Source organism: Lactiplantibacillus herbarum (assembly GCF_001039045.1).
In the GTDB taxonomy this organism is placed as follows: Bacteria; Bacillota; Bacilli; order Lactobacillales; family Lactobacillaceae; genus Lactiplantibacillus; species Lactiplantibacillus herbarum.
The window spans coordinates 21474-77891 of the sequence record NZ_LFEE01000021.1; the positions used below are offsets into that span (position 1 = coordinate 21474).

A 56418-nucleotide genomic window follows, 5' to 3' on the forward strand; every position below is an offset into this window, starting at 1 on the left:
CTCCGCTGATACTTGATTCAATGACCACTCCGTTAGCAAGCAATCAACTAACCATCTTCGCAAACTAATATTAACGATGTTTATCATGAAAATTAACCAGTCTAGCCGGAGGTGGTCAGGACTAGCGACGCTGTGAAGGTGGCTTTAGTCCGGTGTTTTTCCGGGCTTAGGCCACGGACGTTCTTGGTCATTGGCGATGTTTGCCAAGGATCAAGACGAGGGTTAAGACCGCTTCTCAGGCTTAACACGGTCCCCACAGCTGAGCTAATTCTGACCACCGGAGGCGAAAGTAATGACTAATTTTGTTTTTCCAATCAAAATCATACCAGCGGTTCCAGTGAATCGTTAACTTTCAACCTTTAATATTATCTAACTAAGTTCTTTACGTAGCACCCTTCTGATAATGCTTCGGCGTCACGCCACCACCTGCTAACGAGAATTTGACGGTTTGGGCAACATTCTTCGCGATGCCCAAATCCTGAATCTCTTCGACGGAAGCCGCTGCAATCTTGGTCATGGAACCAAACTTCCGCAATAACTTATTACGTGTTTTGGGTCCAACCCCTGGAATCTGATCCAGTCGCGAACTCAATGAATGCTTAGTATGCACTTGTCGGTGGAAGGTAATTGCAAATCGGTGCACTTCGTCTTGAATCCGTTGTAACAGGTAAAATCCCTGGCTCTTGGGGTCCAAATGTAGATGTTGATCACCAGCAGATGCCAGCAGATCAGCCGTTTTATGGTGCTCATTCTTGACCATCGCTGCAACCGGGGTCGCTATCCCTAACTCATTCTCAAGAACATCCTTAGCTGCTTCCAACTGAATTTCGCCACCATCCATTAGAATCAGATCCGGCAAGGCAGCGTGTTCCTTCAGCAAACGAGTGTAACGGCGACGAATCACTTCACGGGTTGATGCCGCTTCATCCGCGTGATCGACTGTATTTAACTTGTACTTCCGATATAACTTCTTATTAGGCTGCCCATCTGAAAAGACAACCATTGCGGATACCAAATCCGCCCCTTGAATATGTGAGTGGTCAAAGGCTTCGATCTTGTGACCAGCTGGAATACCCAACGCATCCGTAATCTCCTGCATGGCGCCCGTTGTCTTACGTTCATCAAGCTCTAAAAGTCGGAACTTCTCCTCTAACACGATGCGAGCATTCTTATGCGCCATATCTAATAGATCACGTTTCTGACCCCGTTGTGGTGTTCTGACAGGAATCCCTAGAATATCACTCAGCACTTTATGGTCCAAGCTGTCAGGCACTAATACTTCCCGTGGTAAGACGTTATTCTTGCGATTATAGAACTGCAGAATAAAGCTAGCCATCTCTTCTGGTGCTGTCGATACGATTGGAAATAACCGCTTTTCTCGTTTCATTAACCGCGCTTGGCGAATGAAGAAGACTTGAATCGACAACCAGCCCTTATCCATATAAAAGTTAAACAAGTCGCGCGGCGTATTATCATTAGAAATAATCTTTTGCTTTTCAACCGTTACTTCAATATAGGTCAACTGATCGCGCAATTCGGCTGCCCGTTCAAATTCCAACGTGGCGGCTGCATTGTCCATCCGTTTCGTCAATTGTTTCTTAACCGTTTCAACATGACCGCTCAAAAAGGACTTAATCCGTTTAATCTGAGCGTCATATTCTTCCACGGGAACCGTCTTGAAACACGCACCCAAACACTGCCCCATGTGATAATACAGACAGGGCCGTTTTTGGAAGCCATGACACCGACGCAATGGATAAACTTTCTGAATAAAGTTGACTGTTTCCTGTGCCGCATAGACGTTCGGATACGGACCAAAGTAATAGCCACCATCTTTACGGACGTCACTCACAATTAAAATCTGGGGGTCACGTTCATTGGTAATCTTAATGTAGGGATAACCAGTTCCCTTCTTTAACTTGATATTAAAATAGGGTTGGTGCTTTTGAATTAACGTGATTTCTAACAGGAAAGCTTCCTTATCCGTTGAAGTCACGATGAATTCAAAATCCGCGATCTCTGAGACTAACCGCGCCGTCTTACCCGTATGACTACTTTTAAAATAAGAGCGAACCCGATTCTTGAGGTTTTTCGCCTTACCAACGTAGATAATCTGACTATTGAGGTTCTTCATCAGGTAACAACCTGGTAAATCTGGCAGTAACGCTAGTTTATGTTCAATATTTTCGGATGCCATAGCGGGCCTTCCTTTCGTTTAAATCAGCATTAATAGTATACCGCCTGTGTGCACGCTGCTCAACCAATCAGCCCGCAAATCCGCATTTAACCCTCAAAAAAGCTCGTCAACCATAAACCACGTGATGTGGCTCAGTAATTGACGAGCTTTAATAACTTAATTCAGTTTTACATTAAGATTTTTGATAAGAAATCTTGGGCCCGTTCCGTTTCAGGATTAGCAAAGAACTTATCTGGCGTACTGTTTTCTTGAATGTAGCCGTCAGCCATAAACCAGATACGGTCAGCCACTGACTTAGCAAAGCCCATTTCATGGGTGACGACAACCATCGTCATCCCTTCTTTGGCTAGCTCTTGCATAACATTCAGTACTTCGCCGACCATTTCTGGATCCAAAGCAGAAGTTGGTTCATCGAACAACATCACCTTAGGACTCATCGCAAGGGCTCTGGCAATGGCCACCCGTTGCGCCTGCCCACCAGATAAACTGGTTGGGAAAGCATCCGCGTGATCATCTAGGCCAACTCGCTGTAACAGTTCATGAGCCGTCTTAGTCGCCGTTGCGTCATCGATATGTTTAACCTTCATTGGGGCCAACTTGATGTTTTCCAAAACAGTCATGTTAGGGAATAAGTTGAATCCTTGAAACACCATCCCCATTTTTTCCCGCAAGGCGTTCACACTCTTAGTATCAAGAGTCGTCAGGTCTTGCCCTTCAAAAGCAACCTTACCACTAGTAGGTGTTTCCAATAAGTTTAAGCACCGTAAGAAGGTACTCTTACCACCACCGGAAGGACCAACCACCACGATTACTTGGCCAGGTTCCACTTTTTCCGTAATATCTTTTAAGACTTGGTTATCGCCGAAACTCTTAGCTACGGCTTCAACTTCAATTACTGGTTTAGTCATGTTGCATTTTCCTTTCGAAGTAGTTCAAGATCCGTGACGCTGTGAAGGTCAAGATGAAGTATAAGACCATGATGACCACGATTGGCGCCACCCCACGGTACGTATCTGAACGGACAATGTTACTTTGATAGATTAATTCGGTAACCCCGATAATCGAAACGATCGAACTATCCTTGATCAAGGTAATAAATTCATTACCAAGTGATGGCCAAATATTCTTCAATGCTTGCGGTAAGACCACGTAACGCATCGTTTCCCTATTCGACATCCCTAAACTACGAGCTGCTTCGGTTTGACCGATATTAACAGAGTTGATACCACCACGAACATATTCCGCAACGTACGCCCCAGAGTTCAAAGAAATCGCAATGATCCCTGATGTTAAGGCTGGTAAGTTGACAAAAATGCCTAAACCAAAGTAAACGAACATAACTTGAACCATCATTGGTGTCCCACGAATAAATTCAACGTAAGCTGTTGCCAGCCAACGTAAGGCCGTCTTGAAGGCGTTACCCTTAGCCATCCGTGCTAAGGCTAGGAGAATCCCGATAATGAATCCGAAGAAGACAGAACATACCGTGATGATCAGTGTATATTCAATCCCAGTGGCAAATGCCTTCCAGTAATGTCCCATCGACGTGTTAGTCGTGTTGGTCTTCAAATACTTACCAGCAGTTGGTAGATATTCTTTCTTGACTAGGTTTTCTTTTTTGATCTTATCAACAGTGACGTTGACTTTGTTGACTAGACTAGTTGAGCCTTTCCGGAAAGCAATTGCTGAACTAGTTGCGTCAGAACTCATGTTAAAGTCACTTGGAATTGCAACTAAACTTTTATTATTAGAAACATAAGCTTCTGCAGATGGTTTTTCCATCGCAACCCCGTCAATTTTGTGGCTTTGAAGGGCTAAGATTAAATCTGATTGTGACGTCATCCCTTTAGAAGTCGTGTTTTTCGTTTGACTCTTAATCGCATTATACTGGGTTGACCCCGTTTGTGCGCCTAACGTACCGCCCTTAAAAGAATCTTTGTTCTTATACTTGGCTTGGTCCGTCTTGTTGATGACAATATCGTATCCACCTTGATAATAAACGTGGGTAAAGTCAACATTCTTCCGACGAGCCGCGGTTGGATTCATCCCAGAAATAATCATGTCAACTTTTCCAGTCTGAAGTGCAGTAATCAATGTATCAAAAGACATTTTCTTGATTACCAGTTTAACGCCAAGATCCTTGGCGACCTGCTTACCAATCTCAACGTCCATCCCAACAACCTTGCTCTTACCATTGACCGTTGCTTGAAACTCGTATGGCGGATAATCAGGGGATGTCCCCATGACTAGGGTCCCCTTCTTCTGAATCTGCTCTAGCGAGTTATCAGCTGCTTGTGCATGTTGTGTTTGCCCTAACGGTACGACCGTCATGATCAGGGCTACAATAATAGCTAAAAACCACCCATATCTTTTTTTCATCGCGCTTCTCCTCGTTTTGTAATTTACAAGAGTAAAGTATAGTCGCATATGATTATTTATGCAAGTATTTTTGATAAATTCTTGATTTTATGCACAAATAAGTATTTTATGCAGTGTTTTTAGCCTTGTTTATGCATACAAAGCGGATAACTGACAAATGAGCAAAAATTTGCTATTATTAGCGATAAGCGAAGGGAATGATTTGATGTCATTAAAAGTACAACGTCAAGATAACCTTGATAAACTATTCGACAAGTTCGCCATCGGTCCGGATGATAAAGACAAGTTAACGACGAAAGCAGTTCAAGAGACCATCGATGAACATGCCAAGCGTCAGGAAACTAAGCCAACAAAAAAAGATACTGACAAACAATAGTCAGTACTCCACAATTAAAGGAGCCGTTCTTCAAATTTCAATGAAGAGCGGCTCCTTTTTCGTAATCGCTATCTAAGCTAACTCAGACGATCAGCTTAACAAATTTTAGTCCCAATTGTTTTCATTGCTTCACGACGTTCCGCTTCCGTTTCAGGGCTAACGTTACGCCAATCAACAACGGATAAGGCACCATCAAGGATTCCACTATCGTCCTTCAAAGCTAAACCACTGTGCCACCGTGCAATATTAAGGCCATTGCCAAGATAGACTTCATCAGCTGGTGCTGCGTGCATGTCATAACCAGCATTATTTTCTAACTCAATGGTGAAATTAGGATCAGCTGCTTTTAAAATAACTAACTGAAATTTATTACCAATAGCACAACTCCCACCTAGACTTGAATATTTATTAGAACCATCATCAGTCGTCAGGATAACTTGACTTCCTGCGGGGATTTTATCTGCTAAATAAGCTTGTGCATCATCTTTAATATTAATTTTCATATTTAAGCATCCTTTCCATTAATCTAATTAAGTTGTGTGCAACTCTTTTACACTTACTAATTTAACCCTTTTCGACTTAAATTGCAATCAAACCGCCCATAAACAAAAAAAGTACCCGTCATTAAGAACGACGAGTACTAACAAGTAATTATTTAACTGGTTTACCACTAGGGTATTTGTGGTTCAACTTCGTAATATTTTGCTTGGCAACTTCTTCAAAGGGAATATCAGCCCATTCGGCAACCTGTGATAAGTACCACAGAACGTCACCCATCTGCTTAGTCAACTGATCCTTATTTAATCGTTCACCATGAAACGTGTACTTTTTAACTTGGTCAACAACCTGACCCGTTTCAGAAGCTAATCCTAACGATAAGTTGGTTAGAACCTGTTCATTGCCATATAGTGTCCGGTTCGCTAACGCTTGATATTCATTAAAATCCACAACTAATGGCCCCCTACAGAATGCGCTTCGATCCACTGCCAAACAGCTTCTTTGCCATCCTTAGTCTTAGACGAGAAGGCAATAAAATCATCTTTAGGCTGGAAATTCAGCGTTTTTTTGATCAAACTCTCTTGCTTATTCCACTTACCACGCGCAATTTTATCACTCTTGGTAGCGACCACTAGTAATGGCATCTGGTAGTAACCCATCCACTCATACATCGCCACGTCATCTTTGGTAGGTGCATGACGCGCATCAACCAAAATAATCACCCCACGAAGCGTATTACGGCTTGTAAGGTAAGTCTCGATCATTTGGCCCCACTTCTCACGTTCCTTCTTAGAAGCCTTCGCGTAGCCATAACCAGGTACGTCCACAAAATACAACTGATCTTCAACCTTGTAGAAATTCAAGGTCTGGGTTTTCCCCGGCTGACTTGAAGTTCGCGCGTAACTATTACGATTAATCAACACGTTGATCAACGATGATTTACCAACGTTAGAACGGCCAGATAACGCAATTTCTGGGAACCCGGTTGTTGGATACTGACTAGGTGCAACGGCACTCATTACAAGTTCAACGTCATGTACTTCCATTAAAATTAACTCCTTTATACAATCATTGTTATTAATTCTATCACACTTTTTACGTCGCTCAGCAAGCGCTAAACAGCATTCAGGACCGCAAATGGCTATCCATCGCGGTCCTGAAATAATTAATAACTTTTTTATGAAGCTTGTTGGTCTGCTAATACCAAATCTGGTTCAGCATGATTAACAACCGTCGCGTTCGTGATAATAACTTTCTTCACGTCATCACGGCTTGGAATATCATACATGATATCCCGCATCGTATCTTCAATAATTGAGCGCAAGCCCCGGGCACCCGTATTCCGTGCTAAGGCTTCCTCAGCAATTGCTCGTAAAGCGTCGTCCTTAAAATCAAGTTCGGCACCATCTAAGGCAATTAAACGTTGATATTGTTTAACTAAAGCATTCTTTGGTTCCGTTAAAATCCGAACTAAATCTTCTTCAGTTAAACGTTCGAGCGCCGTCAAGATTGGTAAACGACCAATGAATTCAGGAATTAATCCGAATTGTAATAGATCTTCAGGAACGACTTGTTGCATGATACTTCTAGTGTCATCTAAGACCGCGTTCTTGCCGTCCGTGTCAGAACCAAAACCAATCGTCTTGTCCCCTAAACGACGTTTAACAATGTCTTCGATGCCATCAAAAGCACCACCCACGATGAAGAGAATATTCGTCGTGTCGATTTGAATGAATTCTTGTTGGGGATGCTTACGACCACCCTGAGGCGGAACGTTGGCAATAGTGCCTTCCAAGATCTTCAATAGGGCTTGTTGTACCCCTTCACCAGAAACATCTCGTGTAATCGAAACATTTTCGCTCTTCTTGGCAATCTTATCGATTTCATCAATATAGATGATCCCTTTTTCAGCACGCTCAACATCATAATCCGCATTTTGTAATAGCTTCAATAAGATATTTTCAACGTCTTCCCCAACATAACCAGCTTCAGTTAAAGTTGTGGCGTCTGCAATTGCAAACGGAACGTCTAAGATACGTGCTAAACTCTGAGCTAAGAAGGTCTTCCCTGAACCGGTAGGACCAACTAGGCTGATATTACTCTTCTGTAACTCAGGACCTTCAGTATCCTCAGCATCGGTTTCAGCAATCGCCTTAACCCGTTTGTAGTGGTTATAGACTGCAACTGAAAGTGTCCGCTTAGCTTCATTTTGACCAATAACGTATTGATCTAATTCGTCAACAATTTCCTTGGGCGTTGGAATATCCGTAAGTTCATGTGTTTGTTCTTCACTGAACTCTTCATCGATAATTTCTTTACATAAATCGATACATTCATTACAGATATAAACGCCGGGGCCAGCCACAATTTTTTTCACTTGATCCTGTGATTTGCCACAGAACGAGCAATTTACTGGGCCGTTTGTCTCGGTATTTTCAAACATTCATTCTCACCTCATCGATGTATTTACATGGACTAATCATAACAGAAAAACCTAGCTAAAACCAGCTTAGGCACTGTTTTCTACGCTCACTACTATAACATGGTCCTTCTGAAACCCGAAATTATTTGTTCACTGATCTTACCATTCAGCTTCAGCAAGCAACCTATTAAACCAGCTAATCCGACTACTAGTCATGACAACACCTTATATCCAGACGATGACTATCACCTGATTAACACATGGCTCTGAATAGCAACATACAAAAAAGCCCTGAGAAAAAATCACTTTTTCTCAAGGCTTTTCAATGTCTAAAAACTAATAATTAGTCTTTGTCATCTTTTTTTTCGTCAGCTTTAGCGGTTTGCTTTGCCGTGTTGGCAATCAAATCAACAGCTTGGCGAATTGCAATGTCATGTGACAACATATCATCAGTTAAAGCACCGCGAACAGCACTTTCTTCCATGTTGTATTGACCAGCTAAATCCTTAACTTCAGCATCAAGTTCATCCTTAGATGGTTTGATGTTTTCAGCTTCAACAACGGCTTCTAAGACCAAGTTAGTCTTAACGCGACGATCTGCATCAGCAGCAAACTGCTTGTGTAAATCATCTTCGCTAGTACCAGTTAACTTGTAATAAGTCTTAGGGTCGATACCTTGTTGTTGCATGTTAGCCAAGTATTGATCCATTTGACGATGAATATCGTCTTCCTTCATTGCATCAGGAATTGCTTCGATTTCAGCATTGTCGACAGCTTGGTTTAAAGCTTCGTCTTCAATGGTGTCATGTGCTGCAGATTCTTTTTGTTCTTTAAGTTCGTCTTTGATCTTAGCCTTTAATTCTTCAAGTGTGTCAACATCTTCGTCAACATCCTTGGCAAATTCATCGTCTAATTCAGGGAGTTCCTTAGTCTTAACTTCGTGAACCTTAACTTGGAAAGTTGCTTCCTTGTCTTGTAGGTCTTCAGCTTGGTAATCTTTAGGGAAAGTTACCTTAACTTCTTTATCTTCATCAGCTTTAACACCAACTAATTGGTCTTCAAAGCCAGGGATAAAGGAGTTTGAGCCTAATTCAAGTGAGAAGTTTTCTGATTCGCCACCTTCAAAAGGTTCGCCATCAACAAAGCCCTTGAAGTCGATAACGACAGTATCGCCATTTTCAGCTGCTTGGTCTTCCTTCAAAACTAATTCAGCTTGTTTTTCACGCCGTGATTCTAATTCAGCGTCAACGTCCTTAGCGTAAACACGTGTGTTTTGACGTGTTACACTAAGTTCTTTGTATTGACCAAGCTTAACATCAGGTTTAACCGTAACAACGGCTTTTAAAACCCATGGTTGGCCCTTTTCCATGCTGCTAACATCGATTTGTGGTTGGTCCACTGGATCGATTTCAGTTTCTTTGATTGCTTCTTCGTATGCTTCTGGAAGCACAATATTTAAAGCATCTTGGTAAAGTGATTCTTCACCGTACATTTGGTTGAAGATTTGACGTGGAACCTTACCCTTACGGAATCCAGGAACGTTTAAGTTCTTTTTAGTCCGTTGGAAGGCCTTGTCGATACCTTCAGTAATTTTTTCGGCACCAATTTCGAATGTTAATTCGCCTTGGTTACCTTCTTTCTTTTCCCACTTTGCAGTCATTGTATTCCCTCCGAAAACATATAATTTCTACAATTATAGTCAATTGCATACTCGTTTAGTTTAACCTATCGTTGCCATAAAGTAAACCGCATTGGTTAAAAAGGCGCGTCCGCTCGCGGATTTATTGTTAATTTACCTAAAAAAAACGACTTGGAAGCAAGCTTCCAAGTCGTTTAATGAATCAATGAAAATCACTTAAAGATTAGTCATCAATTTCTGAAACAACACCGGCACCGACAGTGTGACCACCTTCACGAACAGTGAATTTGGTACCCTTTTCGATGGCAGCTGGTTGAATTAAGTCAACTTCAAAAGTGACATTGTCACCAGGCATAACCATTTCAACACCATCTGGCAATTCAATAACACCAGTAATATCAGTGGTGTGGAAGTAGAATTGTGGACGATAGTTTGAGAAGAATGGCGTGTGACGGCCACCTTCTTCTTTGCTCAAGATATAAACTTCACTCTTGAACTTCTTGTGGGTTTGAATCGAACCTGGTTGAGCCAAAACTTGGCCACGGACAACTTGTTCACGGTTAACACCACGTAATAACGCACCAACGTTATCACCGGCTTCACCTAAGTCAAGTGTCTTACGGAACATTTCAAGACCAGTAACTGTAGTCTTAAGAACGTCGTCGTGTAAACCAACGATTTCGATTTCGTCACCGACTTTAACCATCCCACGATCGATACGACCAGAAGCAACCGTCCCACGACCAGTGATTGAGAAGACGTCTTCAACAGGCATCAAGAAAGGCTTGTCAGTTTCACGTACTGGAGTTGGGATGTATTCATCAACAACGTCCATTAAGTGTAAGATAACTTTTTCTTGTTCTTCGTCGCCTTCAAGTGCTTTAAGCGCTGAACCACGGATAACAGGAATATCGTCACCAGGAAAATCGTATTCTGAAAGTAATTCACGAACTTCCATTTCAACCAAGTCAACTAATTCGTCATCATCAACAAGATCAGTCTTGTTCAAGAATACAACGATGTAGTCAACACCAACTTGGCGAGCTAAAAGGATGTGTTCGCGAGTTTGTGGCATAGGACCATCAGTTGCGGCAACAACTAAGATCGCACCGTCCATTTGAGCGGCACCAGTGATCATGTTTTTAACGTAATCAGCATGTCCTGGGGCATCGATATGAGCGTAGTGACGTTGTTCAGTTTCGTATTCAACGTGAGCAGTATTGATTGTAATACCACGTTCACGTTCTTCTGGAGCTGCATCGATTGAAGAAAAGTCTTGTTCTTCAGCCAAGCCTTTTGAAGCTAAAACCTTAGTGATTGCAGCAGTTAAAGTAGTCTTCCCATGATCAACGTGGCCAATAGTACCAATGTTTACGTGGGGTTTTGTTCTTTCATAATGTTCTTTTGCCATTAATGAAACCTCCTGTGATTTTCGCAAGAATAATGCCAAGACAAAATGTGCCCCAACAATTCTTTAGTTAGTATTATACTACATCCTAGTGAAAAGGCCAAGTTACAACCCCATCACTGGGAATCCTTAAAATATTATATATACCCTCATCTGATTTGTAAACAGATATTATTCAAAAAATCGATTTTTTGTAAGTAATAGCTTATTATTCGCCCTTATTTCTGAAAATCAAGCGTAAATTGCTGTAATTTTTGTTGCAGTGCGATAATTTTAGCGTCAGTTTGGCTAGGATTTTCCGATAAGGTTCCCGTTTGCATCGCAATTAGAATATCAACCCATCGTTGTGGATCAGAAACAACCGTCTCAGTTTGCGGATATAAATACATTAATTGCAAAGCTAATAGCTCTTGTAAGCTTGCAAACAAGGTCACGTCTTGTTGACCTAATCTATCCTGTAGAATGTCTTGAACGGCTAAACTAGCCGAATCTTGACCAATCATCGGTAAGTCTGCGGGCGTCACCGTTAAAGGCAGCTCATCTATCCACTGCACCTTAACCGTATCCGTAACACCGATTTCACGAAGCGTATAAAGAACTTCCACTCGTGTCAAAGGATGTAGAAATGGATCCACCAATAAAAACTTAGCTGCAGTTAAATACTTTGAATAGGTTAAATGGGTTGCTGCTTGTAACAGACTAGCATGATTGACCACCGGTTGGTCCGATAGATGATAGAACTGCCGCATCGTTGTGGTCAATGTGGACTGCAGCGTCCGTTCAGCCTTTTCCTCGGCTGCTTGGATCGCTACTAATGCCATTTTCTGCCAACTGCCTGGGCGCGCATGGACTAGAATTCGTGCTTGAATAAACTGTTGATTGTTCAGTAATGCGGTCAAATAAAGCGTTGCTGCTTCGTCAGTCTGTAAATAATACGTTTCAAATTCACTCGCATAAGTACTAGCCGCCGCATACTTTTCATCAGCGACTAAGGATTGAACTAACTGGTAGTTAATCTCCGGTGTCTGCTGTGCCTGATAGACCGTCTCCCACAAACTAGCCGCCTGTGACCAATGCTGCTCCTGCATCGCCTTTTCGGCCGCAACTTGCATCTCTGATAATGTCACTTTAACACCTCCACGAGTCAATAAAAAAGCCGGAAATAGCTTCCGACTTTCGTTACTTTATGCTTGTGTTTCATTCGTAGTTGGTTCAGCAGGCGTCGTCGGTGTTTTCTTGCTCCGACGATGATGCTGATTAACTTCCATAATCACTGGTAAAATGACCGGATGACGCTTGGTTTGATCCCACAAGTAATGGTTCAACTTTTCACGAACCGCTTGCTTGAGGTGACCCCAATCGAATTCCTTATTATCAAGGTTCGATTGAACTGTTTCTTTCACTAGTTCAGCACTTTCCTGCATTAAATCCTTGCTGGTTTTAACGTAGACAAAGCCCCGTGACGTGATCTTAGGTGTCGCAATAATCTTCTTCTTCTTACGATCAATCGTGACTACCGCCACAAAAATACCGTCTTCTGATAAGATTTTCCGATCACGCAAGACAATATTACCAATATCGCCAACACCGATACCGTCAATCATCGTATCACCGACCTCAACTGAGCCCGATAAATGCATGGTATCGCCATCGTAAGAGATTTGATCACCCTTAGCTGCGATGAAGATGTGGTCCTCAGGAATCCCAACCTCACGTGCAAAGCTCGCGTGAGCATCCAACAATCGGTATTCACCTTGAATTGGTATGAAGTATTGTGGTTTTAAGATATCAATCATTAATTGCAAATCGCGCTTAGTTGCGTGACCAGATGAATTCATCTCATCCGCAATCGCCTTAACATCCGCATCCGCACGATAAATCATATCACGCGTTTTAGCAACGACCGTTTCCATTGAATGAGATGGCGTCGTGGTAATAAAGACCAAGTCGCCCTTTTCAATATTAACCTTGCCATCTTGCTTGTTGGCCATTCGTTGTAATGCCTTGATAGGTTCGCCCATCCGACCTGTTTGTAAGATCACCACTTGGTGTGGGTCTAACTTATCGATTGTATCGAGTGGCACAACGACGTTTTCTGGCATGTGTAACTTACCAAGATCAATCGCCGTCTTGATAATCTGTTCAACATCACCAGGCATCAATGCAACCTTGCGTTCCGACTTAGCAGCAGCGTCCAACACTTGTTGAATACGCAAGATATTAGAAGCGACCGAAGCCACAATAATGCGACTTGGATGATACTTAAAGGTTTCTAAGACGTACGCTGCAATCTCACGTTCACTGACAGGCTGATCATAGTTTTCAGCATTAGCCGAATCACTAAGTAGTGCTAACACACCCTTTGAACCAATCTCAGCTAACCGGGCAAAATCAGTTTGGTAATCCCCCGTTGCCGTTGGATCAAATTTAAAGTCACCAGTATAGACAATTTCGCCAGCATCTGTTTGTAATACGATTCCCATTGAATCAGGAATTGAATGTGTGGTCTGGAAAAATGAAACCGTAACACTACCAAAATCAATTTCAGTCTTTTCGTTAACCACGTGGAAATCACTAAAGTTTTTAACGCGTGGGTCTTTCTGCAATTGAATCTTAGCTAATTCGACCGTTAAAGCCGATCCAAATACGGGTACGCTAAATTCATTTAAGAAATAAGGTAACGCACCAATAGCATCCGCATGTCCATGGGTCAAGAATACCCCAACAATCCGATCAGCATTTTCTTTCAAATAACTGAAGTCAGGAATGACAATGTCGATACCTAGTAATTCGTTTTCTGGGTATTTTAACCCACAATCTAAAATGTAAATGTCACCATCAACTTCAGCGGCATACATATTTTTACCGTTTTCGCGAACCCCACCAAAGGGGGTAATCTTAATTTTACTACTCAATTATTTCACCTTGATCCATCTAAATATTTAATGTCTTATAAAGTCGACTAGTTTGTTCACTGCTTAATGGTAAAATTGGCAACCGTGGTTCACCGACCGGTTGGCCCAAATGGTTTAACGCTGCCTTAACAGGCGATGGCGATGGTGCACTGAACAGTGCATCCATCTTCGGCGTTAGATCACGTTGATACTTAGCTGCCTTGGCAATTTCACCTTGGTCGATTGCGCTAAACATTGCGGTCATTTCATCGCCATAGACGTGACTTGCAACGGAGATAACGCCAGCACCACCAATTTCCTTAGCAGCTAAACTCTGCGCATCTTCACCGGTATAAACAAGAAAATCAGCTGGTGCTTGTTCAACAATGGCACCGAATTCTTCCATGGTTGCACACTGCTTAACCCCAATAATGTTAGGATGCTGTGCTAAGGTCAATACGGTGTCCACAGCCATTTTCACAATGACCCGTCCAGGAATATTATACATAATTACGGGTAATCCACCCTGATCAGCAACCGCCGTAAAGTGCGCAATCATTCCAGCTTGATCCGGCTTATTGTAATAAGGAACCACTACTAAAGCAGCATCGATTCCTTTAATCTGACTAACCTTCTGCGTAAATGCAATTGTTGCTGCAGTACTGTTAGAACCCGTGCCGGCAACAATTGGCACCCGACCGTCCACAATTGCAACGGTCTGTTTCAACAACGTTAGCTTTTCAGCTTCCGTTAAAGTTGGTGCTTCACCGGTTGTGCCGCCGACTAAAATTCCTTGCGTTCCATGAGCTAATAAGTGTTCGATCAAACTTGATAGCCGTGCTTCATCTAACTGTTGGTGATCATCAAAAGGGGTCACCATTGCAGTCATTAAATCAACGTTTGCAAAGTTCATGTGCTAAAAACTCCTCTATTAAAATTTACAAGTACCAATGTACCTGTGCCGATTAAGTAACTCGTTTTAGTTTACCACATTTTAACCTAAATCAGTAGTTAGACCATTTATTACCCTAGCCTCATTGTTGATGCCATCTAAAATAGTACCCCCACAGCCCAATTGCAAGTATCTCTAACACAGCCGTCACTGCGAAAACGGCCTGATAATTCCATAAACTGGCCACGACTACCGCTAACCCGGGACCAACCACATTACCGAGCGCCTGCGCTGACTGGTTAAGACTAAAGATTCGACCAAAAGCGGCTCGGGGGACCCGTTCAACCGTAATGACTTGAATCGCCGGTAGCAACGCTGCATCAGCAATACCCAGTACTAACCGTAGTCCGATTAACTGGCCGACTTGATGGATTAAACTCGTCAATAGTAGATCAATAACGGCTATCCCTAAGAACAGCATGAGACACCGTTGTGCCCCTAGTCGATCAATCAACCGTCCGATCCAGTTGGCCATACAGATCGTCGCCACTCCCGGGGTTGCTGCCACGATCCCCGTTGTTAGAATAATCTGACTAGCCGATGCTTGTGGCATTAATTGAGTGACAAATAAACTTAACAGTGGTGTTATCGCATTGGTCGTTGCCTGAATGACTAACAGCGACGTCAACAAGGCCACGATAAACGGATGACCTAATCGCTGTAATACTGGTTTCAGTGGTGGTAGCGCTTCTCGACTGATGGGCTTTACGGTCTCTTGAACCCCCCACCATGTTATTCCAAATACTAGAGCCATCAAACCGCTAGTCACGATAAAGGCCCCTCGATAACCAACCGTACTAGCTAAAGCACTCCCGATCAAAGGCCCGATTAACGTTCCACTGATGCTCCCCGTCACTAATTTGCTCAGTAATTGTCCCCGGTTGTCCGCAGGTGCCGTTAACGAAATCAAAGCATTAGCATTATTGATATAACCCGAGAAGGCCCCTTGAAGTGCTCGCAAGATTAATAATATCGTTACGTTAGGTGCCAACCCCACGCCTAGAATCGTCAGCGTCATCGCTCCCGATGCACGCAAACACATCAGTTTACGACCCTTTTGATCAGCCAGCCGTCCCCACAAAGGCGCCACCAGTGCCTTACAAGCATACGTAATGGCAAAGGCCGCTGCACCTAAAAAATTCAATTGCGTTGCGGTATATGAACCCAATGTCTGAATATATAGCACAATAAATGGTAACGTCATGGCATTACCAAGGTCAGTGATTAAACTTCCAAACCACAAAATCCGAAAATTTCGCGTCAGTGATGCAGTTGCTTGCATGCGATTCCCTCTTATCTGTCTTGATAGTAACAGTATAGCGAACGCACGTTTGAGATTGATGAAGTTTATGTATTATTTGGGTAAAGAAAAAAGAACCGTCCGAAGACGATTCCCTTAATATCGATATTAACGACGAAGACCAAGACTTTGGATTAAGTCACGGTAACGGTTAGCGTCTTCTTTACGAAGGTATGCTAATAAGTTACGACGATGACCAATTTTCTTCATCAACCCACGTTGTGAATGAAAATCCTTCTTGTGAACACGTAAATGTTCGTTTAATTCGTTAATGTCCTCCGTTAAAACTGCAACTTGGACTTCAACTGAACCAGTATCGCCATCATGACGGGCAAACTTATTAATAAGTTCCGTCTTCTTTTCGCGTGAAATTGCCATGTGTATCAACCACCTTTCCATTAATTGCCCTAAACTGAGTAAATCGTTGGTGGTGCACGAAAAACTAAGTAAAGGGTTGCTGAACACTTGATATAGTCTAGCAAACTAGCCTTGAAAAAGCAAGCTTAAATACATATCAAGATAAATTACTTTACACATAACTATTGCATTCAAGCCGGGGCTTATGTATAATAGCATTTGTTGAAAAAAATGATGGAGGTGAAACTAATGCCAATTATCAAATCTGCTATCGAACGCGTGAAAACAAACAATAAAGCCAACGCCCGTAACACCACTCAAATGAGTGCAATGCGGACTGCTGTTAAAAAATTCGAAACTGCTAATACTGCCGGCGCCGACAACGTCGAAGAATTATACTTAGCAGCTACTAGCGCAGTTGACAAAGCCGCTTCTAAGGGCCTTATCAAACGCAACAAAGCTGCCCGTGACAAGTCACGGATGGCTGCCCGTTACGCTAAGTAACCGATTTAACTCCTGAGCCTTGCGACGGAGTTTTTTTGTTCCCTAAAATAAGTCCGAAGTTGTGAGGATTTCCTCCGCAACTTCGGACTTATTTTTTTATTCTTTAATATTCATCACCGACTAGCAGTCAGCACACGCCGTTCATTGACAAATTGCACCATAAACAACTCAAACAGCAATTCGGGATCACGTTGCGTAGTTTTCATTTGAACTTCCGTTTGCAGCAATCCTAAGTAAGCTGCCCGTAACGCAGGTTGTTCAAAATGCTGCACCATCTGCATCGCTAATTTGATTCGGTACGGGTGAATCTTCAGCGTGCTGGCAAGACTCCCCTGACTATAACCAGCCTGCACCAAAATTTTAACTTGTAATAACAATCGAAACTGGCCGAGTAAAATCGCATTGATCTTCAATGGGGCTTCCTGAGCCGTCACCAAATCGTGATACAGTTCCACTGCCGACTTAGTTTGGTAGCGTAAAACATCATTGACCAGGTCAAAGACATTTTGCGTCAGTGACTTGGTCACCAGTGCCTGCACAGCTGACAACTCAATTCGCTGCGTCTGGGCCGCATAGATCATTAACTTAGGCAACTGATCCATCATCAACCCTAACTGCCCATCCGTCCGATTCAACAACTCCTGTAATGCATCCGCATCGATTCGAATCTGTTTTTCATCCAGCGCTGCCTGCACATAGCTCTGCGTTTCCTTCTCAGACACTTGATTGATTTCAATCATCGTTGCCTGCTTCTTCAACGTCTTTACTAATTTTTTGCGGGCATCCAACTTTTCATACGGCGCCATTAATACTAGTACCGTACTAGGTTCGGGATGTTCAAAATAGTGCTGTAATGAATCGAGATCCTGATCAACTTTAACTTTCTTATTCTCACCAGTTAAAAAATATGGATGATTGATAAAGACTAGTCGGCGATCACCAAAAAACGGTGCCGACATCGCATCATCCAATGCCACGGCAACCGGGGTAGTTTCCATGTCATAACGCCCAATATTCATCGTTTGCTCTTCACTCGGGATAACTTGTGTTAACGCTTTTTTTAGTTGGTCTGACAAATAATCGACCGTCCCTAAAACAACGTAGATCGACACCAGTTTACCCGCGCGAATTTCCTTTAACGCCTGCTGTACGTTGATAGATATTACCCTCTTTCAAAAAAGTTTGCCAAACACTCGGCCGGCTTCCGCCAAATCGATAAGTGACCATCCCTTGCAAGGCTGTTGAATAAGTCGTAATTTTTTGACTTGCTAACGTATCCAAAGTCTCTTGATTGGGATGTCCGTACCGATTATGGCGCCCTACGGATAAAATACCGTAGCGAACGCCTAACTGCCGTAATGCTTGTGGATCAGATGCCGTTTTGCTGCCATGATGGCCTAATTTCAATACGTCAACCCGCAGCTGAGGATACCGTTCAGCAATCGCTCGTTCCCCAGCCCGATCCAAATCACCCGTGAACATGAAACGCCGTCCACCAAATACGCCAGTCAACACTAATGAATCCTCATTTTCGGCACGACCAGGTTGAAACGGATGAACGGCCGTTAAGCCATCCGCAAATCTTCGACCAGCCAAAACTTCGATTACTGGCGGTTTAACCTTAACCGTCGTTAACAATCGTTGAAACTTGGGCAAGTGCGCCATACCTGCTGGTACGACAATGCGTTTAACTGATATTAAACGCAATAGCTCACCCAAGTCTCCGATATGATCAACATCTTTATGTGATAAATACACCGTGTCGATTCGTGTGATACCCAAGCGGTGTAAATAATTGACTGTTATGGTAGCGACCCGTGGTTTGACTTTAAGACCGTCTTCCTGCCATTTAGGCCGTGGAATCTGTAAACGCCCACCCGTATCAATCAAACTCACCGTCCGATTAAACGGCTGACGAATCAGGATCGAATCGCCCTGCCCAATGTCAATAAATTGAACGGCGCCACGTACCGGATAGCGAATACTGATCACCATGCAGCCATACGACAGTAATAACCATCGTAGCCAGCGTCTTGTCGGCGTTCTTAATACCCATAAGCTAAGTAATCCGACTAACCACGCCCACTCTGGCGATGGTTGACCGATCGTTAATAATCCCGGCCAGGTACTCACCCAATCCAGCCAACTTTGAAAACACGTCAAAATCCAGTTACACCATTGTGCTAACGCAGGTACAACAAACCCAACACTAGCACCAATCATGGTTACCGGCAAGAGCACCCAACTGAACAGTGGTGCCATCACTAGATTAACGGCTAATGACAAAATGTGCCACTGGGCCGTTGCCACCAAAAGCACTGGTAGACTGAGCAATTGCACCCGCACGGCCAATTGCCACGTGGACATACGGGGCATTAAAATCAATAACAGCGATAACCCGTAACTCAACTGACCACCTGATTGACTCAAAACTAACGGATTATGAATAATTCCAATTAGTAATGCCATACTCCAACCACTCAGAGCACCACTAGCTTGCCGTGTCAGCCGTTGCCAAATAATCGGTAAGCCCGCCGTAATCACGGCACGTTGCAGACTGTCAGCACCGCCACCAAGTACTAAGTATAACGGCAATAAGCCTAACAACCAGTAATCAACCGTTTGCCGGCTAAGATGGCCTCGAACTAGCACCCACCTCAATAAATTAGCAAATAAAATCACGTGCATGCCAGACAAGCTAAATAAGTGTAACAGACCTAACTGCTGAACACTGCTCATCGTTGCCTGAAAATTAGTTGGTCGCAAACCAATCAGTAAACTGGTCGCATATAACTGTAACATTGGCGGTAACTTTTGACAGGCCAGTGCAAACTGACTGCGCCACTGATGTAATTGATCCAACCAACCGGCTAATCCCGTACGTGGTGCAGCACCAACAGTGGCCACTGATTCAACTGTCAACTGTTGAAAGATTCCCTGACTACGATAATAGGCTGGTGCATCGAATTGACCGGGGTTAGTCGGTGGCGGCACTGGACTCAACGTTCCTCGAACTCGCCACTGCGTCCGTTTAGTCACTTGAGCTAAACGATGCTTTGTAGCCGCCGACGGTAAAGTTCCTCGAACTAATAACCGACCATACGCACTCGTCGCAATCAACTGATATTGCCCACCACGTACCGTGATCATATCCGGCTGCACCCTTAACATTAACGATTCATCATGCGGCAGCGTCTGAGTAACTCGTTGAAACTGCCAATTTTGCCAGCCTAACCAACCAGCCATGCTGACCGTTAAGAGCGTGGTTACAATCAAACAAGTCCGATCACGTAGATATACGATCCGGATGAACCACAACAATAACAATCCCGCTGCAATCCACTGCTGGTTAACTAACCAGCTACTTAGTAAGCCGCACGCAATTGCGGCAAAGAACAGTGGTCGCAATTAATCGCGAGCTAACAACACCTGATCAAGATTCAACTTATCCAAATCACCCTGACTAAATTTCACTTGTTGTAACGTTACGTGTTTGCGTTCAATTAACGCCATCGCATATTCGTCATTATGATAATTCCGCAAGTAATGGATCTTTTGAATTCCCGCTTGCAACAACATCTTCGTGCATTGTAAACAAGGAAAATCCGTGACATAAATTTCAGAACCATCCGTCGCTGCACCGAATTTTGCACACTGCAGAATCGCATTCATTTCAGCATGAATCGTCCGCACACAGTGGCCATCTACCAGATAACAGCCCTCATCAATACAGTGAACATCCCCAGACACTGAACCATTATAACCGCCCGCAATAATTCGCTTATCACGCACGATCGTGGCCCCTACTGAGAGTCGTTCACAAGTGCTTCGAGCCGATAATAGTACGGCCTGCATCATAAAATATTGATCCCATGGAATTCGTTGATCCTTCATCATTTTATGCCTCGCTTTCAATGACAGTAGTATACCAAATTGCGCGCCTAGACACTAGACGACTAGTCGGTCTTTATACTTTGCAACCGTTTTATCGCCAAATCCCGGTACTTTTTTTAACTCATCAACCGACTTAAAATCACCATGTTGCTGTCGATAAGCCACAATTTTCTCAGCTTTTTTTTGACCAACACCACTGAGATGCTGCAAGGTTGCCACATCCGCCTGATTAAGATTAATCGGTTCGTTAGATGTTGCTGAAGAAGCGCCACTTGTAGAGCTGCTCGCAACACCGGTTGGCGCCGTACTAGCAGCCGGGACACTTTGAGCTGGTGTCGAAACGTGTGACTCCCCCTTAGCTGGTACGTAGATCACCTGCTGATCCGCTACTTTGGCCGCCAAGTTGACCTGTTGTTCATCTGCCTGTACTTGCATGCCCTGTGCCATATTGATCACATCCGCCACGCGCATGCTCGCTGAAACTCGATATAACCCCGGACGTTTCACCGCTCCTTTAACATCGACATAGACTGGCCCCGAACTACTTCGACTGCGCCCACTAGCTGCAGTCTGGTGCGATTGTTTCTGACTCGTGCTGGACAAAGCTATGGCTGGTGCTGGTGTTTGCGGTGCCGACACGTGACTGATTATCCAGCCACCACCTAGAATAATGATCACACCCCCAGCTAACGCTACTAACCGCCACTGTTTTCGTATCAATTGCCATACCACTGTCATTGTCATCCACCCTTTCTCGTTACTAGTCAGTTACGAGAAAAAAGGAGTTAAATACGAAAAAAGTTTGAACAACTTGTCCAAACTTTCAGTGTCATCTTCAATTAATGCGTTTGTAAGTAGTGTACGGCCTGTTTAAACGACGTCACCGGTACAACCTTCATATTCGGTGCGTATTTTTTAACCGTCGCTTTAGCTAGTTGATAATTAGTCTGATGGTGCTCTTCAAGCGCTAAGATCGCCTTGGTTGGCTTAATGTACGGCGCAAAGAAAATTGTGGCTCCCGCATTTTTAGCAGCAATAATTTTCTTATCGATACCACCGATTTCACCAACTTGACCATCCCCATCAATCGTCCCCGTCCCAGCAATCTTACGACCGCGACGGAGATTCTGATTAGTTAACTGCTGATAAATCTGCAAACTAAACATCAAACCCGCTGACGGACCACCAATTTCACCAGCATCAACTTTAGCTGGGATCTTCGTTGTCACCTTAACGTGATCCGTCAAAGCGATACCGATACCAGCTCGCTTCGTACTCAACTTGATCAACGGCGCCGTCGCATGACGAGTCTTGCCATCATGTTGAAACGTCAGCGTCACTCGATGTCCCACGCCCTGTTTAGCGATGTAACGCTGATAAGCCGTTGCATTATTAAAATGCTGACCATCGACTTTGGTGATTGTATCGCCAACCTTAATCTGCTTTTTAAACTTTGAGTTGGTTTGTACCGCTAGAACGTAAATTCCTTGATAAGTCTTGGTATACGTCTGATCTGCCGACGCATACGCCGTGGCAATCGCCTCATTAGAAGCACTCTGCATGTAGAACTTCTGTACCTTATCATAAGTCGCCGCATCCTGACCATCAGTGGCATCCGTTGCACTGACCACATCGTAATGTGGATTCAGTTGCGCGTATAACCACGTAATCGGCCGCGCCGGTGCTTCCGCTACCGACGTCAACATGAATTTACCAGACCGCTTATCTGGGTGCCCCTTAACCGTCACGAATGATTTTAAATTATTCGCACTACCAGGGCCCTCAATGTAATACGGTAGTGGCACCAAAAATAAAGCCAGCACCACTAATACCGCTACCAAGAGGCCCCAATAGTGTTTTAAAAATTGTCGTATCATTGACATCTGTTAATCACCTAGCCGTTGCTGTAACTGTTCAGCCACCGCGGTTGGCACGTACTTAGAGACGTCCGCACCCATCTTGGCAACTTCCTTGATCAAACTCGACGAAAAGTAAGCGTATGGTGGCCGCGCAATCAGACAGATCGTTTCAATCTCATCATTAAGCGATTTATTCATCCACGCAATATCGCGTTCATAACCGAAGTCCTGTTCATTACGGAGTCCGCGAACTAGCACGGTGGCATGGACACTAGCCATAAAGTCGACGGTCAACCCAGTTGCGGCCTGAACGTCAACGTTAGGCAAATCAGCTACTTCTTTACTGATCATCGCAACTTTTTCAGCCATCGTAAACAACGGTTGCTTACTCGTATTGACCATTACCGCCACGATCAAGTGATCGACAAATCGGCTAGCACGCTGAATCATATCTAAATGGCCCCGAGTAATCGGATCAAAGCTGCCAGGAAATACCGCTGTCACCATCCGCTACACCTCCACGGCTGTTTTTTGATAAATGGTAATCACCGTGATGCCATAATCTTGACGCCGAATCAACTTAAATCCTGGTAAGTCGTCAGGTAAATCAGCATTCATATCCGTTTCACAGATCACTCGACAACCCGGGTTGAGCAGCTGCAACTCATCACAGCGCTGAATATCCTTGACGATCTGCTGCTTAGCGTACGGTGGGTCTAAAAAGAGTAGATCAAACCGTTCCTGCTGCGTTACTAGTCGTTCCAGGACCCGTTGAGCGTCACCTTTGATAACATCAAAGCGTTCTGCAGCCTTGGTAACCGTGATGTTATCTTGGATCGTCTTGATTGCTTGATACTGCCGATCAATCAAGACAGCCCGATCAATACCGCGTGAGACTGCCTCGATACTGAGACCGCCACTTCCGGCAAATAAATCTAACGACTGACCGCCATCAAAGTAAGGACCAATAATATTGAAAACTGCTTCCTTGACTTTATCCGTCGTAGGCCGCGTCTGCATACCGGGAACTGCCTTTAACCGGCGTCCGCCAAAATCTCCTGCTACAATTCGCATCTCATCTTCACCAACTTAATCTTCATCATCCGGTGCACCGGTAGTTTCAGGGTTAAAAAAGCCCTTATCCACCCGTTCACCAAAGTTCATCGCAACGTCGGGCCGGTATGATGGCTCAACCTTCCGAACGAAATTTAATTTGTTAATTCTAGCCGTGGCCGCTGGTACTTGACTCTCATCCATGTAGAGCACCACGTAATGTTCCTTATGCGATTGGTACTGAACTAGACCAAATCGCTTTAATTGCCGGACCTGTTTCATCGAGTGCATGTACACGATCAACGACCGGCGGGGTTTTACTGTAAAATCCATCGAATGTCACCTCTTATACTGGAGTAGCTTGTTTAAATGTTAGGCTAGATTCACAATTTCGTCAACTAAGAACTTGCTACTTTCTCAAAGTAAATTATTCTCATAAAAAGAACCACTAACAATCAATACGTCAGTGGTTCCCTAATTAACCTATTTTGGTGTTATTTCAAGCAATAAATCATCCGTCTGAATGACATCACCAGCACTAACGTAGACGTGTTCAATCACACCGTCTTCCGGTGCTTGAATCGTCGTTTCCATCTTCATTGCTTCAGTGACCAATAACGGTTCACCCTTCTTAACGGTCTGACCCTTCTTAACTAAGAGTTTCAGAACCGAACCACTCATGGTTGCCCCAACTTCATTTTCATTAGTTGGTTCCGCTTTGCGCGTCCCAGTGGCTGATTGATGAATCGCATTGTCCTTGATTGTGGTCTCTTGGTTCTGACCATTGATACTAAAGTACAGTGTTCGTACCCCGTCAACGTCCGGATCACTGATCTGGTTAAGCTTAACGATCATCATCTTACCCTTAGCAAGTTCAACGTTGACCGTTTCACCTAACCGCATCCCTTGGAAGAAAGTTGGTGTATCTAGTAATGAAATGTGACCATAACGTTGATGGCTTGCATAGTAGTCCATGAAGACCTTCGGATACAGAATATAACTGAGGACTTCTTGATGACTAGCCTCATGACCTAATTTGGCCGTTAATTCTGCCTTGACCGCCTCAAAATCAGCCGGTTTTGCCAAACTACCTGGCCGTACCGTCAATGCCGAGTGATCTTTGAGAATGATCTGTTGTAACTTCTCAGGGAAGCCACCAACGGGTTGTCCTAGGTTACCCGCAAAGAAGTTGATGACGGATGCTGGGAAATCTAACTTCTGCCCGTGATCGTAAACGTCATCTGGCGTCAGGTGATTCTCCACCATGAATAGCGCCATGTCACCGACCACTTTTGAGCTTGGCGTTACTTTAATAATATCGCCGAACATCTCATTAACGGTCGCGTACATCGCCTTAACTTCTTCCCAACGATCACCTAAGCCGACTGCTCTAGCTTGTTGTTGCAAGTTTGAATACTGGCCACCAGGCATCTGGGTCTGATAAATATCCGTTTGTGGACCAGTCATTCCGTTAGAGAAGTCTTGGTAATATGGCCGAATTCCTTGCCAGTACCGATTAATCGCTTCGACATGGTTGATATCCACGTCCGGTTGCCGATCGTTATGTGCTAATGCGTAGTACAGGGAACTCATCGATGGTTGACTCGTCGTTCCTGATAGCGCACTAGCTGCCACGTCGACCACATCGACGCCGGCTGCCACTGCTCGTGCATACGTAAAGATTCCGTTACCCGTCGTATCATGGGTATGCAAGTGCACTGGAATATCCAACGTATCCTTCAAAGTAGCGACTAGTTCGTAAGCCGCTTCTGGCTTCAAGATCCCCGCCATATCCTTGATAGCAATAATATCCGCACCAGTTGACTGCAGATCAAGTGCCAATTGACGGTAATAGGCCAAATCATACTTTTGACGATTTGGATCCATAATATCGCCCGTATAACAGATCGTAGCTTCCGCAATTTTACCCGTTTCCTTAACGGCCTGAATACTCTTCTCCATTTGTGGAATCCAGTTCAAGCTATCAAAGACCCGGAAAACGTCGATACCACTCTTAGCAGCTTCTAAAATAAATTCACGAATCACATTATCAGGATAATTCTGATAACCGACCGCATTAGAACCTCGGAATAACATTTGTAGTAAAGTCCGCGGCATTGCTTGTCGTAATTTCTTCAAACGATTCCATGGATTTTCGTTCAGGAAGCGGTAAGCAACGTCGAAGGTCGCGCCACCCCACATCTCATACGAGAATAATTGTGGCAACGCCTTTTGTGACGCTTCAGCAACCGCCAGCATATCCTTGGTCCGCATCCGGGTCGCAAACAGACTCTGATGTGCATCCCGCATCGTCGTATCCGTCAACAAGACTTGTTTTTGGTCCAACAACCAGCTCTGAAGTCCCGTAGTCCCCTGAGCATCCAGGATATCCTTGGCCGTCACAATTTGCTTGCTGAGCGGTTGAAAGTCATCGTTGAACGCGATGTCTGGATAGTATTTTTTGGCATGTTGAGCAACGTCGGCAAAACCATTGACCGTGACGTTACCGATATACTTGATCATCTGGCCCTCACGTTGTGACTTATCATGGAATTTAAAGAGTTCAGGATTCTGATCAATAAAACGCGTGCTGGCTTTGCCCGCCTGGAAAGTTGGATCATCAATCACATTGAGCATGAACGGAATGTTCGTCTTAACACCGCGAATATCAAACCCAACTAAGACCCGCCGCATTTTATGCACGGCGTCTTTAAAGCTGCTGGCTGCCACGCAGGCCTTTACCAACAGTGAATCAAAGTACGGCGTCACAATTGCGCCAGAATAAGTATTCCCAGCATCCAACCGTACACCGTTACCACCTGGTGAGCGGTAAGTTTCGATCAAGCCAGTATCAGGCATAAAGTTATTAGCCGGATCTTCAGTTGTCACTCGACATTGGATCGCCGCACCTTTGTACGTTAACTCATCTTGGTGTGGTAGGTGTAGGTCTTCAAACAGATCGCCACCCATCGCAATCTTCAACTGAGCGTGCACAATATCAACTTCCGTAATCATTTCAGTAATCGTGTGTTCTACTTGAACCCGTGGATTAACTTCCATGAAATAGAACTGGTCACCCTCAACTAAGAATTCCACCGTTGCCGCATTGACATAGTCGACACTCTTCATTAAGTCGACAGCAGCATCACAAATTTTTTGCCGTAATTCAGCTGGTAACGATACCGCTGGTGCGATTTCAATTACCTTTTGGTTACGTCGTTGGACTGAACAATCACGTTCGAATAAGTGCATCACATTTCCGTGGGAGTCACCTAAAATCTGAACTTCAATGTGTTTAGGATTAGCAATAAATTTTTCTAAGTAGATCTCATCATCGCCGAAGGATTGCATCGCTTCAGAACGTGCTCGGTCAAAAGCTTCTTGTAGTTCAGAAGCTTCGTGAACGATGCGCATGCCCCGACCACCGCCACCCATCGCAGCTTTAATCATGATTGGGAAACCGTACTGTTGTGTGAATTGAAGGGCTTCATTCAAACTAGTGACCGGATGTAGCGTACTAGGAATCGTCTGAACACCAGCATCTTGAGCAACTTGTTTGGCCGTAATCTTATCGCCAAACATCTCTAAGTGCTCCGGTTTTGGTCCGACAAACGTCATGCCTTCTTCAGCAATCCGCCGTGCAAAGGTCGCATTTTCAGACAAGAAACCGTAGCCAGGATGAATCGCATCAACGTGATTCTCCTTAGCGATTCGAATAATATCTTCAATATCAAGGTAGGCAGCAATTGGTGCCTTACCTTCACCCACAAGATACGCTTCATCAGCTTTAAAGCGGTGAACTGAAAATTCATCTTCTTTGGCATAGATCGCAATAGTTTGCATGCCTAGTTCATGACAAGCACGAATGACCCGCGTGGCAATTTCACCACGGTTAGCAATTAATACTCTTTTCACTAAAACCCCCTCATTCCCAAATAAGATCGTTTTAACCTGCCTGCCGAACCGTATTGAGCCGATCCATTTTCTCTAAGGCGCTAATATTCAACACCAGACCTAGGGAAAGGGTCAATACCATCATACTGGAACCACCATAACTCATGAATGGGAACGTCACCCCGGTAATCGGGATTAAACCGACGATCCCCCCAACATTAATAAATGCTTGGATGGTCAAGTAAGCGGCCACCCCGTAACAAACTAAGGTATTGAACGTATTATTAGAACGCACACCGATGTAAATCATACGGATGACCATTACTAATAATAGCCCCATGATCAGCAAGACCCCAATCAGGCCAAGCTCTTCCGCAGTAATCGACATGATGAAGTCGGTATTGGGTTCTGGTAAATAACCACGTTTTTGTAAACTATTCCCAATACCAACCCCCGTTAACCCACCATTGGAAATGGCATAGTAGGAATTAACGAGCTGCGTACCAGCACCAGACGCCGTCTTAAATGGATTCAAGAACCCTAGAAAACGTCGTAATTGGTACGAATTATTGAGAACACTTTGTGGTAACCGACTCATTAACGGTACCAGCACCCATTCAAATGCGGCTACGGCACCTGCAAACGTACCGACCCCTACAAAGTAAGGAATCCCACTTGCAAACAAGATTACGGCCGCAATTGCCAAGTTAATCGTCGCCCCACCTAAGTCCGGTTGGATAAAGATTAAGAAGATCATTGCGAACAACATAACGAACTGGGACCCAAGTTCACTAAAACGTGCAACGCCAAAATGAGCTTCCCGTTGCGCAATGATTGACGCTAAGTAAATAATTAAATAAAACTTACAGAACTCGGCGGGTTGAATCGAAACCGGACCTAAGATAATCCAGCCAGCCGCACCGTTAATGGATTGTCCAACTAAGCGCAACCCAACTAAAACAATTAGCATCGCAAACCCCAAGGTCCCTAAAAGTTTAGTTTGCTTGAAGTAGGCAATCTTTAAGTTCATACAGGTCAGCGTGATAAAGATTCCTAGTACCACCCAGATTAACTGTTTGATTAAGTAACCGGTGGGCGTAATACCGTTCTGCGCAGCCACGTACGAACTCGATGAATAAACCATGACGACCCCAATTCCGCTGATAATCAAGTATGGAACCAGTAGTCCATAGTCCATATAGTGTAGCTTTTTCCACATGAGCTTAAATCCCACCTATCAATAACTTCCGTTCAACATTACGTTTTCTCATAATGCGAACTATTACTTGCAACAATTATAGCATAGTCCGTTTTAACACAACGACCGCAGCGATTAATTTGATGATTTTTTATAGGTTTTAGCAATATCAGGCATTGTTAATTACTAAAGCTAACAAAACAGTGTGACAACAAACCTTGCTTACTACTGCTAACAGCAAAAAAGCTCGACCAATTAAATGGCCGAGCTTCTTTATTAATTATTTAACGCTTAGTTTCTCTTACGCTTCTTAGCTTCTTTTTCACGAAGACCAGTGTTTAAAATCTGCTTCCGTAAACGAACATAATTTGGCGTAATTTCACAGTATTCATCTTCATTAATGAATTCCAATGATTCTTCCAATGACATCTTACGAGGGCTCTTAACCTTCGCAATATCTTCAGAACCAGCGGCACGGACGTTGGTTTGGTTACGTCCACGTGTGATATTTACAGAGATATCATTTTCACGGCTATTTTCACCGACAATCATACCTTCGTAAACTTCAGTACCGGCATCAGTGAAGACCGTCCCACGATCTTGAACAGCCATGATTGCATAAGTCGTAACCTTACCAGCGTTGATTGAAACCAAAGTCCCCTTGCGACGACCTGGGTTCCAGTTCTTGATAACTGGCATGTACTTAGAGAAGGTATGGTTCATAATTCCGTAACCACGTGTTAATGATAAGAATTCAGTTGAGTAACCGATCAAACCACGTGAAGGTGCAGTAAAGGTTAACCGAGTTTGGTTATTCCCAGTACTTTCCCTGCTCGTCATTTCACCTTTACGTTGTGATAACGTATCGATAATAGAACCTGTATATTCTTCAGGGGTATCAATCTGAACTGATTCGAATGGTTCGCAGCGTTCACCATCAACATCACGATAGATAACTTCTGGACGAGATGCTTGAATTTCGTAACCTTCACGCCGTAACGTTTCGATTAAGATAGACAAATGCAATTCTCCACGACCAGAAACGACCCATGAACCTGGTAAGTCAGTATCGTCAACCCGTAATGAAACGTCGGTTTCCAATTCAGCCTTCAAACGAAGTTCCAATTGACGCGCCGTAACAAATTTCCCATCTTGACCAGCAAATGGTGAAGTGTTGGTCCCGAAGGTCATTTGTAAGGTTGGTTCGTCAATCCGTAAGATTGGTAAAGCTTCTGGTGTTGCTGAGTCAGCAACCGTTTCACCAACGTTGATGTCTTCCATCCCAGAAACGGCAATCAAGTCACCAGCTTTGGCTTCGTTGATTTCCAAACGTTGTAAACCGAAGAACCCAAATAACTTAGTTACTCGATAGTTCTTCTTAGTCCCATCAAGTTTCATGACAGAAACACTGTCACCAACTTTGATAGTCCCACGGAAGACACGGCCAATCCCAACGCGACCAACGTAATCGTTGTAATCAAGCATGGCAACTTGGAATTGTAATGGTTCTTCTGAGTTGTCAATTGGTGATGGAATCGTCTTTAAGATGGTGTCAAAGACGGGTACCATCGTGTGTTCCTGCTTAGCAGGATCTGATTCGTAGCTTGAAGTCCCGTTTAACGCTGAAGCGTAAACAACTGGGAAGTCCAATTGAGATTCGTCCGCACCTAATTCGATGAATAAGTCTAAGACTTCGTCCACAACTTCTTCAGGACGAGAACCTGGGCGGTCAATCTTGTTGATAACTACGATTGGTGTTAAATGTTGTTCCAAAGCTTTCTTCAAAACAAATCGAGTTTGTGGCATCGTACCTTCTAATGCATCAACGACTAACAAGACACCGTCAACCATGCGCATGATACGTTCCACTTCACCACCGAAATCGGCATGTCCTGGAGTATCCAAGATGTTGATTTGTTTGTCGCCGTAACGTACGGCCGTGTTCTTAGAAAGGATCGTGATACCACGTTCCTTTTCAATGGCATTGGTATCCATGGCACGATCATCAAGTTGGACGTGTTCATCTAAGGTATCCGATTGCTTAAGCATTTCGTTAACCAGCGTTGTTTTACCGTGGTCAACATGGGCAATAATGGCAATGTTACGGATATCATCTCTAAATTTCAAAATTGATCTTCCTTTCATTCTTCCAAATTCTTACTGTTTTCAACAGCAGAAATCTTACATATATTAATACAAACCACCGTTACTAGCAAGTCATTAATTCGACCTAAAGCGCTCGTGCTGGCGTTTTCACTGGCTTTCATCCAGTGGCATAAAAAAACTGCGACGTATGGGGTCACAGTCCCAATACTTAGCTAATTGCTAAAATCGTGCTTTGCGCACGTTTTGTCGCTATCAGTACAGCACCCGATGATAACATATCAACCGGCCTGCCGTCAACTTGCGACACAACTAGACCTAAACTTTCAGCAAGTACCCGACCGGCCGCAAAATCCCACGGTCGCAGATAAGACAAGTAGCCTACCAGTTCCCCAGCTAACACTTGGCTGATCTGAATACCAGCACTTCCCATAATTCGGGGTCCTAAACTGATGGTTGTGATCTGTTGCATGTGAAAACGGTCGTTAATCAGCAACGGCGAGCTGGCTCCAAATAGCCCTTCGGACAAATCTAAATCAGCGGGTGCCTTTAACGGCTTGCCATTAAGTGTCACCCCGACCTGTGGCCCACCAGCATATAACTTTTCAGCCATTACATCATAGATGTAGCCCAACGTTGGCTCACCATCAATGTAGAGCCCAACCATCATCGCGAAGTGGTTCCGCTGATGGACAAAGTTCATGGTGCCATCAATTGGATCAACAATCCAGACATGCCCTTGCATTGAAGCCACCTGATCACCAGTGCCCTCTTCAGCTAAAATGTGAGCAGCTGGATCTAATGACCGAATTTCGTGTACCAAAAAATCTTCATTGCTATGATCAACATTGGTCACTAAATCACGGCGACTGGTTTTTTCAGCCACCGTTAACTGTGAGCCCATCTTCGCTAACACTTGCGCCCGGGCAGCTTGCATAACTGCTTGCATCGCCTGATTTAATTGTTCAAGATCCTTCATTTGCAAGTTAATCACCTAGTCTCGGTATTGAAAGCGGGCCTTGTTAGTTGCTTGTGCATCCTTCATCGTATGATAAATACTGTAACCCGATGCAGCTTCATAATCGCGTGACAACCGTTTTTCTTCAGACTTACCCGCAACCACCGTCTTAAATGCTCGGTAAGCATCTAATAAATCAGCCGTTGCAACCGTGCTTTCATTGGCCGCTTCAATCTGCTGATAAAAGCTCGTCACCTTAATAATTTCATCCGTTGTCCACGTTTCGTCCAACGGATATTGATAATTTTCATTATTATTCGCCATCGTCATCAAACTCCCCAGCCGCGACCCGTTCCAGCTCATCATGAACCTGATCCGCAATCTCGACATATTCTTTTTGTTCTTCATCAGATAACACCATATCGGCCATCCGTTTGATACCATTCGCACTAATTAAAACGGGTGAAGACAACCCAACCAGCTGATCATCGACCAACGTTTGAACATTGGTTACCGTACCGATAAATGGCGCTTGTGCGTAAAATGCGTTCAATATTTGTACCAATGCTAACACATTCAGCGTCTGATTGGTAACAATTGCTGGATCATCAACTTCATCAGTTGCAGCACTCATCTCATCCATCCCAAAACTAATGTCCTGATTGGCGAGATAGGTCATTACTGGCGCCGGGCCAATGTATGAACGACTCCAAGAAATCAGATGTTCCTGCGCCGTTCCAACGACAAATGCCCGTACATCGGCTGGACCAACGCTCAATTGACGACGTAACAATTGTTCCAATAGCCGACTCTGTGATAGCGTCCCCAGACCAATAACCTTGTTATGATCGACACCACTAAATCGGGCAGCTAAGACGCTCAAAACAGCATCGTTACTGCCGGCTAGAACTAATTTACCATTGAATCCAGCCCCCATCGCCGCATTCACAAACGTCCGAAATAATGGTAAGGTCGCTTTCAAATCGCCAACTGCATCCCGATCAGCTGCCAGTGGTACTAAATTACCAATGATCAAACTGTCAGCTTGTGAATAGTCTGGTTTAGACTGGGCCACCAACGTAAATTCACGACAAGTTAAACTGGCCGCAACTAATGCTTGGTAACGTGGTGCTTCGTCAGTATCAGTAGCAACCACTAAATTAATTGGTAAATCCTTCGCAATTGCAACTAGAATTAATTGTTGTACGAATTCGAATAGTCCCCGAATAATCACTGTATTGGTCATAAAATCCCTCCAACCTTCGTAATAATTGTACCTGAGCTGTCAATGAATTCAAGTAAAGGTTAATAAAAAGCTTACCCTTTTGTAACATTTGCTGCTAACAAAACACTGCTCAACGCTAAACATCTTCCCAGTTTCACCAGGAGCTACAGCTAATAAATCCGTTACTTTCCAAACACTCATGACTAAGTTACGTCTGCCATTGTTATTTTCACGATTATGTAAAATAAAAGTTTGGAACAAACGTCCCAAACTTTTATTTCTTATTTCTAAATATTTAATGCGTTTGGGATAAAAGCAAAACTCGTTTTCATCTCCAAATATTTACAGTCGAAACATGTGACAAAAGGCCGCTCCCACCGTTTGTCCTACTCTCATTAAATATGAGTTGGAAAACCAAGTGCTTCATCAGCAGCTTCCTGCACGACTTCACCCAACGTTGGGTGTGGATGAATTGTTAATGCAAGGTCTTCGGCATTCAAGCCACCGTTAACTGCGACACTTAATTCTGAAATCAGGTCACTAGCACCAGGACCCGCAATTTGAGCACCCACAACGGTTCCCTCATCCTTAGTCGTTACTAAGCGGAAGAAACCTTCCATTGAGTTCAAAGAAATCGCGCGACCATTACCCGCAAACGGGAACTTCGACGTTTTGACTTGTAAGCCAGCTTTTTCAGCCTCAGCTTTAGTCATGCCGACCGTTGCCAGCTCTGGATCTGTAAAACAAACTGCTGGTACCGAGACATAGTCGTTAGCCGTCTTCTTACCACTGATGGCACCAGCTGCAACTTTGCCTTCAGCAAACGCTTTGTGTGCCAAAGCAGGTCCCGCAACAATATCGCCAATTGCGAAGATATCAGAGGCTGCTGTCCGTCCCTGATTATCAACTTCAATCAAGCCACGTTTTGTTAACGTAACGTCAGTATATTCAAGTCCCATATCATCAGTGTTAGGACGCCGACCAACCGTAACCATGACATAGTCTGCGTGAATTTCTTTTTCATTACCATCCACAGCATAAGTGACGGTAACACCACTATCGTCCTGTTCAGAATTCTTGGCCATCGCATTAGTGATTACGGTGACCCCCTTCTGCTTAAAGTTATCCAAGACAAGTTTGACCATATCTTTTTCAAAGTTTGGTAAAATCTGCGGCGTTCCTTCAAGAATGGTGACGTGAGCCCCTAAGTTAGCGTAGGCACCAGCTAATTCAGAACCAATATAGCCACCACCGATGACGACTAATTCTTTCGGTACTTCTGGCAAGTTCAATCCACCCGTTGAATCCACAACTCTACCCTGAAACTTAAAGCCAGGAATTTCCACGGGACGGGAACCGGTTGCAATAATCAGATGTTCAAACTTATAAGTCTGCCCAGTATGATCACCATTCATTACGCGTAACGTATGGTTGTCATGCATATAGGCTTCACCACGCACAATTTCGACCTTGTGCTTCTTGAGTAACATCTCAACCCCACCGGTTAAACGATCAACAACTTGATGGTCCTTCCAGTCTTGAGTCACCTTGAAATCAAGAACAGGATCCTGGATATTTTTAATGCCAAAGATCTTACTGTCCTTAGTTTCTTGTAAACGGTGCCCCGCACTAATCAAAGCCTTTGAAGGAATACAACCAACGTTCAGACAAACCCCACCAATATGTTCCTGTTCAACGATGGTAACTTTTTGACCAAGTTCGGCGGCCCGAATTGCAGCCACGTAGCCACCAGGGCCCGCGCCGATAATCATCGTATTGCGTTCTTCAGCAAAATCTCCTACAACCATTCCGACCTCACCCTTCCATCAAAAGTAATTCTGGATCATGTAATAATTGTTTTAATAAATTCATTGCACGTTGAGCCGTTGCACCATCGATTAAACGGTGATCAAAACTCAATGACAATTTTTGCATCCTGCCAACTACAATTTCGTCATCATCATTGACGTATGGTTCCTTACCGATCCGACCGACACCTAAAATGGCGACTTCAGGTTGATTGATAACTGGTGTAAACCAGCCACCACCGATTGAACCAATATTACTAATGGTAATGGACCCACCACTCATCTCATTAGCTTTCAATTTGCCATCGTAAGCTTTTTGAGTGTTGTCAGTGATTTCCTTGGCAATAGCAAACAAGCCTTTGCCTTCCGCATTTTTAACATTTGGTACTAACAAGCCCCGATCCGTATCGGTAGCAATCCCAATATTGAAATAGTGTTTGTACACAATCTCTTGGTTAGCCTCATCAACGGAAGCATTCAGTTCTGGGAACTGTTGTAATACCGCAACAAGCGCTTTCACAATATACGGTAGGAAGGTCAAGTGAATATCACGATCTAACGCAACCTGCTTGTACTTCTTGCGGTGAGCCATTAAGGCACTGACTTCAACTTCATCAAACAACGTGACGTGTGGTGCGGTGTGCTTACTGTTGACCATCGCTTTAGAAATGGCCTTGCGAATCGGCGTCATCTTTTCACGCGTCTCTAATTCTGGTGTCGCTGAAACGTATGGTTTAACCGGCGTTGGTGCTGATTCTACCTGTGCCGCTGATGTCGTAGCAACTGACGCTGCAACCGGTTTTTCACCAGTAGCAGTTGGTGCACCCGTAAAGTTGTCAATATCGTGTTTCGTAATTTGGCCGTGTGTCCCAGTTGGAGTAACCAATGTAATATCAATATCCTTATCACGAGCATATTGACGGACAGATGGCATCGCTAAGACCCGTTTATTAGGATCACCCGCAGCGGGCGTTCCTGTTGGTTGAGTTGGTGCCTCAGGCTGCTTCGTTTCGGGGGCAGCAGTAGTAGCCGTTTCTGGTACTGCTGATTCTGCTGGCGCTGGTACACTGTCTCCAGTACCATCATCAATCGTGACAAGTACATCACCGATTTTAGCCGTTTCACCTTCTGGGATTAAAATATTAATAATCTTACCACTCACTGGCGATGGCAATTCTTCGACTGACTTATCATTTTGAATTTCAACTAGCGAATCGTCTTCTTTGATCTCATCGCCCGGTTTTACGAGCCATGATGCAATTTCGCCTTCTTCAAGGCCTTCACCAAGCTCTGGTAATTTAAACTCGTAAGCCATTGGATATCTTCCTTTCATGACAGTCGCTGGTGACTGTTTTTCGATCCCGCGGTTGAACTAATAGTTCAAAATTTCACGGGTTTTAGCTTCAATTTCATCTTCAGCAGGTAGCCAATCATCTTCGGCTAGTCCGAACGGATATACCGTATCAGGTGCATAGACCCGTCCAACCGGAGCACTCAGATATAAAGCGCCCTTTTCTGCAATCAAGGCCGCTACGTTAGCCGCAATTCCGGCTTGACGCTGAGCTTCTTGAATCGCTACGGCCCGGCCAGTCTTTTGAACTGACTTTAAAATCGTTGTTTCATCTAAAGGTGAGATTGTCCGTAAATCGATCACTTCAACGGAAATACCTTCTTTTTCAAGCTTTTCCGCTACTTTTAAGGATTGGTTAACTTGGGCACTGTACGCAATTAATGAAATATCGGTTCCTTCACGAACCACATTCGCTTGATCTAACGGAACAGTGTAGGCTTCATCTGGAATATCAGCCTTCATTGAACGGTACAATTTCAAGTTTTCTAAGAAAAAGACCGGATCATTATTACGAATCGAAGAAATCAATAAGCCCTTCGCATCGTAAGGATTAGATGGCGTGACAACCCGGAGACCCGGAATCTGTGCCAAGTAACCTTCAAGTGAATCCGCGTGCATTTCTGGTGTATGCGTCCCACCACCATATGGTGAGCGAATCGTGATTGGCATATGCCGAGTTCCAGCCGTACGGAACCGTTCCCGTGACATTTGACCAGCAATCGAATCCATCGTCTCAAAAATGAAACCTAAGAATTGAATTTCTGGCACTGGTCGAAAACCTTCCAATGCAAGTCCAATTGACAAACCACCGATTCCAGATTCTGCTAAAGGTGTATCGAAAACACGGTCTTCACCAAATTCAGCTTGCAGGCCATCGGTTGCCCGAAAGACCCCACCGTTTTTACCAACGTCTTCCCCGAACACTAAGGTCTTTTCATCAGACCCGAGTTCTAATCGAAGTGCATCCGTAATCGCTTGAATATACGTTTTCTTTGACATGTTACTTCGACTCCTTTGCTTGGAATTCCGTAATTTGTTGTTGGATGTTTTGTGGTTGTTCTTCAAAAACATTCGTCAAAAATTCGGTCATTTTTTGCTTTGGTGCTTCATCCGCTTGTTTAACGGCGGCTTTAATATCTTCTTTAACTTGTTCAATGTACTCATTTTCCTGATCTTCTGACCAGGCACCTTGATCCGTCAAATACTTGCGGTAACGGATGAGTGGATCGTTGTCAAACCAAGGTTGTTCTTCATCCTTAGTCCGGTAACGTTTAGGATCATCACCCGCATTCGTATGTGGACCAAAGCGATAAGTCAACGTTTCAATTAGAACGGGACCATTACCAGCTGCTGCGTATTCACGAGCTGCTTGAGTAACTTCATAAACGGCTAAGAAGTCCATCCCGTCTACTTGAATACTTGGAATACCAGCTGCAATCCCTTTTTGAGCCAGAGTCCGCGCAGCCGTTTGCTTACGTCGAGGAACTGAGATTGCGTAACCATTATTTTGAACGATGAAGACTGCGGGTGCTTGGAACGCGCCAGCAAAGTTCATCCCTTCATAAAAGTCCCCTTGCGACGTCCCACCATCACCGGTGTAGGTATAAGCAACTTTATCTTCAGTCCCATTCTTCTTAATCCCAAGTGCAACACCGGCAGCTTGGACATACTGGGCACCAATAATAATTTGTGGTGGCATTGCGTGGAAATCTTCTGGATATTCATTTCCTAACACGTGACCCCGTGACCACAAGAAAGCTTTGTAAACTGGTAGCCCGTGTTGAATCAATTGAGGAATATCACGGTAAGCAGGCATCAAAACGTCGGTCTTCTTCATGGCCGCGTTACTACCCATCTCACTAGCTTCCTGACCTTCAGTTGGCGCGTAAAATCCTAGTCGTCCTTGTCGAGTTAATGCATTAGAACGTTGGTGTAACGTTCGTTCCCACAGCATCAGCTTAAAGAAATCAACGAGCTGCTCATTTGAATATTTAGCAATAATTTCTGGTTTAATTACTTTAGCTTGGCCATCCATGACCTGTACAGGTTCAAAGTTCTTTCCCATTGCATCACGGATTGCACTAAAATCAACGATTGGTTTTTCGTTGTCCATAAATGACACATCCCTTTCATGAACGTACGAACGGGATGGCTAACCACCACGTTCGTAATCGTTTTCATAATTACAAGTCTAATTTACCATTGCTATATATCATTTGCAAGCCCTTCCAAATAGCGTGCAGTCGGCTTTTTTTGTTAGATTGATTGTGAACAATTTCATTTGACGATTAATTAGTTTTCATTTTTTTCATAAGCAGTGCTACATTTTGATTCTCGCTTATGCTAAACTTAATATTAAGTGTGAACTGCGCGATCTAAGTTTTTGGAGGTAATTGAAATTGATTAAAATGCGCGACATTATCCGCGAAGGTAATCACACATTACGCGCGGAAGCAAAACAAGTTAAGTTTCCATTAAGTGAAGCTGATCAGAAGTTAGCCACTGATATGATGGAATATTTAGAAAATAGCCAAGACCCTGAACTGGCTAACAAATACGGTCTTCGTGCCGGTGTTGGGTTAGCCGCACCGCAAGTTGACGTGTCCGAACAGATGGCCGCCGTACTGGTCCCTGGTGACAACGATGGTGATGAACCAATCTTTAAAGATGTCATTATCAATCCAGTTATCGTCAGCCACTCCGTTCAACCGGGTGCTCTGACGGAAGGCGAAGGCTGTCTCTCCGTCGACCGTGACATCTCTGGCTACGTGATTCGCCATGATCGTATTACGTTACGCTACTATAATATGGCCGGCGAACAGAAAAAAATTCGCTTAAAGAATTATCCAGCCATTGTTTGCCAACATGAGATTGACCATCTACACGGGGTCCTCTTCTACGACCACATCGATGCTAAAGACCCATTTGCAGCCGATGATGACCTTATCTTAATCTCGTAACCAAAAGTTAGACTCAAAAAAGCTACTTCAGAAAGTTAAACTCTTCTGAAGTAGCTTTTTATATTGGTAGCATATTAGTGCTGTAACCTGCGTTAAAAAGCAGTTTATTCTAAGCCTATTTGATTGCCGAAAAATTCAATCATGCGACGATTCGCTCTGTTGGTGTGTGCTTGGATCTAACCGTCGCAAATCTTTCAAATATTCTAAGGTGGCCTCGTTCATTAAATAGGCAATATCCACGTGTAACTGCCCATCACGTAACCAAGCATCGGTTACCCGTAATGCGGGTCCTGCTGATTGAAAAGCCGCTATCTGCTGTTGATCGGCATAGCGCTGTAGCTGATTGTTAAACAGCCGTCGGACTTCTGGCAGATCAATCGCCGTCATGCCTGGGACAGCCAGAACATATTCAAACGCCATTACTCCACGCCCCCACACATTGGCAACCGGAACAGAATGAATTGCACCATCAACTTCGTGCACCGTCATCGTACTTGCAAGGGCTGCAAATGCTGCTTGCATCGCTTTGTCAGCCGTTCTTTGACCAGTCAATCGGATCTTCAACGCTGCTCGTTTTAAGATTTGCCGACGAATAACTTCATAGATAATCACGGCAACTAATAGGCCACCAATAATCGTTAACCAAGTCTGCATGTTCAATCACCCATTCTTTTTTTGTATATTCGTTCACAATTTTAGGAATTTTCTTGTGTTTTGACTTTTATTTAGCATAGCATGTTTCTTAAAAAAAAATCCTTTTGGCCGCTTCACTTTTGAAGAAAGTTAACATTGTATACACCTCCGCTAAATTATGCTAAAATGTAAGATAATTGTTGTGTTTACACAACCTGGCGTACGGAACAAAAACTTTTATTTTTGCTATCTATTTAGATCGTTCGCATCTAAATAAATCTTTTTTATAAGGGAGTTTTACACATGATTTACAAAGTATATTACCAAGAAACCCAAGCACGGAACCCCCAACGTGAAACGACGCAAGCTCTATATCTCGAAGCAGATACTGAAGTTGCAGCGCGGACCTTGGTGGAAGATAACACTGATCACAACATTGAGTTTATCGAACCGTTAGCCGGTAACTTCTTGGATTATGAACAACAAAATCCAGAGTATCACCTAACGGAGTTCAATAAATGAAACGGTTAAACGTTAAAAATAACGAAACCGCTGTTTTTGCAGTCGGCGGTTTAGGAGAAATTGGGAAAAATACTTATGGTATCCAATTTCAAGATGAGATTATTTTGATTGATGCCGGCATCAAGTTCCCAGAAGATGAATTACTGGGAATCGATTACGTCATTCCAGATTATTCTTATCTAGTTGCAAACCAGCAAAAAATAAAAGCTTTAGTGATTACGCATGGTCACGAAGATCACATTGGTGGGATTCCCTTCCTATTGAAGCAGATCAACGTACCGATCTATGCTGGCCCACTTGCCTTAGCTTTAATTAAAGGTAAGTTGGAAGAGCACGGGTTATTAAAGACAACTGAACTGCACGAAATCAACGAAGACACCATCTTAAAGTTCCGGAAGACCCGGGTCTCGTTCTTCAGAACGACCCACTCAATTCCAGATACATTAGGAATCGCCGTGCAAACCCCACCTGGTACCATCGTCGAGACTGGGGATTACAAGTTCGACCTGACACCAATTACGAACCAGCCGCCTAATCTACAACGTATGGCGCACTTAGGCGAACGTGGTGTACTAGCATTGATGTCTGATAGTACTAACGCTGAACGCCCTATCTGGACTAAGTCTGAACGTTGGGTTGCCCAATCAATTCGTCGGATTTTCGATCAAGTTGAGGGACGAATCATATTCGCCACCTTCGCCTCGAATATCTCACGGATTCAGGAAGCAGCTCAAGTAGCCTTGGAACACCACCGCAAGATTGCCGTCTTTGGTCGTAGTATGGAAGCAGCCATCGTTAATGGTCGTGAACTTGGTTACCTGGACATTCCTGATGAAGCAATCATTGATGCCAATGATCTACGTTCACTACCAGCTAACAAGGTTATGATTCTATGTACCGGCTCACAAGGTGAACCTATGGCTGCCCTTTCACGAATTGCTAACGGTACCCACCGTCAGATTTCAGTGGAACCCGGCGATACAGTCGTCTTCTCTAGTTCACCAATCCCTGGTAACACGTTAAGCGTTAACCACGTGATCAACGAACTAGAAGAAGCTGGCGCTAATGTTATCCATGGTAAGGTTAATAACATCCATACTTCTGGACATGGTGGCCAAGAAGAACAAAAGCTCATGCTTCGCTTAATGAAGCCAAAATTCTTCATGCCTATTCATGGTGAATACCGGATGCTTAAGATTCATACCGAACTAGCTGAACAGTGTGGCGTACCATTAGACCACAGCTTTATCCTTGAAAATGGTGATGTCTTAGCCTTTACCAAGGATTCTGCTCGGGTTGCCGGTCACTTTGGTGCTGGTGATGTCTACGTTGACGGTTCCGGTATCGGTGATATTGGTAACGTCGTTTTACGCGATCGCCAAGTTCTTTCTGAAGAAGGTCTAGTGGTGGTGGTTGCAACCATCAACTTAAACAAGAAAGAAATTCAAGCTGGCCCTGACATTTTATCACGTGGATTTGTTTACATGCGTGAATCTGGAGACCTCATCAATGAGGCCCGCCGTCACGTTTTCCGCACGATTCGTCGTAAGATGAAGTCTGATAAAGTCAGTGAAGCAACTATTCGCAACGCGATTATCGATGATCTTCAGAGTTTCTTATTTGATAAAACTGAGCGTCACCCGATGATTTTACCGATGCTAATTATGAATTAACAACTGGCCGGAACGATCCTTGTTCCGGCTTTTTGCGGTATAAGACCGATAAGAGGTGTAAATTTGATTGCTGAGTACTACATTATTATTAACAACCTGGCTGGTGCCGGCCAAGGTAAGATAGTTTGGGAAACTATTAAACCAATACTCGAACAACGCCAAATTCATTTTGAATACCGTATTTCCGAGTATGCTGGTCATGCTATTCGCATCGCCGCAGATTATGTTAAACAGATCAAACGTCGACCAAACGTTACACCGGTCATCTTAGCTGTCGGTGGCGATGGTACGCTTAACGAAGCTTTAAACGGCGTTATGCAGATCCCACAAGATGACCCGATTCCCCTAGCCTATATTCCCGGTGGCTCTGGTAATGATTTTGCACGCGGACTTGGTATGGCAACTGACCCAACCATCGCGTTAGCACAGGTATTGAATAATATGCGTGCCCGCGAGTTAAACGTCGGCTATTATCATGAAACACTCAAAAACGAGCACCGTTACTTCGTTAATAACGTTGGCTTAGGCTTTGATGCTCAGATTGTTGACGACACTAACCGTAGTAAACACAAGGGCCGCTTTGGTCGCTGGGCTTATCTCAGTAATGCGTTAGCCGCCTATTCCCAACAAGAAGGCTTCCCATTAACGGTGCACGTTGGGCGTAAACGTGATTATTATCGTCACGCCTTTCTATGTACAGTTTCAAACATCCCCTATTTTGGTGGCGGTGTTAAGATTCTACCCGGGGCCAATCTCCATGATGATCAATTAGAATTAATTGTCTTAGAAGAACCCCACTGGTGGATTGTACTCTGGTTATTTTTACTACTATTACTAGGTGGTCGCCACCTCAATTCTCGTTATGTCCATCACTATCGCACTGCAAACCTACACTTGCTAGTTAATTCAGTTGAAGTAGGTCAGATGGATGGCCAGATCATTGGTAATCGTAATTACGACCTCTACCTATCAACGCACCCTTATCCATTCTGGATTGACACTAGTATCCATGATCACCACTAAAAAAACGTTCGGCCTCAGTTATCCTTGAGGCCGAACGTTTTTTATTTGGTTAGTCTTCAGAAGCATTAATTGCTTCCAGAAGCATGTCAAGCTGCTCACATTTTTTAGACAAGTGACTGACCCGTTCTGTTAGGTGAGGGTAAATGGTCACAACGCGTGAGCGATCCTGTTGTCGAGTTTCTAGCACCTTTAGCTGATCAAGCTCGCTATTGGCTTCCTGATACTCTTTCAGGATCTCAAATCGATTACTCACTGATAACACTTCCTTAAAACAATATAATTTAAATTCCCCGATAAAAACGGCAAATTAAATATACCACATTTATAAAAAAGTTTAAATCATAAAAGCCAAAAAATAGCGAAAAAAACAACCTAGTACGCCATCGACGTTATCTAGGTTGCTTTAAAAGATCATTTATTTAACCGTACCTGCAAAACTAGGCATGAAGTATGAACTGATCGTTTCGACCTGAACATTTTTACCTTCAGTTGGTGCTGCAACGTACTGGTTGTTACCAATGTAAATGGCATCATGATAAGTTGAACCACGGTCACCCCAGAATAGGATATCCCCTGGTTGTGCGTCGGCTACAGAATGAGTAGTCACGTAAGATTCTTGCGCAATCGTGCTGTGTGGCAAACTAATTCCTGCCGCATGCGAGTAAACGTAAGAAACTAAACCTGAACAATCCATCCCTGAGAGACTTGAACCGCCCCAAACGTAAGGAATGTTCGCACTAGCCAGCTTCAATGCTAATCCAGTCACTGAACCAGTAGCCAAATCAGATGTGGTAGAAGTTGTGGTACTACTGCTGTTCGTGGTAGCAGTGCTACTTTGACTAGCTGAACTCGTAGACGTACTACTTTGAGCAGCACTACTGGTTGCTGTCGAGCTAGCAGCTGAACTGCTTACACTAGCCGTACTAGTGGCTGCCGTCGTATTATTCGTTGAAGCGTTCGTTGCAACCACGCTGGCCGTTGAACTACTTTGGCTAACTGAACTCGTAGTTGAACTACTTGCTACTGAACTGCTTTGACTGGCTGAGCTAGTAACAGTTGAACTACTTACTTGATCTGTACTTTCAGTAGTTGCAGCCTGGCTGGTCACACTAGCACTCGTTGCCACTGCTTTAACAGTTTCCGTTGAAGAAACGGCACTGGTTGCTGCAGAACTTGAACTAGCTGACGTACTGCTTTCTGAGCTAGCACTGACGGCATCCTGACTTACCGTACTTGTACTTTCAGTAGCACTACTTGACGTTGACTGTCTGTTAGCTGATGAACTGGCAGCTGACGTTGCCGTTGTTGCACTAGCTGACGTTGCGTCAGTTGAAGTCGTGCTCTGCTTGCTAGTCGTCTTAGTCGTTGCGCTTGGCACTTGTAAATTCTGGCCAACCACGATCAAATCACCAGATAGGTCATTTAATTGTTGTAAAGCATGAACTGAAGTGTTGTATTGATCAGCGAGTGTCCAAAGCGAATCGCCGGCTTTAACGGTATATGTACCCTTAGCGGTGACCTTCTTGGTTGCTGACTTAGTGGCAGTACCACTAACCTGTAATTTTTGACCGACATAAATCAAATCAACATTGGCATCAGATGCCTTGATTTGGTTGAGTTTTTCGATACTTTTAACGGAGACACCGTGTTCTTGAGCGAGCGCCCAAACTGTATCGTTTGCTTTAACAGTTACTGAGGCAGCATTGGCAGCTTGGCCTGTAGCAAGCAATAAACCAACGGCACCAACCGTACCGGCTAGGACCTTGCCCGTTGTATGTGCTTGTGACATTTAAATTCACTCCTTTAGTAAATTATAAAATTGCAACTATAACATTAAGAATTCCTTAATGACTTTTACAAATCATAATTTTATTGTAGCACAACTTTTCACATTACAAACTATTATCACTTATTTTTTTATAAAACACTTCGTTTCTTTTGAAAAAAGCTTGCTAGCACCAAAATAATACAAATTGCCGGTAATACAGCATTCATCTGTGTAAACAAAATGTTATCTTTTGATTAGCACAAACGATTAGTTGTACTCAAATCGCCCAGTTGTGCCTCGCCAACCGACAAAAAAACGAACCCCTAATAATTACTTAGGTAGTTCGTTGATTATGATTAAAGTTGAGGATCAAACAAACCATCAACCGGTTGTTGTTCGTGAATTAGCTTAATCGCGTCACCTAATAGTGGCCCGACTGATAACTGAACCAGCTTATCAAAATGTTTGTCCGCTGGAATCTGAATCGTATCAGTAACAATTACCTTTTCAAGCTTTGAATCCTGAAGTTTCTGTGGTGCATCCTGTGAAAAGATGGCATGCGTTGCACAACCATAACCCGTTGCGGCACCCGCCTGTGCTAAGGCATCAGCTGAAACTTCAAAACGCGTCCCAGTATCGATCATATCATCGATCACAATTGCAATTTTGCCCTTAACATCACCAATGATACTAGTTGGAATCTGATTTTCATCATCTGGATGGCGATTATCAATAATGGCAATCGGTGCACCTAATAACTCTGCCATCTTACGAGCTCGTGAAACACCCGCATGATCCGGTGAAACGACCACCAAGTTATCGGTGATTCCACGGTCCTTGAAGTAACTTGCTAATAAAGGTGCGGCGTATAAATGATCGACCGGAATATCAAAGAAGCCTTGGATCTGAGCAGCGTGCAAGTCAACCGTTAAGACCCGGCTAGCTCGGTCCTTTTCTAGCAACGTTGCAATTAACTTAGCCGTAATGGGTTCACGTGACCGTGCCTTACGATCCTGACGGGAATAACCATAGTAAGGAATAACCACATTAATTTGGCTAGCACTTGCTCGACGTAACGCATCAATCATGATCAATAATTCTAGAATAGTATCATTAACTGGTTCTGAAATTGATTGAATGACAAATACTTCCGCCCCACGAATACTTTCTTCAATGTTAATTTGAATTTCACCATCGCTAAAACGTCTAACTGAACTTTTCCCCAAAGGAATTCCAACCCGCTGAGAAATTTTTTCCGCTAAAGGTAAGTTAGAATTTAACGCAAATAGTTTTAGTTTGGCATAAGATTCGTCTGTTGACATAACGACCTCCATCAAAGTTGTTTTATGTTTTACTCTCTCTTGATTATAGCAGTTACCACGCTCAAAAACTGCTCACTAATTAATTTTCTGTGATTAATCACCTAATATTTAGTCGTGTACGTGGTAATCATTGTTTAAATTCCAGAATTGCACAAATACTATCAATGCTAATTCTTGCTATTAGCAATTAACAGCTAGCTAGTCGTTTGTGGCATGAAATCTGCCGGGGTAATCCCATTCATCCCAATCATAGGGTCAATTGTACCACCCATGACCAACGCTGGCGTCAGTACATTAGGCCTTGGCGCTGCTTGTGAATCCGTTACAGCTGAATCGGATACCGTGGCAGGACTTATTGCGGCTCACTTGCACTTGTAGTTGCTTCCTCACGAGGAGCTTCACTATCAGCCGGCTCCTGCTCATTGTTAGGAGTTACAACCGTAACAGGTTTGCCATCATTTGAGAACACCTGTTGCAACCGTTTCGTCAACGTTGTTTGACGATTCACTGATTCATTCGTCACGCTACGTTCAAAAGACTGAGCATCCCCTACCAAAATCAGCATCTTTTCCGCTCGGGTCACCGCTGTATACAACAAGTTACGCTGTAGCATCCGGGAAAATTGGGGAACCAACGGGAGAATGACCATCTTGAATTGACTACCTTGTGACTTATGAATTGACATACTGTAAGCCAAAGTCAGTCGTTTCCAATCAGCTCGTTGATACGTCACTTCATTCTGATCAAACGCAATCGTAATCTGATCCTTCTTGGATTCATTATGTGGATCCTTAGCTAGGTCAATTCCCACAATTTTACCAATATCACCGTTAAAGACGTTATCCTCAGGTGAATTGACTAGATGAAGTACCTTGTCACCAACCCGAAAATCCTGATCATTATACGTTAAGTGTTTCTGACGTGCGGACTTTAGCGGATTAAAAATATTTTGAACCGTCGTATTCAGCTGATCAATACCAGCCGTTCCACGGTACATCGGCGCTAGAATTTGAACTTGTTCAGCTGTGACGCCTTTCGACTGAGCAGGAGCCACAACCTGTTCAACGATGTGATTGACTTGATAGGCGTTGCATGCGATGAACGAACGATCAGGCTGGTTGACAGCAAAGTCATCTGGTAACCGCCCATTTTTGATGGCATGAGCTAACGGGATAATACTCGAGTCATCACCCTGACGATAGATTCTCGTCAATTCAATCTGTGGTAAATCTTCGAATTGCAATAGATCATGGAACACTTGTCCAGCACCAACAGATGGTAACTGGTCCTTATCACCAACTAGAATAATCTGCATGTGATTAGGAATAGCGGTCAATAGTTGTTGAAAGAGCACCGTATCGACCATCGACATTTCATCGATGATCAGTAAGCCGCCGTCCAATTCCTTAGTCGGTTCTTCCGGTCCATCTTCACGACCCGTCAGTCCTAACAAGCGATGGATTGTACTAGCTAGTAAACCAGTCGTTTCCGCCATGCGTTTAGCGGCTCGACCAGTTGGCGCAGCCAGCAGAATTGGAAAGGGCTTGTCCTTATAGTCATTAATGTCTAACGAGACATCGTGTAATTCCGCGTACAAGGCGACTAACCCACGAATAATCGTCGTCTTCCCCGTTCCGGGCCCCCCGGTGAGTAGAAAGACATGTGACGTAATTGCAGCTTTCAACGCTGCCGTCTGTGATTCATCATAAGTCAGATTACTAGCACGGCCGACGTGTTCAATCGCCCGTTCAACGGCGTGGTCTGCTAAGCCAGCATCATTATCAGCAGCCAATAGCCGGTGCATATGCTCCGCAACTCGCCACTCAGCTTCGTAAAGATCTCGTAAATAAATTCGATTCTCGTCACCGACAATCTTATTCTCCTGCGCTAAGACAACTAACTGATCAGCTAATTTATTAGGATCAATCGCAACGTTACGCGCATTTTCCAACAACTGCATCGTCTGCGACAGCAATGGTTTAGCCGTCGTATAAGTATCTCCATTATCAACGCATAATTCATTGATTTCCGTTAATAACGCTGCTTTCAACCGATTATCAGCCTGTGGGTCAATCTTCAGCTGAGTCGCAATTTGATCGGCCTTCTTAAACCCAATCCCTTTGATATCTTCCACTAGACAATATGGATTTTCCTGAATTTTAGCTAACGTATCACCCTGATAACGCGCATAGATAGCAGCGGCCAAACGACTTCCGAATCCATACGCATTCAGTCCAATAATTGTCTGCTCAAGACCATTATTCACTCGTAAAGTATCCAGTAACGTTTGACGGACACTTGCTCGTAAGCCGATTGGATCTAATATGTCAGGGTCCGCTAAAATCTTGTCGATTGCATCTTCGCCTAAAGTTTCTACGATCCGTTCAGCCGTTCGCTTACCTAGTCCTGGAAAATCATCCCCAGCTAAGTACGCGATCAGTCCTGCTCGCGTAGTCGGTGTCTCATTTTGATAATTGTCCGCTTGAAACTGAGTCCCATACTTAGGGTGTCGTACGGTCTTACCCGTAAACCGATACGTCGCTTCTTCTTGAATATCGGCGAAGCTCCCAGTAACGACCATTTCATCTTCTGACCAGTCAATATTTTGATCACTGACTTTTACGAGTAGTACTTTATAAAAACTATCAGCACTACTGAAAAAAACAGCCGCCACTTTACCCACGATAAAGTGACTTACCGTCGATTCAACTGATCCGTTGGGGAATAAATCTGCTTGTTCATCCGTCACGGGAGTTCCTCCTTCTAAATTAATCTGCTTGTTGGCCAGCTTGGTTCGCTAACATTTTCTCAATATCCGTTAATTGTTGTTGATGCTGTTTGAAGTAATCTGGGTCCAATTTTTGTGCCTGTTCAAACCACTTCGCATACGGTTGTCCGAGTACCATTGCGGTCAAACCGACGTTAAACGCCGCCTTACCTGAGTGTGAATCAGCAGTGAAAGCTTTTTGATAATAATCCGATGCCTGCTGATTATTGCCTAACGCAAGTAACACATCTGCTACTAACAAGTTGGTATCCAATCGCTGGGGCTGTGCTTCTTGTGCCGTAATCGCCCACACTAATGCATGCTGATAATCACGTTGTCCCATGAGTGACTGGCCCATCATCATATAGGCATCATTTTTCAACTTTGGGTCCGTAATTTGTTGATAGTAAGGTAGAGCTTTATCATACGATTCTGCTTGATAATAAACGTTACCTAATGCATACCTTAATAAATCTGCTGCTTGAGGTACCTGCTGAAACTTACCCAGTGCTTTCATCGCCAGTGCTTCTGCTTGTTCAAAATCCTGCCCAGCAGTTAGTAACACGATTAAGTCATAATAAGCATGGTAGTCTTCTGGGTTAGCATCAATCTTCGTTACTAACTCATGCACTAATGCTTGTTGCTTAGCCTTATCTGGCCGGGATGATTGTTTTGTCATTCACCACAAGCTCCTCTCATTTAGATTGTATCCGTCACATCGGGTGTCCGTGATAAGTAAGACGTGTCGTTCCAGTCCAGTAATTTATAACTGTTGCCACGATCCCGTGTTTCTAAAATGGTCATTGACGTATTCGACAGGCCACCCCGTTTGCGTAGTGTCGCTAACGAAGCTCCTAGTAACGAGTTAACTAACGCGTTAAGCGCTGCCCCATGACTGACAATCAGGACGTTGTCTTCACGACGTGGATTAGCTGCGACAATTTGCTGAATCGCCGGTGTCATCCGTTTTAATAACTGTTGAAAACTCTCGCCCTGAATCAATGTTGGATCATACAAATCAGGATGATTACGAAAGGCATCGTATTCTTTAGGATAACGTGCCTGCACATCGGTAAAAGCCATCCCTTCCATCTTACCGAGATTGAATTCCCGCAAGCGGCTTAAAATGGTCACTGGTAATTCAGGTTGCGTTAAATCTTGGCGAATCGTCATCGCCGTATCACGAGCCCGTTTTAACGGACTTACATAGATATGATTAAAGTGCAGCTCCTCTAAAGCAGCCGCTAATTCATGAATTTCTTGATAACTCGCTGGTAACAACGGTGAATCCCCTTGAGATCCTTGATAGCGACCTTCTAGGTTCCATTCCGTTTTACCATGGCGAATAAATAATAATTTTGTCAATTGCTTACTTCCTCATCTTGATCTCTGCAGACCTATCAATACTACCTTTATATTATGACAGTTTTCAAGTCGCTTTTCAAAAACAGTTGCCATCAAATAATATTATTACGCTTACAAAATCAAATTAAGTCTCATTTCACTATTTTGATATTGGGCATCTGACTTCCATCCCCAATATAACTGAGCTCAAATCACAAAAAAGTGGTGCTGAATAACAAGATTGCTCCGTTACTCAACACCACCCTAACTCAAGAAGTTGGCACTGCTGCTAATGTCCACAAAACCGTACTCTGATATTGACCATTGGAAGCCACCGGATCAGCTGCTAGTTTCAACGTGCTTGGCGTCATCCTAAACGTCTGACCTTGATAACCGCCCTGCGTATAGATTGTTTGGCTATCTGCTCCCGCTGTTAAAACTTGATCAACCATTCCCGTGGTATCCCTTAACGCTAATTGCGCGTTCGTCAAATTAGTACCCGTATTACTGGTAAACGGTGCTAACTTGGCTGACAGTTGCCAATCACCGCCAACGGTTCGTTCATCGCTAACCGCCAACTTACTATCATCGTTGCCGTCGTATCCAGCACCACTGGCAGTTGGCGTTTGATCTAAATCAAGCGTCGTACCTTGTGCTAATGCATTCAAAGACACGGTCCCAAAATTTAAATTAGGGACGGCAGTCAACGCTAGTTTCCCACCGCTTTTAACAGTTAATAGTGCTGCATTGGTTGTAACCGTCTGCGGTTTTCCGTTAACCTGATAACTCAAACTCGCGTAGTAGGACGTTCCGTCATCATCCGCATTCGTAGGCACCTTCACCGTGTAACTAGTTCCAGTCGCATTGAGCGCTGTTGACTGCCCATCTTTAACTCGGTACCAATTGCTGACGGTTAACCCATCCGGCAAGGTACCTAGCTTGAACGTTGCTGGTGTTCCTTCGACGACCGTCACATCCTGTAACGCACCGACCATCAGCTGCGTCGAGTCGCTAATGCCATTTGACGTCCCGGTAATCGTCACTAAACCATGATCATGCGCCTTACCAGAAGTATCAGTAGACGCATCCGCCGCTGTCACATTACCATACTGATCGACCGTCGCTAAATCTGTATCGCTGCTCGTCCACGTGACCGGATCAGTTGCATCCGATGGTGTCAACGCAGCGTGTGCAGTCGTTACTTGTGAGTTATTCAGCGACTGATCATCGGTCGTCACCTTAATGCCAGTAGTTGGAACTCTGGCCGGTGTAACATTGATTGTCGCTATCCTTGACCAGTCATCTGGAAAGGTTCCGATACCAGAAAAGGCATACTGAACCTGAAAATAGATCGGTGTGGTTGTCGTTACTTGTGGCGCGGTAAACGTGTACGTTTGGCTGTTCGAACCAACCTTTTGGTAAGTCTGGCCATCAGAAGATTGCCACCAAACATACTTACGCCCATTCAGTAAACTAGTTGCGGCTTCCAGTGCACTACGCTGAGCCTTGACCGATATCGTAACCGAACTGCCACCAATAACGTTCATATCAATTGGCTGTTGTGTAAAACCACCAGACAAATTTAAGCCTAGTACCGAACTAGGTGGTGTACTTGGCGGTTGTGGCGCGCTTTTAGCAGCTGACGCACCAATCCCAATACTGATGCCTACCAGTAGACCAGCTAACATGACCAATAAATCCCTCATGATCTTCTTCATCATACCTCACCCCTTACGCGAGCGACGTTGACCAAACCAGTAAGCCGTTACCAATAGTGCTAATAAGATCACTACTGCGACAACTGCCCACAGCCACCAGTTAATTCGCCGGGGACCTACTAGGTGTTGGTTATGTTGTTGCGCACGATGAGCCGTGAGTTGGAAATTCTGTTGAAAGTTCCAGACTTTTTGACCACTCGTGAGATGTAAGTTAAGTCGATATTGTCCCGCAGCTAAACGCTGTGTTCCAAGTGCAACCTGATAATTAAACCAACTATTAGGTGCCACCGAGCCAGATTTCAACTGTTGCGTTGCTACCGTTGTGCCCGTCTTGACCTGTGTGACTCGAGATTGCAGTTTTAACTGCCCAAAAAGAGTTGGCGCCAGGTTACGTATTTTAGCTACAACTACAGGCTGCTCATTCTGAGTGTTTACCTTAACATTCGCTAAGTCTAACTTTATCGGAACCGGCTGACGTGATTGCGACCACAATGCAACCGCTGTCACTTCTGCGTAACGATTTTTCAAAACGAAACCCTGATTAGACTTATTTTTAGTCGTACTACTTGCCGTATTAGTGGCAAATAAACCACCCAAGACCTCACCTTTGAATCCGTTCTTTGGAATCGTCACTTTAAATGACACATTTTTTGCTTGATGCGCTGCCAAGTTAACCGTAACCCCCGCAGTCGTCATCTGTGTAAACGTCGTCGTTGCGGACGGATCACTCCGATCAGATGGCACGTAGACCACATTACCCGTGTCGGCAGTCGTCGCATTGACTGGCGTTACCCGAATAGTTACTGGCGACTTGCTTGGGTTACTAACAGCGACACTCAACGTTTGGGTCGTACCGGGTGTCAGCTGTAAGTTGAAATACCCCGCCTGCTTATCAAGCTGATTCTTAGGTAGCAAGGGGGTTAAGACAAAACCCGTGGCTGCGGTTGGACTTGCTGCTTGAACGGATCCTACACCAGATAGTAACCCCAGTAATAAGATTAGTCCAAATACCAGCCATCGTAATTTATTCCATCGCATTATCTGCGCCCCCTTGCATCAAATAATCTTCACTTCATAAAAAACTAACCACATTTAACTAAAAGCCGCTACTAAATACTACGAACTGGCCTTGGGTGCCGTTGGTGCATTTTGAAGCGCCCAGTACAACGTTGCCGTGTAAACACCCTGTGAAACGGTTGGTTGCTTAGCAACTTGTAAAGAACTGGTGTTAGCAGTGCTAGCAACGTTACTACCTTCACCAGTTTGAGCTGCAGCAGTCCATAGTGTCTGTGGACTGGCAACCCAACCATTCGTCACGTCCGCTTGAGTCAAACTCAAGGTTTGTGGCGCCGTCGTCGCGTTATTGTCTACCGCTCCCTTAGCCATATTAAGGTTTAAGGTAGCGCTATCAATTGTAGCCGAGCTAGCTGTAAATGGCCCCATACCAACCGTTAAAGCCCAGCCCGCATGGTCACCACGATAATCACTAACATTCAGGTTCCCCGACCCATTGCCGTCATAGCCAGCACCACCAGCCGTATTGTCACTTGTAACGTTCAACGTTGTATCCCCAGTAGCAATATTCTTAACGTTGGTGTTACTTAGTAGTAGGTTAGGAACTGCGTTTAACGTTAAATCTCCAGGCATAACTGTGAATTGTGCGTTCGATAACGCTTGCGCATTACCAGTACTATCCGCAGTATAGCCAGGAGTTACCGTCGTTAAGTTGCTACTCGCCGTCCCAGGGCCCGCTGCTAAGGCCCCCAGCGGCATTAGCGCGAGTGATAATAATGCGACACCACCACTCAAGCCGCTCTTCATTTTAAATACACGCATGTTGTTTCCTCCATTCTCTTCTCTCTACTAATTCAAAATCCCTACTTTTATTACTGATATCTGTCCCACTGTGGAACACTCACCATCCTCTCATCCCTAACGCCAACCATAGTCTAGCATGGTGTCATTCAAACATAACGTCTGAAATTTTAATTAATTAATTTTCCGTATTAACTGATTAACCGCTCACGGCAACGCAAGTTCTCCGTTTCAGCGATTGCACTAAACATTTAACTGATCAGCGTACGTATAACTCACAAATAAACAAAAACAGCCTACCAGAAAGACTTTACATCTTCTGGTAGGCTGCTCACTTGAGCTATTTTTTCAATGCTTCATCCAATGCATTGACCCCTTTGATTGGGCCAACGACGGTTACCACATCGTGTAGCGCCATCATATCCGTTGGCTGCGGTGACACGTTGATTTCCTTGCCATGCTTGATGGCAATCACGGTCAGGCCAAAACGTTGCCGAATATTTAGATCGATCAAATTCTGATGGACAAAGGTCGGGTCAGTAATTTCAATTGCGGCTAACGTATATTCATCACTGAGATCGATAAAATTCAAAATGTGATTAGAGAGTAATTTTCGTACGATGCCCTGTCCCATATCGCGTTCAGGAAAGACGACTTGGTCCGCACCGATACGCTCCAGTACCCGCCCCTGATCACTAGTTTCAGCTTTCGCAATGACTTTTTTTGCACCCTGTTCCTTGCTCAGCATAGTCGTTAAAATACTGGCTTCCATGTTATTACCGATCCCAATAATCACGTAATCGAACGTATCCACGTTTAACCCGTGTAAGACCTCTTCATCACGTGTATCCGCGATGATGCTCTGGGTTGCGACATCCATTAACTTATTGACTGGCTCTTCATTAATATCGACGGCTAATACGTCCTGATGAGCTGCCGCTAGCGTACGCACGACACTCTCCCCGAACCGTCCCAAGCCAAACACTGCAAAACTCTTTTTCATGATATGACTCCTAACCGATTAAAATATTTTCTTCTGGGTACCGAATCAAGCTAACCTTCGCTTGGCGTTTCGACAATGCGTATAGCGAGGTGAAGATTCCGACTCGCCCAATAAACATCAGTAAGATAATAATAATCTTACCAATAATTGTCAGGTGCATTGTTAATCCCAAACTCAGCCCAACCGTGCCAAACGCTGACAACACTTCAAACAAGACGTACTCCAAACCAAAACCGTTGGGGATATGTTCCGTCTGCGTCAGAATCAAAGTTGCCACCGTTAAAACAATGCTAGCCAAAAAGATCAGTAATAAGGCCCGGTTGGTATTCTCCTGACTAAAGCGCCGATGACTATACGTCACATCCTGACGCCCTCGTAATTGCGCAATACTTTGAAACATCAATAATCCAAAAGTCGTCGTCTTGATCCCACCGGCAGTAGAACCGGGCGTCCCACCGACAAACATGAGGATCATAATGACGAACAAACTACCAGCTTGCAATTGCTGTGTTGGCATCGTAATGAGCCCAGCCGTTCGGGGTGTAACGCTCAAGAACAGCGTATTGATCGTCCGGTTAAACCACGACGTCCCCGTTGGTAACAAGCGTAAATTGCGTTCCGTCACTAATAGTAAGACAAAACCGATTACGAAGAGACTGATGGTCGTTAACAAAGTTAGTTTTGAGTTGAGTGTCAGCCGTTTACGCGTATGGTATAGCAAAATATCTCGCCAAACTAAGAAGCCCAGCCCGCCCGCAACGATTAGGATCATCGTCACGATCAAAACATACGAATCACCGCGAAAGCTCATTAAACTATTACCGAAGACGTCAAAACCAGCGTTACAAAACGACATGACGGCGTGGTACATCGATACGTACAACCCGTGTGTCCAACCAAAACGCGGCACGAAGTCTACAGCTAGCAAGCCCATACCCCCCAGCTGAAAGAGTAACGAAAGTCCCACGACATACTTCATCACACTCTTCGTATCATTCAAGTTCTCGAGGTTCAGCGATTCTTTGACCATCAGTTGCGTAGAGAGCCCAATCTGGCGTCTCATGATGTTGAACAACAACACGGCAAACGTCATGTAACCGAGTGCGCCAATCTCGGACAAGCCTAAAATCACTAGCTGCCCAAAGGTCGTCCAGTGTTCAGCCGTATTCACCACGGTCAAACCAGTGATACAAGTTGCTGAGGCCGCTGTAAATAAGACATCAATCAGTGGCGTATGTACGTTTATCGGGGTCGCCCAGGGCAAACTCAATAAAATCGTTCCTATTATAATCAGGGCAACAAAACCCGCCACCATTTTTTTAGATAGCGTATCAAAAAATTTTAAGTGCGTTAACTGCTTCATCATTATCCATCCTATTACTACTATACTATTAGCCAATACTTTCCTTTAGCTTAATCAACCCGTACAGGAAAAGCAAGCTGCATTTTGAATCTCGAAAAATGAAAACTCACTAATAAATAAACACCACCAACAACCTCCGTATTTTCTAAATCATCTATTTATGTCAGGACTTAGTTCACTGATTAATAACTATACATATTATGCTAGTTAAACTTATGTAGATAATGACACTTCCTAG

The 56418-nt window shown here is 44.1% G+C and carries 49 protein-coding genes and 1 pseudogene; 6 read left to right on the forward strand and 44 right to left on the reverse strand.

What is annotated here, in order from left to right:
- Positions 1-382 precede the first annotated feature (382 nt).
- The 3 genes from uvrC to ACG95_RS07605 form a co-directional block, all read right to left on the reverse strand.
- The gene (gene uvrC / locus ACG95_RS07595) at positions 383-2197 is read right to left on the reverse strand and encodes an excinuclease ABC subunit UvrC (protein WP_047999962.1); all 1815 of its coding nucleotides are present in this window, start codon (positions 2195-2197) and stop codon (positions 383-385) included.
- Between the two features lie 167 nt (positions 2198-2364).
- Positions 2365-3105, reverse strand: coding sequence for an amino acid ABC transporter ATP-binding protein (locus ACG95_RS07600; protein WP_047999963.1), 741 nt, complete (start codon positions 3103-3105; stop codon positions 2365-2367).
- Entirely contained in the window at positions 3098-4576 is a 1479-nt protein-coding gene (locus tag ACG95_RS07605; protein ID WP_047999964.1) for an ABC transporter substrate-binding protein/permease, read from the reverse strand. The genes ACG95_RS07600 and ACG95_RS07605 overlap by 8 nt, the downstream gene beginning before the upstream one ends.
- 205 nt (positions 4577-4781) lie before the next feature.
- On the opposite strand from ACG95_RS07605, the gene ACG95_RS14390 reads away from it, so the two are divergent.
- Entirely contained in the window at positions 4782-4952 is a 171-nt protein-coding gene (locus ACG95_RS14390) for an SPJ_0845 family protein (RefSeq protein ID WP_152668310.1), read from the forward strand.
- A 95-nt stretch (positions 4953-5047) separates the two neighbouring features.
- On the opposite strand, the gene ACG95_RS07610 is transcribed toward ACG95_RS14390, so the two are convergent.
- The 11 genes from ACG95_RS07610 to rpsO all read right to left on the reverse strand — a co-directional run bounded on the left by ACG95_RS07610 (position 5048) and on the right by rpsO (position 16443).
- The gene (locus ACG95_RS07610; RefSeq protein WP_047999965.1) at positions 5048-5455 is read right to left on the reverse strand and encodes an iron-sulfur cluster biosynthesis family protein; all 408 of its coding nucleotides are present in this window, start codon (positions 5453-5455) and stop codon (positions 5048-5050) included.
- Positions 5456-5603: 148 nt separating this feature from the next.
- Positions 5604-5900 (reverse strand): nucleoside triphosphate pyrophosphohydrolase family protein, encoded by a 297-nt coding sequence (locus ACG95_RS07615; RefSeq protein WP_047999966.1) that lies wholly within the window; start codon positions 5898-5900, stop codon positions 5604-5606.
- Positions 5901-5902: 2 nt separating this feature from the next.
- A complete protein-coding gene (gene yihA, locus ACG95_RS07620; RefSeq protein WP_047999967.1) occupies positions 5903-6496 on the reverse strand; it encodes a ribosome biogenesis GTP-binding protein YihA/YsxC in 594 nt (197 codons plus the stop codon).
- A gap of 131 nt (positions 6497-6627) precedes the next feature.
- Positions 6628-7893 carry an ATP-dependent Clp protease ATP-binding subunit ClpX gene (gene clpX, locus ACG95_RS07625; protein WP_047999968.1) on the reverse strand — a complete coding sequence of 422 codons (1266 nt, stop codon included), beginning with the start codon at positions 7891-7893 and terminating at the stop codon, positions 6628-6630.
- A gap of 322 nt (positions 7894-8215) precedes the next feature.
- Entirely contained in the window at positions 8216-9532 is a 1317-nt protein-coding gene (gene tig / locus ACG95_RS07630; RefSeq protein ID WP_047999969.1) for a trigger factor, read from the reverse strand.
- Between the two features lie 202 nt (positions 9533-9734).
- Complete coding sequence (gene tuf, locus ACG95_RS07635) at positions 9735-10922, reverse strand: elongation factor Tu (RefSeq protein ID WP_047999970.1); 1188 nt, start codon at positions 10920-10922, stop codon at positions 9735-9737.
- 215 nt (positions 10923-11137) lie between these two features.
- Complete coding sequence (locus ACG95_RS07640) at positions 11138-12046, reverse strand: hypothetical protein (RefSeq protein WP_047999971.1); 909 nt, start codon at positions 12044-12046, stop codon at positions 11138-11140.
- 57 nt (positions 12047-12103) lie between these two features.
- Entirely contained in the window at positions 12104-13834 is a 1731-nt protein-coding gene (locus tag ACG95_RS07645) for a ribonuclease J (RefSeq protein WP_047999972.1), read from the reverse strand.
- A 19-nt stretch (positions 13835-13853) separates the two neighbouring features.
- Positions 13854-14726, reverse strand: a complete 873-nt coding sequence (gene dapA / locus ACG95_RS07650; protein WP_047999973.1) for a 4-hydroxy-tetrahydrodipicolinate synthase — start codon at positions 14724-14726, stop codon at positions 13854-13856.
- 121 nt (positions 14727-14847) lie between these two features.
- Positions 14848-16047 carry an MFS transporter gene (locus tag ACG95_RS07655; protein WP_047999974.1) on the reverse strand — a complete coding sequence of 400 codons (1200 nt, stop codon included), beginning with the start codon at positions 16045-16047 and terminating at the stop codon, positions 14848-14850.
- Positions 16048-16173: 126 nt separating this feature from the next.
- Positions 16174-16443, reverse strand: a complete 270-nt coding sequence (gene rpsO, locus ACG95_RS07660) for a 30S ribosomal protein S15 (protein ID WP_047999975.1) — start codon at positions 16441-16443, stop codon at positions 16174-16176.
- Between the two features lie 228 nt (positions 16444-16671).
- On the opposite strand from rpsO, the gene rpsT reads away from it, so the two are divergent.
- Positions 16672-16926, forward strand: a complete 255-nt coding sequence (rpsT, locus tag ACG95_RS07665) for a 30S ribosomal protein S20 (RefSeq protein ID WP_047999976.1) — start codon at positions 16672-16674, stop codon at positions 16924-16926.
- A gap of 113 nt (positions 16927-17039) precedes the next feature.
- Here rpsT and holA read toward each other — a convergent pair whose 3' ends face one another.
- From holA to pdhA, 18 genes are all read right to left on the reverse strand, one after another.
- The gene (gene holA / locus ACG95_RS07670; protein WP_047999977.1) at positions 17040-18083 is read right to left on the reverse strand and encodes a DNA polymerase III subunit delta; all 1044 of its coding nucleotides are present in this window, start codon (positions 18081-18083) and stop codon (positions 17040-17042) included.
- Positions 18043-20334 carry a DNA internalization-related competence protein ComEC/Rec2 gene (locus tag ACG95_RS07675; RefSeq protein ID WP_047999978.1) on the reverse strand — a complete coding sequence of 764 codons (2292 nt, stop codon included), beginning with the start codon at positions 20332-20334 and terminating at the stop codon, positions 18043-18045. The genes holA and ACG95_RS07675 overlap by 41 nt, the downstream gene beginning before the upstream one ends.
- Positions 20335-20820, reverse strand: coding sequence for a ComE operon protein 2 (locus ACG95_RS07680; protein WP_152668314.1), 486 nt, complete (start codon positions 20818-20820; stop codon positions 20335-20337).
- 54 nt (positions 20821-20874) lie between these two features.
- On the reverse strand, positions 20875-21558 hold the full coding sequence (locus ACG95_RS07685) for a helix-hairpin-helix domain-containing protein (RefSeq protein ID WP_047999980.1): 684 nt from the start codon (positions 21556-21558) through the stop codon (positions 20875-20877).
- A gap of 101 nt (positions 21559-21659) precedes the next feature.
- Positions 21660-22703 (reverse strand): SepM family pheromone-processing serine protease, encoded by a 1044-nt coding sequence (locus tag ACG95_RS07690; protein WP_082137333.1) that lies wholly within the window; start codon positions 22701-22703, stop codon positions 21660-21662.
- A gap of 3 nt (positions 22704-22706) precedes the next feature.
- The gene (gene coaD, locus ACG95_RS07695) at positions 22707-23186 is read right to left on the reverse strand and encodes a pantetheine-phosphate adenylyltransferase (RefSeq protein WP_047999981.1); all 480 of its coding nucleotides are present in this window, start codon (positions 23184-23186) and stop codon (positions 22707-22709) included.
- 3 nt (positions 23187-23189) lie between these two features.
- Positions 23190-23753, reverse strand: coding sequence for a 16S rRNA (guanine(966)-N(2))-methyltransferase RsmD (gene rsmD / locus ACG95_RS07700; protein WP_047999982.1), 564 nt, complete (start codon positions 23751-23753; stop codon positions 23190-23192).
- A gap of 15 nt (positions 23754-23768) precedes the next feature.
- Positions 23769-24065, reverse strand: coding sequence for a YlbG family protein (locus ACG95_RS07705; RefSeq protein WP_047999983.1), 297 nt, complete (start codon positions 24063-24065; stop codon positions 23769-23771).
- 150 nt (positions 24066-24215) lie between these two features.
- Positions 24216-27647 carry a pyruvate carboxylase gene (locus tag ACG95_RS07710; protein WP_047999984.1) on the reverse strand — a complete coding sequence of 1144 codons (3432 nt, stop codon included), beginning with the start codon at positions 27645-27647 and terminating at the stop codon, positions 24216-24218.
- A 31-nt stretch (positions 27648-27678) separates the two neighbouring features.
- Positions 27679-28845 carry an FtsW/RodA/SpoVE family cell cycle protein gene (locus ACG95_RS07715; protein ID WP_047999985.1) on the reverse strand — a complete coding sequence of 389 codons (1167 nt, stop codon included), beginning with the start codon at positions 28843-28845 and terminating at the stop codon, positions 27679-27681.
- 270 nt (positions 28846-29115) lie between these two features.
- Entirely contained in the window at positions 29116-30951 is a 1836-nt protein-coding gene (gene typA / locus ACG95_RS07720) for a translational GTPase TypA (protein WP_152668312.1), read from the reverse strand.
- Positions 30952-31138: 187 nt separating this feature from the next.
- Entirely contained in the window at positions 31139-31906 is a 768-nt protein-coding gene (locus ACG95_RS07725) for an inositol monophosphatase family protein (RefSeq protein WP_420324098.1), read from the reverse strand.
- Between the two features lie 15 nt (positions 31907-31921).
- Positions 31922-32209 carry a UPF0223 family protein gene (locus ACG95_RS07730; RefSeq protein ID WP_420324099.1) on the reverse strand — a complete coding sequence of 96 codons (288 nt, stop codon included), beginning with the start codon at positions 32207-32209 and terminating at the stop codon, positions 31922-31924.
- Positions 32199-33131, reverse strand: coding sequence for a Rossmann-fold NAD(P)-binding domain-containing protein (locus ACG95_RS07735; protein WP_047999989.1), 933 nt, complete (start codon positions 33129-33131; stop codon positions 32199-32201). The genes ACG95_RS07730 and ACG95_RS07735 overlap by 11 nt, the downstream gene beginning before the upstream one ends.
- A gap of 374 nt (positions 33132-33505) precedes the next feature.
- Positions 33506-34918 (reverse strand): dihydrolipoyl dehydrogenase, encoded by a 1413-nt coding sequence (gene lpdA, locus ACG95_RS07740; protein ID WP_047999990.1) that lies wholly within the window; start codon positions 34916-34918, stop codon positions 33506-33508.
- 7 nt (positions 34919-34925) lie between these two features.
- A complete protein-coding gene (locus ACG95_RS07745; protein ID WP_047999991.1) occupies positions 34926-36233 on the reverse strand; it encodes a 2-oxo acid dehydrogenase subunit E2 in 1308 nt (435 codons plus the stop codon).
- A gap of 57 nt (positions 36234-36290) precedes the next feature.
- Positions 36291-37268, reverse strand: coding sequence for an alpha-ketoacid dehydrogenase subunit beta (locus ACG95_RS07750; RefSeq protein ID WP_047999992.1), 978 nt, complete (start codon positions 37266-37268; stop codon positions 36291-36293).
- Between the two features lies 1 nt (position 37269).
- Positions 37270-38382, reverse strand: coding sequence for a pyruvate dehydrogenase (acetyl-transferring) E1 component subunit alpha (gene pdhA / locus ACG95_RS07755; RefSeq protein WP_047999993.1), 1113 nt, complete (start codon positions 38380-38382; stop codon positions 37270-37272).
- 286 nt (positions 38383-38668) lie between these two features.
- Here pdhA and def point away from each other — a divergent pair, with 286 nt between their 5' ends.
- Positions 38669-39229, forward strand: a complete 561-nt coding sequence (gene def / locus ACG95_RS07760) for a peptide deformylase (RefSeq protein ID WP_047999994.1) — start codon at positions 38669-38671, stop codon at positions 39227-39229.
- A 135-nt stretch (positions 39230-39364) separates the two neighbouring features.
- On the opposite strand, the gene ACG95_RS07765 is transcribed toward def, so the two are convergent.
- Complete coding sequence (locus ACG95_RS07765) at positions 39365-39883, reverse strand: hypothetical protein (RefSeq protein WP_047999995.1); 519 nt, start codon at positions 39881-39883, stop codon at positions 39365-39367.
- Positions 39884-40165: 282 nt separating this feature from the next.
- Between ACG95_RS07765 and ACG95_RS07770 the strand changes: the two genes are divergently transcribed.
- The 3 genes from ACG95_RS07770 (at position 40166) to ACG95_RS07780 (ending at position 43080) form a co-directional block, all read left to right on the forward strand.
- A complete protein-coding gene (locus ACG95_RS07770; RefSeq protein WP_047999996.1) occupies positions 40166-40384 on the forward strand; it encodes a DNA-directed RNA polymerase subunit epsilon in 219 nt (72 codons plus the stop codon).
- Positions 40381-42057 (forward strand): ribonuclease J1, encoded by a 1677-nt coding sequence (gene rnjA, locus ACG95_RS07775; RefSeq protein WP_047999997.1) that lies wholly within the window; start codon positions 40381-40383, stop codon positions 42055-42057. Before ACG95_RS07770 ends, rnjA begins: the two co-directional genes overlap by 4 nt.
- A gap of 63 nt (positions 42058-42120) precedes the next feature.
- Complete coding sequence (locus ACG95_RS07780; RefSeq protein WP_047999998.1) at positions 42121-43080, forward strand: diacylglycerol/lipid kinase family protein; 960 nt, start codon at positions 42121-42123, stop codon at positions 43078-43080.
- A 49-nt stretch (positions 43081-43129) separates the two neighbouring features.
- Here ACG95_RS07780 and ACG95_RS07785 read toward each other — a convergent pair whose 3' ends face one another.
- The 11 genes and pseudogenes from ACG95_RS07785 to ACG95_RS07835 all read right to left on the reverse strand — a co-directional run bounded on the left by ACG95_RS07785 (position 43130) and on the right by ACG95_RS07835 (position 56180).
- Positions 43130-43333, reverse strand: a complete 204-nt coding sequence (locus ACG95_RS07785) for a hypothetical protein (RefSeq protein WP_047999999.1) — start codon at positions 43331-43333, stop codon at positions 43130-43132.
- 162 nt (positions 43334-43495) lie between these two features.
- The gene (locus ACG95_RS07790) at positions 43496-44869 is read right to left on the reverse strand and encodes a C40 family peptidase (RefSeq protein ID WP_048000000.1); all 1374 of its coding nucleotides are present in this window, start codon (positions 44867-44869) and stop codon (positions 43496-43498) included.
- A 335-nt stretch (positions 44870-45204) separates the two neighbouring features.
- On the reverse strand, positions 45205-46170 hold the full coding sequence (locus ACG95_RS07795; protein WP_048000001.1) for a ribose-phosphate diphosphokinase: 966 nt from the start codon (positions 46168-46170) through the stop codon (positions 45205-45207).
- A 194-nt stretch (positions 46171-46364) separates the two neighbouring features.
- A pseudogene (recD2, locus tag ACG95_RS07800) lies at positions 46365-48919 on the reverse strand (SF1B family DNA helicase RecD2).
- 19 nt (positions 48920-48938) lie between these two features.
- Positions 48939-49616 carry a tetratricopeptide repeat protein gene (locus ACG95_RS07805; protein WP_048000002.1) on the reverse strand — a complete coding sequence of 226 codons (678 nt, stop codon included), beginning with the start codon at positions 49614-49616 and terminating at the stop codon, positions 48939-48941.
- Positions 49617-49636: 20 nt separating this feature from the next.
- Complete coding sequence (locus tag ACG95_RS07810; protein ID WP_048000003.1) at positions 49637-50302, reverse strand: histidine phosphatase family protein; 666 nt, start codon at positions 50300-50302, stop codon at positions 49637-49639.
- Between the two features lie 248 nt (positions 50303-50550).
- A complete protein-coding gene (locus ACG95_RS07815; RefSeq protein ID WP_237756475.1) occupies positions 50551-52002 on the reverse strand; it encodes a WxL domain-containing protein in 1452 nt (483 codons plus the stop codon).
- A gap of 3 nt (positions 52003-52005) precedes the next feature.
- A complete protein-coding gene (locus ACG95_RS07820; RefSeq protein ID WP_048000005.1) occupies positions 52006-53037 on the reverse strand; it encodes a WxLIP family cell surface protein in 1032 nt (343 codons plus the stop codon).
- Positions 53038-53115: 78 nt separating this feature from the next.
- Positions 53116-53835 (reverse strand): WxL domain-containing protein, encoded by a 720-nt coding sequence (locus tag ACG95_RS07825; protein ID WP_048000006.1) that lies wholly within the window; start codon positions 53833-53835, stop codon positions 53116-53118.
- Positions 53836-54154: 319 nt separating this feature from the next.
- The gene (locus ACG95_RS07830) at positions 54155-54817 is read right to left on the reverse strand and encodes a potassium channel family protein (protein ID WP_048000007.1); all 663 of its coding nucleotides are present in this window, start codon (positions 54815-54817) and stop codon (positions 54155-54157) included.
- 10 nt (positions 54818-54827) lie between these two features.
- On the reverse strand, positions 54828-56180 hold the full coding sequence (locus tag ACG95_RS07835; RefSeq protein ID WP_048000008.1) for a TrkH family potassium uptake protein: 1353 nt from the start codon (positions 56178-56180) through the stop codon (positions 54828-54830).
- Positions 56181-56418 lie beyond the last annotated feature (238 nt).

What these genes read in the sequence shown, in the direction of transcription:
- uvrC (WP_047999962.1), bottom strand. Translation starts at nt 2,197, where the DNA reads ATGGCATCCGAAAATATTGAACATAAACTAGCGTTACTGCCAGATTTA.
- ACG95_RS07600 (WP_047999963.1), bottom strand. Translation starts at nt 3,105, where the DNA reads ATGACTAAACCAGTAATTGAAGTTGAAGCCGTAGCTAAGAGTTTCGGC.
- ACG95_RS07605 (WP_047999964.1), bottom strand. Translation starts at nt 4,576, where the DNA reads ATGAAAAAAAGATATGGGTGGTTTTTAGCTATTATTGTAGCCCTGATC.
- ACG95_RS14390 (WP_152668310.1), top strand. Translation starts at nt 4,782, where the DNA reads ATGTCATTAAAAGTACAACGTCAAGATAACCTTGATAAACTATTCGAC.
- ACG95_RS07610 (WP_047999965.1), bottom strand. Translation starts at nt 5,455, where the DNA reads ATGAAAATTAATATTAAAGATGATGCACAAGCTTATTTAGCAGATAAA.
- yihA (WP_047999967.1), bottom strand. Translation starts at nt 6,496, where the DNA reads ATGGAAGTACATGACGTTGAACTTGTAATGAGTGCCGTTGCACCTAGT.
- clpX (WP_047999968.1), bottom strand. Translation starts at nt 7,893, where the DNA reads ATGTTTGAAAATACCGAGACAAACGGCCCAGTAAATTGCTCGTTCTGT.
- tig (WP_047999969.1), bottom strand. Translation starts at nt 9,532, where the DNA reads ATGACTGCAAAGTGGGAAAAGAAAGAAGGTAACCAAGGCGAATTAACA.
- tuf (WP_047999970.1), bottom strand. Translation starts at nt 10,922, where the DNA reads ATGGCAAAAGAACATTATGAAAGAACAAAACCCCACGTAAACATTGGT.
- dapA (WP_047999973.1), bottom strand. Translation starts at nt 14,726, where the DNA reads ATGAACTTTGCAAACGTTGATTTAATGACTGCAATGGTGACCCCTTTT.
- ACG95_RS07655 (WP_047999974.1), bottom strand. Translation starts at nt 16,047, where the DNA reads ATGCAAGCAACTGCATCACTGACGCGAAATTTTCGGATTTTGTGGTTT.
- rpsO (WP_047999975.1), bottom strand. Translation starts at nt 16,443, where the DNA reads ATGGCAATTTCACGCGAAAAGAAGACGGAACTTATTAATAAGTTTGCC.
- rpsT (WP_047999976.1), top strand. Translation starts at nt 16,672, where the DNA reads ATGCCAATTATCAAATCTGCTATCGAACGCGTGAAAACAAACAATAAA.
- ACG95_RS07680 (WP_152668314.1), bottom strand. Translation starts at nt 20,820, where the DNA reads ATGAAGGATCAACGAATTCCATGGGATCAATATTTTATGATGCAGGCC.
- ACG95_RS07685 (WP_047999980.1), bottom strand. Translation starts at nt 21,558, where the DNA reads ATGACAGTGGTATGGCAATTGATACGAAAACAGTGGCGGTTAGTAGCG.
- ACG95_RS07690 (WP_082137333.1), bottom strand. Translation starts at nt 22,703, where the DNA reads ATGTCAATGATACGACAATTTTTAAAACACTATTGGGGCCTCTTGGTA.
- coaD (WP_047999981.1), bottom strand. Translation starts at nt 23,186, where the DNA reads ATGGTGACAGCGGTATTTCCTGGCAGCTTTGATCCGATTACTCGGGGC.
- rsmD (WP_047999982.1), bottom strand. Translation starts at nt 23,753, where the DNA reads ATGCGAATTGTAGCAGGAGATTTTGGCGGACGCCGGTTAAAGGCAGTT.
- ACG95_RS07705 (WP_047999983.1), bottom strand. Translation starts at nt 24,065, where the DNA reads ATGGATTTTACAGTAAAACCCCGCCGGTCGTTGATCGTGTACATGCAC.
- ACG95_RS07715 (WP_047999985.1), bottom strand. Translation starts at nt 28,845, where the DNA reads ATGTGGAAAAAGCTACACTATATGGACTATGGACTACTGGTTCCATAC.
- ACG95_RS07725 (WP_420324098.1), bottom strand. Translation starts at nt 31,906, where the DNA reads ATGAAGGATCTTGAACAATTAAATCAGGCGATGCAAGCAGTTATGCAA.
- ACG95_RS07730 (WP_420324099.1), bottom strand. Translation starts at nt 32,209, where the DNA reads ATGGCGAATAATAATGAAAATTATCAATATCCGTTGGACGAAACGTGG.
- ACG95_RS07735 (WP_047999989.1), bottom strand. Translation starts at nt 33,131, where the DNA reads ATGACCAATACAGTGATTATTCGGGGACTATTCGAATTCGTACAACAA.
- lpdA (WP_047999990.1), bottom strand. Translation starts at nt 34,918, where the DNA reads ATGGTTGTAGGAGATTTTGCTGAAGAACGCAATACGATGATTATCGGC.
- ACG95_RS07745 (WP_047999991.1), bottom strand. Translation starts at nt 36,233, where the DNA reads ATGGCTTACGAGTTTAAATTACCAGAGCTTGGTGAAGGCCTTGAAGAA.
- ACG95_RS07750 (WP_047999992.1), bottom strand. Translation starts at nt 37,268, where the DNA reads ATGTCAAAGAAAACGTATATTCAAGCGATTACGGATGCACTTCGATTA.
- pdhA (WP_047999993.1), bottom strand. Translation starts at nt 38,382, where the DNA reads ATGGACAACGAAAAACCAATCGTTGATTTTAGTGCAATCCGTGATGCA.
- ACG95_RS07765 (WP_047999995.1), bottom strand. Translation starts at nt 39,883, where the DNA reads ATGCAGACTTGGTTAACGATTATTGGTGGCCTATTAGTTGCCGTGATT.
- ACG95_RS07770 (WP_047999996.1), top strand. Translation starts at nt 40,166, where the DNA reads ATGATTTACAAAGTATATTACCAAGAAACCCAAGCACGGAACCCCCAA.
- rnjA (WP_047999997.1), top strand. Translation starts at nt 40,381, where the DNA reads ATGAAACGGTTAAACGTTAAAAATAACGAAACCGCTGTTTTTGCAGTC.
- ACG95_RS07790 (WP_048000000.1), bottom strand. Translation starts at nt 44,869, where the DNA reads ATGTCACAAGCACATACAACGGGCAAGGTCCTAGCCGGTACGGTTGGT.
- ACG95_RS07795 (WP_048000001.1), bottom strand. Translation starts at nt 46,170, where the DNA reads ATGTCAACAGACGAATCTTATGCCAAACTAAAACTATTTGCGTTAAAT.
- ACG95_RS07805 (WP_048000002.1), bottom strand. Translation starts at nt 49,616, where the DNA reads ATGACAAAACAATCATCCCGGCCAGATAAGGCTAAGCAACAAGCATTA.
- ACG95_RS07815 (WP_237756475.1), bottom strand. Translation starts at nt 52,002, where the DNA reads ATGATGAAGAAGATCATGAGGGATTTATTGGTCATGTTAGCTGGTCTA.
- ACG95_RS07820 (WP_048000005.1), bottom strand. Translation starts at nt 53,037, where the DNA reads ATGCGATGGAATAAATTACGATGGCTGGTATTTGGACTAATCTTATTA.
- ACG95_RS07825 (WP_048000006.1), bottom strand. Translation starts at nt 53,835, where the DNA reads ATGCGTGTATTTAAAATGAAGAGCGGCTTGAGTGGTGGTGTCGCATTA.
- ACG95_RS07830 (WP_048000007.1), bottom strand. Translation starts at nt 54,817, where the DNA reads ATGAAAAAGAGTTTTGCAGTGTTTGGCTTGGGACGGTTCGGGGAGAGT.
- ACG95_RS07835 (WP_048000008.1), bottom strand. Translation starts at nt 56,180, where the DNA reads ATGAAGCAGTTAACGCACTTAAAATTTTTTGATACGCTATCTAAAAAA.